Annotated in this window: 49 protein-coding genes and 1 tRNA gene (1 of these 50 running past the window's edge); 25 read left to right on the top strand and 25 right to left on the bottom strand. The window is 69.8% G+C overall.

Going from position 1 to position 57233, the window contains the following annotated elements; genetic code table 11:
- Both BLU09_RS13700 and BLU09_RS13695 read right to left on the bottom strand, forming a co-directional pair.
- Window positions 1-328 carry the start of an alpha/beta fold hydrolase gene (locus BLU09_RS13700; protein WP_090490007.1) on the bottom strand. The gene continues 503 nt to the left of window position 1, outside the view, so only the first 328 of its 831 coding nucleotides appear in the window; it begins with the start codon at window positions 326-328; its stop codon lies beyond the left edge, outside the window.
- Window positions 329-624: 296 nt separating this feature from the next.
- A complete protein-coding gene (locus BLU09_RS13695; RefSeq protein ID WP_090490006.1) occupies window positions 625-1179 on the bottom strand; it encodes an adenine phosphoribosyltransferase in 555 nt (184 codons plus the stop codon).
- 391 nt (window positions 1180-1570) lie between these two features.
- On the opposite strand from BLU09_RS13695, the gene BLU09_RS13690 reads away from it, so the two are divergent.
- The 4 genes from BLU09_RS13690 (at window position 1571) to BLU09_RS13675 (ending at window position 8708) form a co-directional block, all read left to right on the top strand.
- Window positions 1571-4831 (top strand): DEAD/DEAH box helicase, encoded by a 3261-nt coding sequence (locus BLU09_RS13690; protein ID WP_373284035.1) that lies wholly within the window; start codon window positions 1571-1573, stop codon window positions 4829-4831.
- A 145-nt stretch (window positions 4832-4976) separates the two neighbouring features.
- Window positions 4977-6713, top strand: coding sequence for a DNA repair protein RecN (gene recN, locus BLU09_RS13685; protein WP_090490005.1), 1737 nt, complete (start codon window positions 4977-4979; stop codon window positions 6711-6713).
- Between the two features lie 60 nt (window positions 6714-6773).
- Window positions 6774-7571 carry a Stp1/IreP family PP2C-type Ser/Thr phosphatase gene (locus BLU09_RS13680; protein ID WP_011555314.1) on the top strand — a complete coding sequence of 266 codons (798 nt, stop codon included), beginning with the start codon at window positions 6774-6776 and terminating at the stop codon, window positions 7569-7571.
- A 219-nt stretch (window positions 7572-7790) separates the two neighbouring features.
- Complete coding sequence (locus BLU09_RS13675; protein WP_011555313.1) at window positions 7791-8708, top strand: M23 family metallopeptidase; 918 nt, start codon at window positions 7791-7793, stop codon at window positions 8706-8708.
- A 217-nt stretch (window positions 8709-8925) separates the two neighbouring features.
- On the opposite strand, the gene BLU09_RS13670 is transcribed toward BLU09_RS13675, so the two are convergent.
- Both BLU09_RS13670 and rlmM read right to left on the bottom strand, forming a co-directional pair.
- Window positions 8926-9630, bottom strand: a complete 705-nt coding sequence (locus BLU09_RS13670) for a nucleotidyl cyclase domain-containing protein (protein ID WP_090490004.1) — start codon at window positions 9628-9630, stop codon at window positions 8926-8928.
- Between the two features lie 42 nt (window positions 9631-9672).
- Window positions 9673-10695 (bottom strand): 23S rRNA (cytidine(2498)-2'-O)-methyltransferase RlmM, encoded by a 1023-nt coding sequence (gene rlmM, locus BLU09_RS13665; protein WP_090490003.1) that lies wholly within the window; start codon window positions 10693-10695, stop codon window positions 9673-9675.
- Between the two features lie 350 nt (window positions 10696-11045).
- Here rlmM and secA point away from each other — a divergent pair, with 350 nt between their 5' ends.
- The 6 genes from secA (at window position 11046) to BLU09_RS13635 (ending at window position 19249) form a co-directional block, all read left to right on the top strand.
- Complete coding sequence (secA, locus tag BLU09_RS13660) at window positions 11046-13868, top strand: preprotein translocase subunit SecA (protein WP_090490002.1); 2823 nt, start codon at window positions 11046-11048, stop codon at window positions 13866-13868.
- Between the two features lie 383 nt (window positions 13869-14251).
- Window positions 14252-15226: a 30S ribosomal protein S2 gene (rpsB, locus tag BLU09_RS13655; protein ID WP_141589136.1), complete on the top strand. Its 975-nt coding sequence runs from the start codon at window positions 14252-14254 to the stop codon at window positions 15224-15226.
- A 156-nt stretch (window positions 15227-15382) separates the two neighbouring features.
- Window positions 15383-16036 carry a translation elongation factor Ts gene (gene tsf / locus BLU09_RS13650; RefSeq protein ID WP_090490001.1) on the top strand — a complete coding sequence of 218 codons (654 nt, stop codon included), beginning with the start codon at window positions 15383-15385 and terminating at the stop codon, window positions 16034-16036.
- 218 nt (window positions 16037-16254) lie between these two features.
- Complete coding sequence (gene pyrH, locus BLU09_RS13645) at window positions 16255-17007, top strand: UMP kinase (protein WP_090490000.1); 753 nt, start codon at window positions 16255-16257, stop codon at window positions 17005-17007.
- A 38-nt stretch (window positions 17008-17045) separates the two neighbouring features.
- On the top strand, window positions 17046-17603 hold the full coding sequence (frr, locus tag BLU09_RS13640; protein ID WP_090489999.1) for a ribosome recycling factor: 558 nt from the start codon (window positions 17046-17048) through the stop codon (window positions 17601-17603).
- Window positions 17603-19249: a diguanylate cyclase gene (locus tag BLU09_RS13635; protein WP_090489998.1), complete on the top strand. Its 1647-nt coding sequence runs from the start codon at window positions 17603-17605 to the stop codon at window positions 19247-19249. The genes frr and BLU09_RS13635 overlap by 1 nt, the downstream gene beginning before the upstream one ends.
- Here BLU09_RS13635 and cyaY read toward each other — a convergent pair.
- Entirely contained in the window at window positions 19237-19569 is a 333-nt protein-coding gene (gene cyaY, locus BLU09_RS13630; protein WP_090489997.1) for an iron donor protein CyaY, read from the bottom strand. The genes BLU09_RS13635 and cyaY overlap by 13 nt on opposite strands.
- A gap of 13 nt (window positions 19570-19582) precedes the next feature.
- Window positions 19583-20080, bottom strand: coding sequence for a SixA phosphatase family protein (locus BLU09_RS13625; protein WP_090489996.1), 498 nt, complete (start codon window positions 20078-20080; stop codon window positions 19583-19585).
- A gap of 189 nt (window positions 20081-20269) precedes the next feature.
- Here BLU09_RS13625 and BLU09_RS13620 point away from each other — a divergent pair, with 189 nt between their 5' ends.
- Window positions 20270-20935: a hypothetical protein gene (locus tag BLU09_RS13620; protein WP_090489995.1), complete on the top strand. Its 666-nt coding sequence runs from the start codon at window positions 20270-20272 to the stop codon at window positions 20933-20935.
- 22 nt (window positions 20936-20957) lie between these two features.
- On the opposite strand, the gene BLU09_RS13615 is transcribed toward BLU09_RS13620, so the two are convergent.
- From BLU09_RS13615 to BLU09_RS13600, 4 genes are all read right to left on the bottom strand, one after another.
- Window positions 20958-24737, bottom strand: coding sequence for an FAD-dependent oxidoreductase (locus BLU09_RS13615; protein ID WP_090489994.1), 3780 nt, complete (start codon window positions 24735-24737; stop codon window positions 20958-20960).
- 160 nt (window positions 24738-24897) lie between these two features.
- On the bottom strand, window positions 24898-25719 hold the full coding sequence (locus BLU09_RS13610; protein ID WP_090489993.1) for a dolichyl-phosphate beta-glucosyltransferase: 822 nt from the start codon (window positions 25717-25719) through the stop codon (window positions 24898-24900).
- A gap of 151 nt (window positions 25720-25870) precedes the next feature.
- Complete coding sequence (locus BLU09_RS13605; protein ID WP_090489992.1) at window positions 25871-26647, bottom strand: hypothetical protein; 777 nt, start codon at window positions 26645-26647, stop codon at window positions 25871-25873.
- Entirely contained in the window at window positions 26644-28884 is a 2241-nt protein-coding gene (locus BLU09_RS13600; RefSeq protein WP_090489991.1) for a glycosyltransferase family 4 protein, read from the bottom strand. Before BLU09_RS13600 ends, BLU09_RS13605 begins: the two co-directional genes overlap by 4 nt.
- Window positions 28885-28931: 47 nt before the next feature.
- Here BLU09_RS13600 and BLU09_RS13595 point away from each other — a divergent pair, with 47 nt between their 5' ends.
- Both BLU09_RS13595 and BLU09_RS13590 read left to right on the top strand, forming a co-directional pair.
- Window positions 28932-30017 carry a glycosyltransferase family 4 protein gene (locus BLU09_RS13595; RefSeq protein WP_090489990.1) on the top strand — a complete coding sequence of 362 codons (1086 nt, stop codon included), beginning with the start codon at window positions 28932-28934 and terminating at the stop codon, window positions 30015-30017.
- A gap of 8 nt (window positions 30018-30025) precedes the next feature.
- Window positions 30026-30580, top strand: a complete 555-nt coding sequence (locus BLU09_RS13590; protein ID WP_090489989.1) for a hypothetical protein — start codon at window positions 30026-30028, stop codon at window positions 30578-30580.
- Between the two features lie 3 nt (window positions 30581-30583).
- Here BLU09_RS13590 and BLU09_RS13585 read toward each other — a convergent pair whose 3' ends face one another.
- On the bottom strand, window positions 30584-31105 hold the full coding sequence (locus BLU09_RS13585; protein WP_090489988.1) for an NADAR family protein: 522 nt from the start codon (window positions 31103-31105) through the stop codon (window positions 30584-30586).
- 83 nt (window positions 31106-31188) lie between these two features.
- On the opposite strand from BLU09_RS13585, the gene BLU09_RS13580 reads away from it, so the two are divergent.
- Window positions 31189-31914 (top strand): hypothetical protein, encoded by a 726-nt coding sequence (locus BLU09_RS13580; protein ID WP_090489987.1) that lies wholly within the window; start codon window positions 31189-31191, stop codon window positions 31912-31914.
- Window positions 31915-32070: 156 nt separating this feature from the next.
- On the opposite strand, the gene BLU09_RS13575 is transcribed toward BLU09_RS13580, so the two are convergent.
- Window positions 32071-32997 carry a GDP-mannose 4,6-dehydratase gene (locus BLU09_RS13575; RefSeq protein ID WP_090489986.1) on the bottom strand — a complete coding sequence of 309 codons (927 nt, stop codon included), beginning with the start codon at window positions 32995-32997 and terminating at the stop codon, window positions 32071-32073.
- Complete coding sequence (gene gmd / locus BLU09_RS13570) at window positions 32998-33972, bottom strand: GDP-mannose 4,6-dehydratase (RefSeq protein ID WP_011555292.1); 975 nt, start codon at window positions 33970-33972, stop codon at window positions 32998-33000.
- 142 nt (window positions 33973-34114) lie between these two features.
- Between gmd and BLU09_RS13565 the strand changes: the two genes are divergently transcribed.
- The 3 genes from BLU09_RS13565 to BLU09_RS13555 all read left to right on the top strand — a co-directional run bounded on the left by BLU09_RS13565 (window position 34115) and on the right by BLU09_RS13555 (window position 37818).
- Entirely contained in the window at window positions 34115-35365 is a 1251-nt protein-coding gene (locus BLU09_RS13565) for a myxosortase-dependent phytase-like phosphatase (RefSeq protein WP_090489985.1), read from the top strand.
- Between the two features lie 45 nt (window positions 35366-35410).
- Window positions 35411-37198, top strand: coding sequence for a bifunctional metallophosphatase/5'-nucleotidase (locus tag BLU09_RS13560; RefSeq protein ID WP_090489984.1), 1788 nt, complete (start codon window positions 35411-35413; stop codon window positions 37196-37198).
- A 221-nt stretch (window positions 37199-37419) separates the two neighbouring features.
- The gene (locus BLU09_RS13555; protein WP_090489983.1) at window positions 37420-37818 is read left to right on the top strand and encodes a hypothetical protein; all 399 of its coding nucleotides are present in this window, start codon (window positions 37420-37422) and stop codon (window positions 37816-37818) included.
- A 74-nt stretch (window positions 37819-37892) separates the two neighbouring features.
- On the opposite strand, the gene BLU09_RS13550 is transcribed toward BLU09_RS13555, so the two are convergent.
- From BLU09_RS13550 to BLU09_RS13535, 4 genes are all read right to left on the bottom strand, one after another.
- Window positions 37893-40670, bottom strand: coding sequence for an Hsp70 family protein (locus BLU09_RS13550; protein ID WP_090489982.1), 2778 nt, complete (start codon window positions 40668-40670; stop codon window positions 37893-37895).
- Window positions 40671-40695: 25 nt separating this feature from the next.
- Window positions 40696-42558, bottom strand: a complete 1863-nt coding sequence (locus BLU09_RS13545) for an Hsp70 family protein (RefSeq protein ID WP_090489981.1) — start codon at window positions 42556-42558, stop codon at window positions 40696-40698.
- A gap of 61 nt (window positions 42559-42619) precedes the next feature.
- Complete coding sequence (locus BLU09_RS13540) at window positions 42620-43246, bottom strand: DUF2760 domain-containing protein (RefSeq protein ID WP_090489980.1); 627 nt, start codon at window positions 43244-43246, stop codon at window positions 42620-42622.
- 106 nt (window positions 43247-43352) lie between these two features.
- Window positions 43353-43428 (bottom strand) — tRNA-Ala (locus BLU09_RS13535).
- Window positions 43429-43621: 193 nt separating this feature from the next.
- Between BLU09_RS13535 and BLU09_RS13530 the strand changes: the two genes are divergently transcribed.
- The 5 genes from BLU09_RS13530 (at window position 43622) to BLU09_RS13510 (ending at window position 49996) form a co-directional block, all read left to right on the top strand.
- The gene (locus BLU09_RS13530) at window positions 43622-45985 is read left to right on the top strand and encodes a tetratricopeptide repeat protein (RefSeq protein ID WP_167371082.1); all 2364 of its coding nucleotides are present in this window, start codon (window positions 43622-43624) and stop codon (window positions 45983-45985) included.
- Between the two features lie 319 nt (window positions 45986-46304).
- Entirely contained in the window at window positions 46305-47189 is an 885-nt protein-coding gene (gene cyoE / locus BLU09_RS13525; protein WP_090489979.1) for a heme o synthase, read from the top strand.
- Between the two features lie 29 nt (window positions 47190-47218).
- Window positions 47219-48211 (top strand): ABC transporter ATP-binding protein, encoded by a 993-nt coding sequence (locus BLU09_RS13520; protein ID WP_090489978.1) that lies wholly within the window; start codon window positions 47219-47221, stop codon window positions 48209-48211.
- Window positions 48208-49065 carry an ABC transporter permease gene (locus BLU09_RS13515; protein ID WP_090489977.1) on the top strand — a complete coding sequence of 286 codons (858 nt, stop codon included), beginning with the start codon at window positions 48208-48210 and terminating at the stop codon, window positions 49063-49065. The genes BLU09_RS13520 and BLU09_RS13515 overlap by 4 nt, the downstream gene beginning before the upstream one ends.
- Window positions 49066-49165: 100 nt before the next feature.
- Window positions 49166-49996 carry a carboxypeptidase regulatory-like domain-containing protein gene (locus BLU09_RS13510; protein ID WP_186817897.1) on the top strand — a complete coding sequence of 277 codons (831 nt, stop codon included), beginning with the start codon at window positions 49166-49168 and terminating at the stop codon, window positions 49994-49996.
- Window positions 49997-50004: 8 nt separating this feature from the next.
- Here the strand turns inward: BLU09_RS13510 and BLU09_RS13505 are convergent, their stop codons facing one another.
- From BLU09_RS13505 to BLU09_RS13490, 4 genes are read right to left on the bottom strand one after another with little or no spacing between them, the layout of a single operon-like run.
- Entirely contained in the window at window positions 50005-51405 is a 1401-nt protein-coding gene (locus tag BLU09_RS13505) for a HAMP domain-containing sensor histidine kinase (protein ID WP_090489975.1), read from the bottom strand.
- The gene (locus tag BLU09_RS13500; protein WP_090489974.1) at window positions 51402-52082 is read right to left on the bottom strand and encodes a response regulator transcription factor; all 681 of its coding nucleotides are present in this window, start codon (window positions 52080-52082) and stop codon (window positions 51402-51404) included. Before BLU09_RS13500 ends, BLU09_RS13505 begins: the two co-directional genes overlap by 4 nt.
- 15 nt (window positions 52083-52097) lie before the next feature.
- On the bottom strand, window positions 52098-52319 hold the full coding sequence (locus BLU09_RS13495; RefSeq protein ID WP_090489973.1) for a hypothetical protein: 222 nt from the start codon (window positions 52317-52319) through the stop codon (window positions 52098-52100).
- Window positions 52320-52366: 47 nt separating this feature from the next.
- Window positions 52367-52933, bottom strand: a complete 567-nt coding sequence (locus tag BLU09_RS13490; RefSeq protein ID WP_090489972.1) for a periplasmic heavy metal sensor — start codon at window positions 52931-52933, stop codon at window positions 52367-52369.
- Window positions 52934-53282: 349 nt separating this feature from the next.
- Here BLU09_RS13490 and BLU09_RS13485 point away from each other — a divergent pair, with 349 nt between their 5' ends.
- Together BLU09_RS13485 and BLU09_RS13480 are read left to right on the top strand one after the other, a co-directional pair.
- On the top strand, window positions 53283-53483 hold the full coding sequence (locus tag BLU09_RS13485; RefSeq protein WP_011555276.1) for a cold-shock protein: 201 nt from the start codon (window positions 53283-53285) through the stop codon (window positions 53481-53483).
- 191 nt (window positions 53484-53674) lie between these two features.
- Window positions 53675-54049: a cupin domain-containing protein gene (locus BLU09_RS13480; protein ID WP_090489971.1), complete on the top strand. Its 375-nt coding sequence runs from the start codon at window positions 53675-53677 to the stop codon at window positions 54047-54049.
- Window positions 54050-54089: 40 nt separating this feature from the next.
- Here BLU09_RS13480 and BLU09_RS38735 read toward each other — a convergent pair whose 3' ends face one another.
- The 3 genes from BLU09_RS38735 to BLU09_RS13470 form a co-directional block, all read right to left on the bottom strand.
- Window positions 54090-54599: a hypothetical protein gene (locus tag BLU09_RS38735; RefSeq protein ID WP_167371081.1), complete on the bottom strand. Its 510-nt coding sequence runs from the start codon at window positions 54597-54599 to the stop codon at window positions 54090-54092.
- A gap of 542 nt (window positions 54600-55141) precedes the next feature.
- Window positions 55142-55402 (bottom strand): YdeI/OmpD-associated family protein, encoded by a 261-nt coding sequence (locus BLU09_RS13475; RefSeq protein WP_090489970.1) that lies wholly within the window; start codon window positions 55400-55402, stop codon window positions 55142-55144.
- Window positions 55399-55947 (bottom strand): GNAT family N-acetyltransferase, encoded by a 549-nt coding sequence (locus BLU09_RS13470; protein ID WP_090489969.1) that lies wholly within the window; start codon window positions 55945-55947, stop codon window positions 55399-55401. The genes BLU09_RS13475 and BLU09_RS13470 overlap by 4 nt, the downstream gene beginning before the upstream one ends.
- Window positions 55948-56403: 456 nt before the next feature.
- On the opposite strand from BLU09_RS13470, the gene BLU09_RS13465 reads away from it, so the two are divergent.
- Entirely contained in the window at window positions 56404-56877 is a 474-nt protein-coding gene (locus BLU09_RS13465; RefSeq protein WP_244171697.1) for a hypothetical protein, read from the top strand.
- A 195-nt stretch (window positions 56878-57072) separates the two neighbouring features.
- Here BLU09_RS13465 and BLU09_RS13460 read toward each other — a convergent pair.
- A partial coding sequence (locus tag BLU09_RS13460; RefSeq protein ID WP_143043136.1) for a transposase occupies window positions 57073-57233 on the bottom strand: 161 nt, incomplete at its 5' end.

The following is a 57233-nucleotide window of genomic DNA, read 5'->3' as shown; positions in this document are numbered from 1 at the left end:
GGCCCAACGCCCGTCGCAGGTCGAGCGCCCACCAACCCGCGTGGGACATGGCCACGGGGACGATGTGCCGCGCGCCGCTGGCCTCCACGACCGCGAGCAGGTCCTCCAGCACCGTGGTGCTGTCGAAGTCGGCGCCTCCACCTTCGGACTCGCCGTGCCCCCGGATGTCCACGGACAGGACTCGGCGGAAAGCGGAGCAGCGGGGTATCAGCTTCTGGAAGCTCGCTCGGGTGGTGCACCACCCTGGGATGAAGAGAAGCGCGGGCTCGCCCTGACCCGCGTCGTCGTAGCGGATGCGGGCGCCGCCGCGAGTGTGTACTTCCGGCATGTCGTCCCCTCCGTGGAAGCGTTGGTTGGTTCTCGCTGGAGGGTGCGCAGGCCCGGCCCGCATGTCAGCAGGCAACACGGCAGGGGCCGTTCCGGCCGGGCGGAGGGGCGCTGTCTCAGCCAATTCACGTTTCGCGCAGTATCCTGCTCCTGATTTCCCGGGATGACCCCTGCGGGAGATGTTCACATGCAACTGAAGGTTGCTCGCCGCTCATCCCCATGGGCGTGCCGTCGTCCGAGCGCGGCGTCGCGCGCCGGTGGGAGAGGCCGGAGCGCTTCGCGGTCGGCGCACACCAATCAGAAGGTCAGCAGCGTCGTCACGCGCTCGCGCCCGAGGCGGTTGGGGCCTTCGAGGAAGTCCAGGCTGAGGAGGAAGCTGAAGCCCACCAGCTCGCCGCCGAGCCGGGACACGAGCCTCGCGGTGGCCTCCGCCGTGCCTCCCGTGGCCAGCACGTCATCCACGACGAGCACCCGCTCCCCCTGGAGGATGGCGTCCTCGTGCATCTCCACGCCGTCGGAGCCGTACTCCAGCGAGTAGCGCTCCACCACCGAGCGGTGAGGCAGCTTCCCTGGCTTGCGCGCCGGCACGAAGCCCGCGTTGAGCGCAAGCGCGATGGGGGCGCCCAGCAGGAAGCCTCGGGCCTCCACGCCGACCACCTTCGTGACGTGCTGTCCCCGGAAGGGCGCCGACATGGCGTTGATGACGCGGCCGAACAGGCGCGGGTCCGCCAGCACGGGGGTGATGTCCTTGAAGACGATGCCGGGCTTGGGGAAGTCCGGCACGTCCCGGAGCCGGGCATTCAGGTCGGCGACGAGGGTGGTGTCGGTCAGGCTCGGGACGGGCGGGTTCATGGCGTGCGCTCCAGCGGGGGGATGAAAAACGGTGGGGCGGGGAAGGGGAGGACCGGGGGACGGGAGGCTCGGATGGCCGCCTGCCCTGCCGCCATGGAGACGGCCCCCTGCCCGCGGGGGGCATTCGCCCAGCGGAATGGCCTCACGGGGGCGTCCCGCCTCTGGGGAGAGGGGCGGCGCGTCGGCTCGGCGCGCCGGACGCCTTCCAGAAGCGCAGGCGGGTATCGGAGGCGCGAAAGCGGACGGTCCGGGCCATGGCGGGGGTTGATGCTCTCACAGCTTGATGCCAGCGGTGGATTCTGCTGGCGGACGCATTGATTTTTCCCGCGACCGGGAGCCTCGTTGCTGTGGTAGTTCAACGGGTTCCCTGGCGATTTGGAGCCTGGGGCCTGTGCCAGCCGTGCAATCCACCGCCGATATCCGAGAGATCCTCCCGCCTCAGGACACCCAGTGGCTCCGTGCCCTGAAGGCCGAAGTTCAACCCACGACCTTCAAGCAGGGGCGAGAGGTGGCGGAGTCGCGCCGCGTCTTCGGCCTCAATCGTGAAGGGGACCGCATCAGCGCCCAGGTCGCCGGTTCGTCCGGTGAGCGGTATCAGACGGCCCTGCATCTGGGGAATGGCCGAGCCACGTCGACCTGTACCTGCCCGTCGTGGAACGTCGAAGGCCCCCACTGCAAGCACGTGGTGGCCGCGGCGCTCATCTACGCCGCGCGCTTCCGTCCGCCCGGCCCGCCCGCGCCTCGCCCGGCCGAACCCGTCGCCGCCGCTCCCGAGCCGAAGGAAGCCGTCGTCGATGACGAGCCCCATGTGGAGCCGGTGCCGTCGAGCGGCGACCCGGTCAGCCTCCCGGCCCTGGCCAAGGTGGAGAGCTGGCTCGGTCTGTCTTCTCAGCCCGACTACGAGTTCTTCTACCGCCTCACGGCCGCCAGTACGGGGAACGGCAGCACCCGGCAGTGGATCATCGACGTGCGCCGGCAGGACGCGCAGACGAAAGGGCCCATCCACGTCAAGCGGCTGCTGCAGACGGGGGGCCGCATCTCCCCCGCGGACGAGCGCGTCTTCATGCAGCTGTCTCGCCACGAGCACCGCTATGACTCGCGCCTGGTCCTGTCCGACGAGGAGCTGAGCGAGGCGCTGGAGCTCTTGCGCCACCGCCGCGTCATCTACCGTGGCACGGCGCTCATCAACACCGAGGTGCCGGTGCGGCCCCAGATTCATCTGGAGTCCCGCCCGGACGGCGCCACCGCGCGCATCGAGCTGCTCTTCCCGGACAACGCGAGCTACGCGCTCAAGGACGTCATCCTCCTGTCGGGCCGGCGCACCTGGGTCATCCAGGGGCAGAACCTGCACCCGGTGGAGCCGGACTTCCCGCCGCGGCTGCTGCGCAAGTGGCTGCTCGAGCCCAGCATGTCCTTCCCCACGGGGCAGCTGGACCGGGTGCTGACCTTCTTCGCCGCGCACCTGCCGCGCTTCCGCATGGCGCTGAAGGCGGACGACATCGACGTGGACGAGGCCGTGGAGCCTCGCTTCATGCTCACGCTGGAAGGCAACCCCGAGCGCGTGAAGGTGCAACTGGCCGCCAAGTACGGCCAGACGACGGTGCCGGTGTCCCCCACGGCCACGCACCTGGGCTACGCCAGCGGCGTGGGCGGGGACAGCCGCAAGCTGTACCGCCGTCGCGAGGAGCTGGAGCGCGGCGCGGGGAAGCTGCTGCTGGACCTGGGCCTGCGCTTCGAGCCGCAGTCGCAGGTCTTCGACGCCACGGCCGACATCGCGCTGGAGTTCTGGGCCCGGGGCCTGGCCTCGCTCCCCGAGGACTGGGAGCGCTTTGGCGTGCAGGCCCCCAAGGTGCGCCTGCGTCCCAAGCTCAAGCCGCGCATCCGCGTGGGCATGAGCGGCGTGCAGTGGTTCGACCTGGATGCGGAGTTCGTCACCGACGACCAGGCCGTGGACCTGGGCGCGGTGCGCATGTGGCTGGACTCCGGCCGCCGCTTCGTCCCCCTGAAGGACGGTACCTTCGCGGAGGCGGACCCCGTCGAAATCAAGCGCGTGGCGGACCTGCTGGAGGAGGCCGGCGCGCTGCCGGGCCGCTCGCGGACGCGGCTGCCGCTGCACCAGGCCGTTGCGTTGGACCTGCTGGCGGACCTGGGGGAGTTCACCGAGGTGGAGGCCAAGGCGCGGCAGGCCATGATGGAGCTGCGCGAGTCGGCGGGCGTGCCGAAGGTGGGCGTCCCCGAGGGACTCCAGGCCACGCTGCGCCACTACCAGGAGGCGGGCCTGTCCTGGCTCTGGTTCCTGCGCCGGCACGGCCTGTCCGGCATCCTCGCGGACGACATGGGTCTGGGGAAGACCATCCAGTCGCTCAGCCTGATGCAGAAGGTGGCCAACGACGAGGGGCGCAAGCCGTCGCTCGTGGTGGCGCCCACCAGCGTGCTGGCCAACTGGGAGCGCGAGGCCGAGCGCTTCACGCCGGGCCTCAAGACGATGGTGTGGCACGGTCAGGACCGCAAGGAGCGGGCAGAGGACCTGAAGGGCATGGACCTGGTCCTCACGTCCTACGCGCTGGTCCGCCGTGACTTGGACCAGCTGTCCCAGGTGGGCTTCCGCTACATCATTCTGGACGAGGCGCAGAACATCAAGAACGCGGGCAGCGCCACCGCACAGGCGTGCAAGGCGCTCCCCAGCGAGACGCGTCTGGCGCTCACCGGTACGCCGCTGGAGAACCGCCTGTCGGAGCTCTGGAGCATCTTCGACTTCCTGATGCCGGGCTTCCTCGGCAGCTCGGATGGCTTCGGGGACCGTTACGAGCAGCCCATCCAGGTAGCCAACGACAGCACCGCGAAGGACCGGCTGCGCCGCCGCATCCAGCCCTTCATCCTGCGTCGCCTGAAGACGGAGGTGGCCAAGGACCTGCCGCCGAAGACGGAGAGCGTCGCCTGGTGCGAGATGGAGCCCGGTCAGGCCGCGCTCTATCGCGAGGTGCTGGAGGAGAGCCGCCGCAAGGTGCACGAGAGCATCGAGAAGGTGGGCTTCAAGCGCAGCCGCGTGTCGATTCTGGCCGCGCTGATGCGCCTGCGTCAGGTGTGCTGCGATCCGCGCCTGCTCAAGATGCCGCCCGGCACCCTGATGCCGCCCAGCGCGAAGGTGGAGCGCTTCCTCCAACTGGTGGAGGACCTGGTGGCGGAAGGCCACCGCGCGCTCGTCTTCAGCCAGTTCACGGAGATGCTGGAGCTGCTGAAGCAGGAGGCGGACAAGAAGGGCCTGCGCTACCTCTACCTGGACGGTCGCACCAAGGACCGCATGGGCAAGGTGGACGAGTACAACAACCCGGACGGTCCGCCGCTCTTCTTCATCTCCCTCAAGGCGGGCGGCACCGGCTTGAACCTCACCGCGGCCGACTACGTCATCCACTTCGACCCGTGGTGGAACCCCGCCGTCGAGGACCAGGCCACGGACCGTACGCACCGCATCGGGCAGACGCGCGCCGTCATCAGCTACAAGCTGATTACCCGCGGCACCGTGGAGGAGAAGATCCTCGCCCTCCAGCGCCGCAAGCGGGAGCTGGCCGCTGGCGTGCTCGGCGGGGAGGGTGACGAGCTGGGCCGGACGCTCACGGAGCAGGACATCCAGGAGCTCTTCACGGAAATCTGAGGACTTGCGAGGTTGGGGCCCCAACGAGGCCCCTTCCCCTCCCGCCCGCCATCCGTGCGCTCAACCCGAACGCCTGTGCAGTGTCAGTCGGACCTGCTAGGGTGTTCAGGTACCAGAGCCGTCGTACGGACATTGGAGGGCGCGCGTGCTGCTGGGTCTGCGGATTTCGAACGTGGCGGTGATCGAGGAGGTGGAGGTGGCGTTCGGAGCCGGCCTCACCGTCCTCACGGGTGAGACAGGTGCGGGCAAGTCCATCCTCGTGGATGCACTGGGCCTTTTGCTCGGGGGGCGCGCCGACGCGGATGTCATTCGCGCCGGTTGTGAGGAGGCGTCCGTGGAGGGCGTCTTCGCGCGGACTCCCGCGTTGGAGGCCCGGCTGGAGGAGCTGGGCCTGCCGGACCTGGGAGAAGAGGTGCTGGTGCGCCGGGTGCTGGGACGCACCGGGCGCGGCAAGGCCTACGTCAACGGCTCGCTGGTGACAGTGGGCGTGCTGGGCAAGCTCACGCGTGGGGCGGTGGACATCGCCGGCCAGCACGAGCACGTCAGCCTCTTTGATTCGGGCCTGCACCGGGTGCTGTTGGACAGGTACGGCAACCTGGAGGAGGTGCTCGCGGCCTTCTTCCGGGAGTACACCGGCCTGCGCGAGGTGGACGCGCGCATGGAGGCGCTGGGCGGAGACGAGGCGAAGGTGCGCGAGCGCGCCGAGTTCCTGCGCTTCCAGCTCGATGAAATCACGCGCCTGGACCCGGAGGCCGGCGAGGACGCGCGGCTGGACGCGGAGCGCAAGCGGCTGGGCGGCGCGGAGAAGCTCAAGCGCCACGCCTCGGAAGCGGAGCTGCTGGTGTCCGGCGAGGAGCAGTCCGCCGTGGAGACGGTGGGCCGCGCGCTGGGGCTGGTGCACGAATCGGTGAAGTGTGACGCCACGCTGGCGCCGGTGGCGCAGGCGCTGAGCACCGCGCTGTCGGAGCTGGAGGAGGCGCAGCGGCGGCTCAACCGGTACGTGGAGGGGCTGGAGTCGGACCCTTCGCGGCTGGCGGACGTGGAGGAGCGGCTGGACGCGCTCAAGCGTCTGTGCCGCAAGCACGGCACGCACCTGGAGGGCCTGCTGAAGAAGCGGGGCGAAATCGAGGTGGAGCTGGGCACGCTGGAGAACCGGAAGGAAATCCTGGAAGAGCTGGCCGCCGACCGCCGCAAGGTGGAGGAGCGGGCCCGGAAGGCCGCCGCGGCACTGACACGGGCGCGTGCGGCCAGTGCGGTGACGTTCGCCGCGCAGGTGCGCGAGGGCCTGGGGCAGCTGGCCATGGGCAAGGCGGCCTTCGAGGTGCGGGTGACGCCATCGGAGTCGCTGCGCCCGGACGGCATGGATGACGTGGAGTTCTTCTTCAGCGCGAACCCTGGCGAGCCGCCGCGAGCGCTGGCGAAGGTGGCCTCTGGCGGTGAGGCGAGCCGGCTGCTGCTGGCACTCAAGAAGGCCCTGGCGGACAGTGACGGGGGCGGGTGCTACATCCTGGACGAAGCGGACGCGGGCGTCAGCGGCGCCATCGCGGACGTGGTGGGGCGGATGATCAAGGAGGTGAGCAGTCACCGTCAGGTGCTCTGCATCACCCACCTGCCGCAGGTGGCCGCCTATGCGGATGCCCACCTGCTCATCCGCAAGGGCCTCAAGGGCGAGCGCACTGTCTCGGAGGTGGTGGTGCTGGAGGCGGGGGCAGAACGGACCCGGGAGCTGGCGCGGATGATGTCGGGGGTCGAGGTGACGCGTGAGGCCCTGGGAGCGGCGGAGGCCCTGGTGCGTTCTGCCAACAGGGCGCTAGGGACCCGGGCCCGCAGGGAGTCTGGACCGGAGGGTGCCCCCCGGGGTCGGCTCCGACGCACCGCGTGAAATGCGCCAGTTGCATCCGTGTCCTTGCCCCATCCTTGGGCCTCACATAGCATCCCGGGTGTGTCCAGCACCGCAGGGCAGACCGCGGCCTCCCGCTTGAAGATAATTTCCGCCGGCCTGACGGATGTCGGGCGCAAACGTAATCACAACGAGGACAGCTTCCTCATTGATGATGAGCTCCAGCTCTACGTCGTGGCCGACGGAATGGGCGGCCATGCGGGTGGGGGCACTGCGTCCCGCATCGCGGTGGAGACCATCGACAAAGAGATGCGCCGGGCGCGGGAAGGCAAGGACAACCCCTTCCTTTCCGTCCCGAATCTCCAGGACTCTCCGATTCCGGAGGCGCTGCGCACCGCCGTGGAGCGGGCCTGTCTGGCCATCTTCACGGCCGCGCAGGAAGATGCGCGGCTGTCCGGCATGGGCACCACCGTCATCTCCCTGGTGGTGCGCGACGAGCACGCCTTCTTCGCTCATGTGGGTGACAGCCGCGCGTACCTCATCCGCGGCGACCTCATCCAGCAGATCTCCGAGGACCACTCGCTGGTCAACGAGCAGATCAAGGCGGGGATGATTACCCCGGAAGAGGCGAAGCACTCCCGCTACAAGAACATCATCACCCGCTCCGTCGGCTTCGAGGAGGAGGTGCAGGTGGACGTCATGGGGCTGGTGTCAGAGCCCGGCGACGTCTTTCTCCTCTGTTCGGACGGCCTCGCGAACATGATGGAGGACCGGGAGATCCACGAAACCGTGGTGAAGGCGCGGACCTTTGAAGAGGTCCCCAAGCGTCTCATCGACTTCGCCAACGAGCGTGGCGGTGACGATAACATCACCGTCATCGTCGTGCGAGTGGAAGCCTGACACACCCAGAGTCTGCACGTGGCCTGCAGACCTCCCTGCGGGTCTGTTGACCTTGACACTCTTCGAATGTGAGTGGTAGCTGCCCCAACGTTTCCAGCCGAGTCGAAATGCCGGTGGGCGACGAAGCGGGAGGGGTAGGCGGCGGGGGGAGGTGTTGCGCGAGAGCAAGCGACTTAGCTTGCTGCGCCAGTAGTCCCACGCAAGCAGGGGAGCTGTCCCGTGGCGAAAAAGTCCTTCACACTGATGGTGATTCCGGACCATGACGCTCCGGTCAAGCGGTACACCATCCAGCGGTCCTTTCTCACCCAGGTGGGGATGGGACTGATGCTCGTGGTGGGACTGGGCGTGGGTGCGAGCGTGCACTACTTCCAGGTGGCCGCGGACGCCTCCGAGAACCGCATCCTTCGCGAAGAGAACCTGACGCTGCGCTCGCAGCTCAAGTCGGTGCGTGAGCGCATCGAGCACATCGGCTCCACGTTGGACCGGGTGGAGCGCTTCGACCAGAAGCTGCGCGCGGTGACGCTGCTGTCCGATCCTCAGCGCAACCTGGCCATGGGCCCGACGGAGCCCGAGGCGGGCACGTCCGCGCCTGCCACGGACACGCAATTCACGCAGCTGACCTCCACGGAGACGCCCAAGGCGCTGATGGGCCGGTTGGACCGCCTGAGCGCGGAGGCCACCCGCCAGGAGCAGAGCCTCCAGGAGCTGCAGGCCTACTTCCAGGACCAGAAGTCACTGCTGGCCTCCACTCCGTCCATCTGGCCCGCGCGCGGCTGGGTGACGAGTGATTTCGGCTCGCGCCTGGACCCGTACACCGCGGACCGCGTCATGCACGGCGGCATGGACATCGCGGCGCCGCACGGCAAGGAAGTCTTCGCGCCGTCGGACGGCACGGTGGTGTTCGCGGGCCTGGAGGGCGGCTACGGCAACGTGCTCGTCATCGACCATGGCTACGGCATCAAGACGCGCTACGGCCACCTGTCGAAGATGCTGGTGAAGGCCGGCGACAAGGTGAAGCGCGGCATGCACATCGCCGCCGTCGGCAACACCGGCCGCTCCACGGGCCCGCACCTCCACTACGAGGTCCGCGTCAACGGCATCGGGCAGAATCCCCGCAAGTTCATCCTCGAGGAGTAGCCGGCGCGGAGGGATGACGTCTCGGTGGTTCGTCGAGGCGCCTCGCTGCGGACGGAAGGAGCGCGCTCCCGTGGAAGCCCGAAGGGCTCCGGGAGCGGTTGGTGGATGAGGCCCCCTTCTCCGGACGCAAGGAACGCTCCCCTGTGAGCACCCTTGAGGCTCCGGGAGCGCGTGCATTGGCCGCCCCCCAGCGAGGACGGCCAGAATGGCCTGGCTCTCAGAGCGTCGCGGGGCCGGGAATGGAACCGTCAAGCCGGATGCGCCTGCGCTGAAGCCCTTGTGCGCGGCCGGTGCGCTCCATGACGTGGGTGCGCTCCAGCTCCGCCCACAGCAGCGGTCCCAGCACCTGCCAGTGCGAGGGCGCGTCCACCGTCAACTCCAGCAGGCTCACCGTCCATGAGGGCACGTCCGCGTCGGGCGTTCCCGGGGGCAGCACCGCGCGCACGCCCTGCGCCAACCGTTCGCGCGTCGGCGCGGCGAGGTGCTCCTCCACCGTGAGCTGCGACGTCGGCACGAGCAGGGCGGCGAACGCGTCCGCGTGGATGCGCACCACCTTCGCGCCGGGGTACTGAGCGGAGAGAGACTCCACGGTGGCGCGCAGCACCGCGTCCCCGGTGGGGAAGCCGAAGCGGGCGTTGACGTTGATCATCCCCTGCACGTCCGCGATGACGGCGCCCACGCGCCACCCGTCATGATGGCCGTGGGTGGACAAGTCGTACTCCTCCTTGAGGAGGTTGCCCTGGGTGAGCGCCGGCACCTGGAGCGCGCCCGTTTTCGCGTCCGGCTGGCCACGCCGGGCCTGCTCCGCCTGGATGAGCACCTCCACGGCGGCCTGCACCGGGGCCTGGGGGCTGCGGGTGAGCACCCAGGGATGGAGGGCGATGAGGGCGGTGGCCGTGGCGTCGTCGAGTGGGTAGGGCATTGCGCTCCTTGTGTAGCGCGTCCATCGCGAAGGCGCAGGGGCTCACTTCATCTTGTGCGCGGTGACGGTGACCTCATCCCGGTCATGGTAGAGCTGGCGGACGGTGAGCCCCTCCCAGCCGCCCTCCTGGACGAGCGTGTGGCGCACCCGCAGCAGGAGGGGGTTCTTGTCCTTCATGGGCAGCTTGATGTTGGCCACCAGGTGCTGCGCCCAACCGCGGCGCCCCCATTTGGCCAGCAGCTGCGCCACTTCCAGGGGGCGCCACGCCATGTCACAGAAGAGCCAGTCCGCCGGCTCGTCGGGCGCATAGGCGAAGGCGCTCTCCTGGACGTGCTTCACGCGCGGATTCCCCGTCAGCTCCGGCATCAGCCGGGCCGGGTCCACCGCCACCACCTTCGCCCCGCGGCTCACCAGCCGCTGCGTCCAGCCGCCCGGCGCCGCGCCCAGGTCCACGCACACATCGCCGCGCCCAGGCTCGAAGGCCAGTCCGTCCAGGGCCTCCTCCAGCTTCATGGCCGCGCGCGACGGCGCGTCTCCCGCCCGCCGCATGCGCCTGCGTCCGCCCGCCGCCAGGGACACGGCCTCGCGCGCGTGCACCGCGCCCACCACCGTCACCTCATCCGGCGCCACACACAGGGACACCAGCAGCGCCCCCGCCTCGCGTGCCCGCTGGGCGTCCTCGATGCGGCGCTCTGCCGGCAGCCTGGCGGACACGGCGGATTCCAGGGCTTCCGCCACAGGGGCCAGGGCGTTGCCACGCGGGGTGTCGGGCGTGAAGGCCTGCACCGCCCAGGGCGCCCGCCCGGGAAGCGCCAGCACGGCCCGGGCCGCCGCGTCGGCGATGGCTTCGGGGTTCGTGGCTGTCAGGGTGACCGCCACCTGATAGCCTGCGCGGGCGAAGGCGGGCGGAGGGCCGGAGACGGCGTCACTCTCCACCAGGGCTTCGCCCAGCAGACGGGGCTCGGCGCCGGCCCATTCCAGCTCCTCGAAGAGGTGGGCCTCGAAACCCGCGCGGCAGGTCCACAGCCAGCGCCCGGGCCGGGCGGCCAGGGTCCGGGCGGGCATGGCGGGGACCTTGGCACGGGGAGGGACCCTGGGGGCGGGCGGCGCGGTGTGTGCAGGGGGCTTGCCCCCGGGGGCAGGGCCCTGGCGGTTAGGCGGCGCTCCGGGGCGGCCCGGATGGCGGGAGGGAGGTCGTCGTGAAGGCCGGGAGGGGCCTCGGCGTTGATTTCGTGTGGGGGACATTGCGTGGGCTGGGTTCCGCTTTACTCTGAGCCGCTGCGTGGTGGGCGGCCTGCCGAGTGGAAGTTTCGGCGGACGCACGTGGTTTCCATACGTTTCTCCCTTACACCTCCAGGGATTTCCCTTCACTCGCCGCCGTCCTTCGAGGATTCTCCGGCGAGAGAGCCGACCGAATGATCGAATGGACGCTGAAGAAACTGATTGGGACCAAGAACGAGCGCGAGCTCAAGAAGGCCCACGCGAAGGTCGCCCGGGTCAATGAGCTGGAAACCCGCATGCGGGCCCTCAAGGACGAGGACTTCGTCTCCGAGACGAACCGCATGCGGCAGGAGATCCAGAACGGCCGTTCGCTGGACGACCTGCTCTTCGAGGCCTTTGCCATCACCCGTGAGGCGGCGCGCCGCGTCATCGGCCAGCGGCACTATGACGTGCAGCTCATTGGCGGCATGTTCCTCCACGAGGGCTGCATCGCGGAGATGCGCACCGGTGAAGGCAAGACGCTGACGGCGACGCTGCCCACCTACCTCAACGCGCTGTCCGGCCGGGGCGTGCACGTCGTCACGGTGAACGACTACCTGGCCCGCCGCGACGCGGAGTGGATGGGGCGCGTCTACCGCTTCCTGGGCATGACGACGGGCTGCGTGCTGCACGAGCTGAACGACAAGCAGCGGCAGGAGGCGTACCGCTCGGACATCACCTACGGGCAGAACAACGAGTTCGGCTTCGACTACCTGCGCGACAACATGAAGTTCCGCCTGCAGGACTACGTCCAGCGCGAGCTGAACTTCGCCATCGTCGACGAGGTGGACTCCATCCTCATCGACGAGGCCCGCACGCCGCTCATCATCTCCGGTCCCACCGAGGACAGCACCGACAAGTACTACCGGGTGGACCAGGTCATCCCCGGGCTGGTGCCTGACCAGGACTACACCCTGGACGAGAAGCACCGCTCCGTGTCGCTCACGGATGACGGCATCGAGAAGCTCCAGAAGCGGCTGGGTGTGGGCAACCTGTACGACCCGGGCGAAATCGAGATGCTGCACCACGTGGACCAGGCCCTGCGCGCGCACACGCTCTACAAGCGCGACAAGGACTACGTGGTGAAGGACGGCGAGGTCGTCATCGTCGACGAGTTCACCGGCCGCCAGATGCCGGGACGCCGCTGGTCGGACGGCCTTCACCAGGCCATCGAGGCCAAGGAAGGCGTGAAGATCGAGAACGAGAACCAGACGCTCGCGACCGTCTCGTTCCAGAACTACTTCCGCATGTACTCCAAGCTGGCCGGCATGACGGGCACGGCGGACACGGAGGCGGAGGAGTTCGCCAAGATCTACAACCTCGACGTGCGCGTCATCCCCACCAACCGTCCGCCCATCCGCAAGGACCTGCAGGACGTGGTGTACAAGACGGAGCGCGAGAAGTTCGAGGCGGTGGCGGCGGAGATCGAGGAGCTGCACAAGAACGGGCAGCCGGTGCTCGTCGGCACGGTGTCCATCGCCAAGAGCGAGGTGGTGGCCAGCTTCCTCAAGAAGCGCGGCATCCCGCACAACGTCCTCAACGCCAAGCAGCACCAGCGCGAGGCGGACATCGTCGCGCAGGCCGGCCGCAAGGGCGCTGTCACCATCTCCACCAACATGGCCGGCCGCGGAACGGACATCCTCCTGGGTGGTAACGCGGAGGTCCTGGCCAAGGCGTCCATGGGGCCGCCGCCCGAGCCGCCCACGTCGGCCCCGGACGGGCAGCCGCTGGACCTGACGGCCTACGAGGCGGAGCTCGCGGCGTGGGAGCAGAAGTTCGCCGACACCAAGGCGAAGCTCGAGGAGCAGACGAAGAAGGAGCGCGAGGAGGTCCACAACGCCGGCGGCCTCTTCATCATCGGCACCGAGCGCCACGAGTCGCGCCGCGTGGACAACCAGCTGCGTGGCCGCGCCGGCCGCCAGGGTGACCCGGGTGGCAGCCGCTTCTTCCTGTCGCTCGAGGACGACCTGATGCGCATCTTCGGGTCCGAGCGCATCCAGGGCCTGATGGAGCGGCTGGGCATGGAGGAGGGCGAGGTCATCGAGCACGTGTGGCTGTCACGTGCCATCGAGGGCGCCCAGAAGCGGGTCGAAGGCCACAACTTCGACATCCGCAAGAACCTCCTCGAGTACGACGACGTGATGAACCAGCAGCGCCGCACCATCTACAAGCTGCGTCGCCAGGTGCTGGCCGCGGGCGCGGGCGTGCCGCTGGTGGAGTACGACGAGGATCCGAAGACGCGCATCAAGACGCGCTCCGAGCGGACCGTCAGCTGGGCGGACTTCCGCGAGCTGATCCTGGACTCGATGGAGGACGTCATCGTGTCCCTCACCGACACCTACGCGCCCACCCGGGGCGTGGAGGGCTGGGACATCGCCGCGCTCCAGCAGGGCGTGAAGGAGACCTTCAACCTCGAGATGAACTTCGAGGGCGTGGGCAACCGCGAGGAGCTCCAGGAGCACATCTACAAGGCGGCGGAGAAGGTCTTCCAGGCGCGCGAGGAGGAGTTCGGCGAGAACTTCATGCGCTTCCTCCAGTACAACTACCTGGCGACCATCGACCGGCTCTGGAAGGACCACCTGCTGGCCATGGACCACCTGCGCCAGGGCATCGGCCTGCGCGGCTACGGCCAGAAGGACCCAAAGCAGGAGTACAAGAAGGAGGGCTACCAGGGCTTCATCCAGATGCTCTCCGCCATCAAGGCGCAGTTCGTCACCCAGCTCATGCATGTGCAGCCCCGCTCCGCCTCCAGCGCGGCGGAAGAGGCCGCCCGCATCCAGCGCCAGCTCGCGCAGCAGCAGAAGAAGGCGGTGGAGGGACGCGCCACGGCGGACGGCAAGCTGGATGAGGGCTCGGTGGCCGCGGCGGCGCGTCCGGCGGCGGCCAGCAGGCCGGCGGTGGGCCGCAACGACCCCTGCCCGTGCGGCAGCGGCCGGAAGTACAAGAAGTGCCACGGTGCCTCGGAGGCCAGCGTCTAGGACGCGGGCTGACTGACAGGCTCATCGTGGAGGACGCCGGCGCGGCGCCAACCCTTCTGGGGAGGCACCGCGCCGGTGCTGTACTGGCGAGGGGAAAGGGCCTCGCTGGGACGATCGGAGGGCGGGGGAGCGGCATGAGCCGTCCCTGCCCGGACGGGCGGTGCGGCGAAGCTTGCGCGGCCCGGAGGGGTTCTGTTAAGGACGCCCCGCCCCACGGTATGGGGTCGGGGGGCAGTCGACCCCAGGCAGTACTCACTACACACACGTCCGTGCCGGTCGCCGGTGCTTCCGTGGGTGAGGGCCTCTCCTCGGAGAGGAGCTCCTCCTCGGTCGTTTCGGCCGGAAGGTTTGCTCGGGCGTGGCGGAACAACCGGAGAGACGACATGGAAACGCAGGACACGCAGACGCAGCAGCAGGCGATGGCCGCCGCCGGTGGCATCACGATGAGGCAGCTCCTGGAGGCCGGTGTTCACTTCGGCCACCAGACGAAGCGCTGGAACCCGAAGATGAAGCCGTTCATCTTCGGCGCTCGCAACGGCATCTACATCATCGACCTGCAGAAGACGGTCGTGATGGCCCGCTCGGCGTTCCGCTTCGTGGCGGACATCACCGCGCGCGGTGGCTCGGTGCTCTTCGTCGGCACCAAGAAGCAGGCGCAGGACGTGGTCCGCGAGGAGGCCTCGCGCGCCGGTCAGTTCTTCGTCACCAGCCGCTGGCTGGGTGGCACGCTGACCAACTTCAAGACCATCAAGCAGGGCATCGACCGCCTGAAGACGCTGGAGAAGATGGCCGAGGACGGCACCTTCGAGCGCCTGCCCAAGAAGGAAGTCGCCCAGCTCGAGCGTGAGCGCGAGAAGCTGGAGAAGAACCTGGGCGGCGTGAAGGAGATGTCGAAGCTGCCCCGCTGCGTCTTCGTCATCGACCCGAAGAAGGAGCACATCGCCATCCACGAGGCGGGCCGCCTGGGCATCCCGGTCATCGGCCTGGTGGACACCAACTGCGATCCGGACGGCATCGACTTCGTCATCCCCGGCAACGACGACGCCATCCGCTCCATCAAGCTGTTCACCTCCAAGATCGCCGAGGCCTGCCTCGAGGGCGCCGCGCGTTACCGCGCCTCGGGCGCCGCCGAGCGCGACGAGCAGGAGGAGCGCGAGGGCCGTGACGACCGTGGCGACCGCCGCGATGACCGCCGTGGCCCGCGCCGCGGTGACCGCCGCGACGACCGTCGCGACCGGGGTGGTGACCGTGGCGGCGACCGCCGTGGCCCCCTCGTTGAGATGAAGGGCGCGGCCCCTGTCGCGTCCACCGAGCCGGCCGCCGAGGCCGCTCCCGAGGGTGAGGCGGCGGCCGAGTAGCCGTCCCTTCCTCACGTCAGTGCCGAAGCGGCCGGGTGGCAACAGTTCGCCAGCTCCCCGGCCGCCTCTGTTTCCCTGGTGTCGCAGTATCCCCTTGAACTTACAATGCTCCGCCCGGCGCAGTGCGCCTTGGAGTGGCGGAGGCAGGAGACGACGATGGCCGAAGTTAGCGCCCAGATGGTGAAGGAGCTCCGCGAGCGGACCAACGCGGGCATGATGGACTGCAAGAAGGCGCTCGCCGAGTCGGGTGGCGACTTCGCCAAGGCCGAGGAGTGGCTGCGCAAGAAGGGCATCGCCAAGGCCGCTGGCAAGGAAGGCCGCGTTGCCTCCGAAGGCGTCATCGGCACCTACGTCCACAGTGGCCGCATCGGCGTCATCGTCGAGGTGAACTGCGAGACGGACTTCGTCGCTCGCAACCCCGACTTCCAGGACCTGGTGAAGGACGTGGCCATGCAGATTGCCGCGGCCGGCCCCAAGTTCGTCCGTCGTGAGGAGGTCCCCACGGACAACCTGGACAAGGAGAAGGACATCCAGCGCGAGATCCTCAAGCAGCAGGGCAAGCCTGAGGCGATGCTGGAGAAGATCCTCGTCGGGAAGATGGAGAAGTACTACGAGGGCGTGTGCCTCGTGGACCAGCTCTGGGTGAAGGACGACAAGAAGAAGGTCGGCGAGATGATTTCCGAGCGCGCCGCGAAGATTGGCGAGAAGGTCTCCGTGCGCCGCTTCGTCCGCTACGAGCTGGGTGAGGGCATCGAGAAGAAGAAGGACGACCTCGCCGCCGAAGTCGCCAAGACGCTGGGCCAGGCGTAAGGCCTCCGCGGTCCCCTCGGGGCCGCGAGCCTGGACGCAGGGCTGACAAGGGCCGCGCGCACCGGAAACACCCCCCCACGGGGCGTCCGGGCGACGCGGCCCTCGCTTTTGCGGGTCTGATCGGCCCCTCCCCGTGCGACCGCCAGCGGACGATGTGGGGCCGGCCCACCGACTCCAGCGTTGATCCCTCGCGGAGCGGGGGATAGAAGCGGTGGCGCATGTCCTCCGACACGAAGAAGCCGCTCCCGTATCAGCGCATTCTCCTCAAGCTCTCGGGCGAGGCCCTGATGGGGGAGGGGAAGTACGGCATCCATCCGCCCACGCTGATGGGCATCGCCGAGGAAGTCATCGAGCTGGCGCAGGCGGGCGTGGAGGTCGCGCTGGTGATTGGCGGCGGCAACATCTTCCGGGGCGTCGCGGGCGCCACGGAGGGCATGGACCGCGCCAGCGCCGACTACATGGGCATGCTGGCCACCTGCATCAACTCCATGGCCATGCAGGACGCGCTGGAGAAGAAGGGTCTGCACACGCGCGTGCTGTCCGCCATCAAGATGGAGCAGATTGCCGAGCCGTACATCCGCCGGCGCGCCGTGCGCCACCTGGAGAAAGGCCGCGTGGTGATTTTCGCGGCGGGCACCGGCAACCCGTACTTCACCACCGACACCGCCGCCTCCCTGCGCGCCATGGAAATCAACGCGCAGGTCATCCTGAAGGCAACCAAGGTGGACGGGGTGTACAGCGCGGACCCGAAGAAGGACCCCACCGCACGGCGCTATCGGTCGCTGACTTACATGGACGTGTTGAAGCAGAATCTCAACGTCATGGACTCCACGGCCATCTCGCTGTGCATGGACAACAAGCTGCCCATCATCGTGTTCGACCTGACGCAGCGGGGCAACATCCGCCGCGCGGTGCTGGGTGACGGGGACATTGGTACGTTGGTGGGTGGCAGCGAGACGGTCTGGGCCTGAGTCCCGACCCACCGGCAAGCACTCAAGGAGAGAACGCAATGAGTGGAGACGTCGTCGCCGAACTGAAGGGCCGTATCGACAAGTCGCTCGAGGGCCTGCGCACGGACCTGACGAGGGTCCGCACGGGCCGCGCCAGCATCGCCATCCTGGATGGCGTCCGGGTGGACTACTACGGCACGCCGACGCCGCTGTCGGGCGTGGCCAGCGTGAACGCGCCCGAGCCCCGGCTCATCACCATCAAGCCGTGGGAGAAGAGCGTCCTCAAGGACATCGAGAAGGCGCTGCGCGAGGCGAACCTGGGCATCAACCCGATGAACGACGGCGAGATGATTCGCCTGCCCTTCCCGCCGCTCACCGAGGAGCGCCGCAAGGACATCGCCAAGCAGGTGAAGACCAAGGGCGAGGAGTTCAAGGTCACCATCCGCAACCTCCGCCGCGACGCGAACGAGGCGCTGAAGACGCAGCTGAAGGACAAGAAGATCACCGAGGACGACCACAAGCGCATCACCGAGGTCGTGCAGAAGCAGACCGACGCGGGCATCACGCAGGTGGATGAAATCGTGAAGAAGAAGGAGAAGGAGGTCATGGAGGTTTGATGTCCTCCATCGTCCTCGCCGAGCCCTCCGCACCGGTGGCGGGCGTTCTGCGCCGCTATCTCGAATCCGCCGGTCATGAAGTGTCCTGGGTGAGCAGCGTCGACGAGGCGCTGCGCACGGTGAGGGGACGAATGCCCACCGTCCTGCTGGCGTCCGGAACGGGCGCCCTGGACGGTGAGGCGCTGTGCCGGAGCATGCGGGCCGAAGGCCTCGCCGCGCCGGTGTTGCTGTTGTATTCGCCGGACGAGGAGCAGGCGGACACGCGGGCCGCCCAGGCGGGCGCGGACGGGTGCCTGGTGGGGCCGCTGAAGCGCCCCACGGTGTTGACGTGCGTGTCCCTGCTCGTCCAGCGCGAGGAGGCGCTGCGGCGGGCGGGTTCCGTGGGCGCACGGCCGCCGCCACCCCCGTTTGATGGGGCGTCACACGCGAGTGAGCCCCCTCCGCTGCCGGGCGCGTTGGGCGGGCGGATGGTTCCGCCTCCGCCGCCGCTCGACGGCGTGGATGCACCTGTCGAGAGCGTGGATGCGCGGGGCATGCCCCCTCCGCCGCCGCTCGACGAAGACGCACTGGAAGCGGAGAGCGCACAGGCGCGGGTGGTACCACCGCCGCGCGAGGCGGAAGCGCCGTTCTCCGAGGGCCACGGCGCGAAGTCCGCGTCACTGCCCCCGGAGCTGGACGAAGAGCCCATCACGTCGCCGTCCTCCGAAGCGGGCAGCACGGCCCTGGATGCGGGCGCGGCGCCTGCTTCAGCCACAGCGGAGACACAGGCTTCCGAGGAAGACGACCTTCCACTGCTCCACGCGGAGCCAGAGGCCGACGAGCCGGATGCCGCTGGGCCAGCGTCCGAGGACGGGCCCGAGGCCACGGAGGCCGTCGCTGCGTCAGGAGCCAGTCCCGAGCCGCCGTCCGCGCAGACGTCTCCGCCCGAGGATCCGGCTATTTGGGCGGCGAAACCCGCTGACTCGGGTGCTGCATCGTCGAGCGCGTCTGACGCCGCCCCCGCGAGCCCCACGACACCGGCGGCCAGCGCTCAGCCTCCCTCGGTGGGTGCCCGGCACTCCGGCGCCTTCCCCGCGCTGGCCCCCACGCCTGTCCCAGGTGGCAGCCGCATCAGCCGGTCCGACCTGGCGGTGGTCGGCTCCTCTCCGGACTTCGAGTTCCTCAAGCGGCTGATGTTGATGGAGGTGAAGCGCAGCCGGCGCTACCGCTACCCCATCGCCGTGCTGCTGGTGGACATCGACAAGTTCGCGGAGAAAGCCGCGCCCCTGGCCCCCGCCGCGCGGAAGCTCGCGCTCGCCGAGGCCCTGGGACTGCTCGTGTCCGGAGTGCGCGACATCGACGTCGCCGTGCCCTTCGCGGACAGCCGCTTCGTCGTCTTCCTGCCGCACACGCCGCGCTCCGGCGCGCTGGTGGTGGGGCAGCGCCTGCGCGAGCTCATCAAGTCCCTGACGGCCTACGAGGGCGCCAGCGCCTCCGTGGGCGTCGCCGTCTCCGAGCCCCCGCCGGGCCGTGGACCCGTGGCGGGCGCCCTGTCACAGGTCAGCTTCGGCAGCCTCCTCAAAGAGGCTGGAGAGGCCCTGCGTCGCGCGCAGGCCGCGGGTGGGGACTGGGTGGAGGCCGCGAGCGGCAGGACTCAGCCGGGATAGACGAAGTCCGTCCCGGTGATGCCGCGGACGACGTCCGCGACGAACGCCATCAACTCCAGGCCCCGGCCCTTGTCGTCCTTCCAGGTGCCGGTGGCCGCGTCGTAGTCGAAGTGGATGCCCTGACCCTGGCCCGCCACCCAGATCTGCCGCACGGCGCGCTGGGTGTTGACGATGCACTTCTCACGCGAAGCCGCGGTGAGCGTCACCATGTCGCCGGTGCTGTCGGCTTCCAGGATGTCAGGGTCGATGGTGTCCGCCGCGCCGAGGATGCGCTTGAACGCGGCGGAGACCAGCTGGTTGTAGCGAGCTTCGTCCATCATGGCCGCAATGGCCTCACTGGATGATGTCGAGCACCTGCTGACCAGGGGCGGCGTAGAACAGGAACTTGAACGCCGGTGAAGACTCCCCCTCCGCGCGCTCCAGGCCGATGACGGTGCCCGGGTTGACGGGCTTGGGGAAGGACTGCATGCCGAGCAGATGGGCCGCCAGGGCGCCCATGGACGGCTGGTGACCCACGAGGACGAGGTTCTCGTCCGCGTACTCGTTGAGCACCGGCTCCACCGCGCCCACGGGCATGTCGGGCAGCAAGCAGCGATGCACCTTCAGCGGGCCCTCGAACCTGGTGGAGATGGAGAGGATCTGCGCCGTCTGCACCGTGCGAACCAGCGGGCTGGTCAGGATGCGCCCCACGGGACCAATGCGCTCGGTCAGCGAAGCGAAATGCTGAGCGGTGCTGGTGCGGGACTTCGCGGTGAGGGCGCGTGCCTCGTCACCGAGACCCTCGGGGATCTCCGCGTCCGCATCCGCGTGCCTAACCAGGAAAAGCCTCAAATTCCCTCCACCGCTTTCGACAGAACCGCGGTTCGTACACGAGCGCGGCAGGGTTGGTCAAAGGTAATGCGGCGATTGTTCAGTGGCCGGAACAACCCCACCGTGACAGACAGAGGCGGGACGCCTCTCACCGCCCAGGTTGCCGGAGCATACATGAGGGGCTGACATGTCCCGTCTGGAGGAAAGCGCGTGCGCAAGGTGCTGTGGGGACTGTGGGTGCTCGTGGCCTTCTCGGCCTGCAAGAAACCCGAGGACGCTTCCGGGCCGCCCGCCGGAGTGGTGGGCGAGCAGGCCCCCGGCGCTTCCGACGGTGTGGTGGAGGCAGGCCCCTACACGGTGACGAAGGAGAAGCTGGACGCGTACGTGGGCTATCAGCGGCGGATGTTGGAGGTGTACGCATCGCTCATGAAGGGCCTGCAGAACCTGGGGGCGCTGGTGGACGCCGGCACCCCAGAGGCCATGGCCGCCGCGCGCGAGGGCCTGAAGGTGGTGGAGGCCAAGGCCAAGGCGGAGGCCGAGGCGCGCCGCGAGGCACAGCTCTCCGAGGCGGACGTCAACGGCATCGCGGAGGTCGTCACCGCCGTCGTCAGCCAGCGGCAGCTGGGGCGCACGCTCCAATACGAAGAGGAGCTGAAGAAACTGGAGGCGCTCCAGGCGAAGCTTCCGCCCGAGCAGCAACAGGGCATGGCGCCCCAGGTGGCGTCGATGCGCGCCCAGGTGGAGGCCTTCCAGACGCTGGCCGATGCCCGCCGCGACTACGGCGATGCGAACATCGACGTCGTCCTGACGCGTGAGGAAGACCTCATCCAGAACTACCAGGAGATGATTCGCGTCTTCACCGGCACACGCCGGTGAAGACGGGCCCCGCCTTCTCGCCTCAGACGCGCTTGAGGTGCGGGGCCTGCTTGAAGAGCTGCGCCAGGTAGACGTCGGCGACCTTCTCCATGACGGTGTTGCCGCGCAGGCGCTGCCGGAGGTTGACGAAGTCCACCTGGTCCAGCCGCTGGTCCTGGTTGTAGCAGGAGAACACCCACGTCTCCTTGCCCGTCACCGGGTCCACGTGCCGCTGGAGGCACTGGGCGCAGATCTCCTTCATCATGCACTGCATCGGCGAGTTGATGGAGCCGATGGCCTCGTGTCCCGGCTTGAGGTGCGGCTGGAGCACGCCGTGCCGCGCCTCGGCCACCGCGCGCATCATTCCGTCCGAGCCGATGGCGATGATGCGGTCCACGTCCGCCAGGGAGATGACGGGGGCGGGGCCCAGCTTGCCCTCCGCGTAGGCCACCATCGCCTGCACCACGTTGCCCCGGAACGCCGCGTCCTGCGGCCGGCGCGCCTCAATCGTGTCCCCGGTGTCCACGGACCACACAATCTGGTCCGTGCCGGCCTCGATTTCGTCGTGCTTGAAGGAGTCCGACTTCTGCCGGTAGCCGGCGAAGTACACGACGCGGCAGCCGGCCGCCTTGAGCGAGCGGGCGATGGAGAAGAGCACGGCGTTGCCCAGACCGCCGCCCACGAGCACCACCGTCTCGTTGTGGCCAATCTCCGTGGGCGCGCCGGTGGGGCCCATGAGCACCACGGGCTCACCGGGCTTGAGCGCGGCGCACAGGCGCGAGGACGAGCCCATCTCCAGCACGATGGTGCCCATCAGCCCCTTCTCCTTGTCCACCCAGGCACCGGTGAGGGCCAGGCCCTCCATGGTGAGGCGCACGCCGTCCACCACAGGCGCGTTCCGCTCGAAGTTCTGCAGCCGGTAGAACTGGCCGGGCGAAAAGTGGCTGGCCGCGAAGGGCGCGCGCACCACCACCTCGACGATGGTCGGCGTCAGCCGGTTGACGGCCACCACGGTGGCGGTGAACGCCTCGTCCAGCCTGGCGAAGTGCGCGGCGCGCCGCGCGTCACGCGCGGCCTGGGCCACCTCGTCGGTGAAGTCGAGCGCGGCCACTTCCTTGGCGTACAGCCGCGCCACCTGCGGGTGGCCGTCCTTCGCGCTGGCCATGGCCTTCACCACGTTGCCCGCATAGGTCGGGTGGTTGTCACCGTAGAAGGAGATGAAGCGGCCGTCCTTCTGGTACGAGGTGAAGAACCCCGTCTTCGCGGCCGGGTCCTCCTTCGCCTTCACGGGCGCCAGCGAGAAGCCGTCTTCGGCGTCCACCAGCTCGTGGCTCTGGAAGTACTCGCCGCGCGCGTCGAGCTGGAAGGTACCTGGGTATTCCTTCTCGTACGTGACGTTGGGGGACGTGCCGGCGGCGACGCACACCGTGCGCGCGGGCAGCTCGAAGAACTGGCCGCTGCCCTTGAGCTTGCCGTCCACCGTCACCATGCGCTCGAAGCGCAGCGCGCGCACCGCGCCGGAGGCGTCCGACAGGGCCTCCACCGGGCTCATGCGCTCGATGAAGCGGATGCCTTCCTCCAGCGCCTTCGTCACTTCCTCGTGGTTGAGGCGGTAGGCGGGGGACTCGGTGAGGCTGCGGCGGTAGACGAGGCTGACGCCGCCCCACGCGCGCACCAGCTTGATGAAGTCCGGGTCGCGGCCCAGGGCCTTCGCCTTTTGGCGCTCCTCGCGCACGGCGCGGCCATGCTCCAGGAACGTCTGGTAGGTGGCGCGCTCCTCCGCGTCGAGGCGGGCCAGCACGGCCTCCTCGCCCACCTGGGACACCAGCTTCTCGTGGCGGGCGAGCGCCTTCTCCACCTGCACCGGGTAGTACGCCATCAGCTCCGTGGCGGTGTCGATGCCGGTGAGGCCACCGCCGATGACGATGGCGGGCAGCTGCACCTGGAGGTTCGCCAGCGAGTCCTTCTTGAACGCGCCGGTGAGCTGGAGCGCCATCAGGAAGTCACTGGCCTTGCGGATGCCCCGGATGAGGTTGTTCTTCATCCCGATGATGGTCGGGCGGCCCGCGCCAGCGGCGATGGCGATGTGGTCGAAGCCCAGCGCCCACGCGTCCTCCACCGTGAGGGTGCCGCCGAAGCGCACGCCGCCGTGGATGCGGAAGCTCTCCCGGCGCGCCAGCGTGAGGTGGATGAGCGTGAGGAAGTTCTTGTCCCAGCGCACGGTGATTCCGTACTCGGACACGCCGCCAAAGCCCTCCAGGATGCGCTCGTCCAGCTCGCTGGTGAGCGCGGACCAGTCGCGGATGGGCTGGAGCGAGTGGCCATTGCGGCCCACGAGCGCGTCGGGGAAGGGCTCAATCTTGAGGCCGTCCACGCCGGTGACGCCGAAGCCCTCGTTGAGGAGGTAGTGCGACAGCGTGTAGCCGGCGGGGCCCAGCCCCACCACCAGCACGTTGCGGCCCACGTAGGGCAGCGCGTACGGGCGGCGGACGTTGAGCGGGTTCCACCGCGTGAGCAGGCCGTAGATTTCGAAGCCCCACGGCAGGTTCAGCACGTCCGTGAGCGTGGCTGTCTCCGCCAGGGGGATGTTCACCGGCTCTTGCTTCTGGAAGATGCAGGCCTTCATGCAGTCATTGCAGATGCGGTGGCCGGTGCCCGGGCACATCGGGTTGTCGAGCGTCACCATGGCCAGCGCGGCCACGGAGTTGCCTTCACGCTTGAGCAGGTGCGCCTCGGAGATGCGCTCGTCGAGCGGGCACCCGTTGAGGGGGATGCCCAGCGGGTTCTTCTTGTAGTGGTGCCCCTCGGCCACCGGGTCCTTGGCGGGGAAGCCCTTGGTGCACGAGTCCTTCTGCCGCTCGTGGCAGAGCACGCAGTAGTCCACCTCGTTCATCACGTCGCGCGAGGTGCCCCGGCGGTCGGTGAGCTTGAAGCCGTCGCGGTGGCGGAGGTGGTGTTCCAGGCCCTCGGTGGCCTCGGGCAGCTCGTTGTCCGGGCGCTGGAGCTGGACGAGCTGGTCGAACACCAGCGGCTTGGGAATCCGGTGGGTGGGCCAGGCGTGGAAGAGGTCCTTCGTCTCCGGATGCAGCGCCCGCGCGTAGGTCCAACGGTCCGCCAGCGACAGCAGCGCGCGCACGGACTGGAGCTCCGCGGCGTCATCGCCCTGCGTGACGAGGCTGGAGCCGAAGGCATCCTTGCCCTCGGGCGTGGACAGCAGTACCTCGCGCAGCGCAGCCCAGCGGGCGCGCAGGGCCTCCGCCTCGCCCTGACGCTCGGCGGGCAGCGCGTTGGAGAACAGGCGCTCCAGGTCCATCAGCGAGAGGACGGATTCCGCCAGACCCCGCTCCAGGTCCCCGGTGGCCAGCGCCTCCGGGAAGCCCAGCTGGAGCATCAGCCGCATGCGCGCGTCCAGCGAGGGGAACTCCGCCAGCGCCGGGCGGTCCGCGGCGCCCTTCTTGAAGACGCGGCGGGTGATGAACTCGCGCTTGAAGTCGAAGAGCGGCAGCTCGCCCTTGAGGCGGCCGGACAGGCGCTCCAGCTCCTGCTCCACTCGGAAGAGGCGCGTGACGAAGCGCGACACGTGGCGCGACACGCGGACGAGCAGGTCCGACTCCGCGGCGCCGCTGACGCTCGTGCCGCCAGATTTGCGGTACGCGTCGAAGGCCTGGAAGAGCTCGGGCTCATCCTCGGTGAGCTGTGCGTCGAAGCGCTCCGCCAACCGGCGCAGACCAGCGGGACGATACAGGTCCTCGAAGACGAAGCCCGGCAGGCCCAGGGTCAGAGGAGGGGTGGGGTCGGAGGGCAGGTCAGTCAAGGCGCGCATGTCACGAACAGTGTGGGAGGAACCTGGAGAAACGGCTTCCAGGCGGGACCTATTTCGCGGTGTGCCGTCCGGAAATCAAGCGGGCTTGTCACTGGAGGTGAGGGCCGGCGTCGCCGTACAGGCAGGGCGGGGCTGCACGCCTACACAGTGACGCTCCTGCCTACCGCTGGGTGTGTGGCTCGCCTTCGGGCAACGCGTCACGGTGGGTAGGCAGGGACACATGCTCCAGTCGCCGACGCAGTTGCAGCAGCCCCCAGAACATGCGCGCCGCGTCGAGCCCTGGGATGACCTTGGAACCTCCGAAGTCCTCCCAGTCGATGGGGACCTCCAGGAAGCGCGCGCCCTGGCGCTTCAGCATCACCAGCAACTCCACGTCCAGCAGCCAGCGCTGCTCCTGGAGGACGTCCAGGAGCGGCCGCAGGATGTCCGCGCGGACGAACTTCACCCCGCACTGCGTGTCGTAGAAGTGGAGTTTGAAGTTCGCATCCGTGAGCGTGGCGAAGATGCGGCCCTGCAGGTGGCGGTGGAGGCTGCGCACGACGCGGCGCCCGGCCATGAGGATGCGTGAGCCGGCCAGGACGTCCAGGTTCTGCGCCATCTCCGAGGCGCTCAGCGCCACCAGCCGGTGAAACTCCTCGGCGCTGATGGCGCCATCCGCGTCCAGGAAGGCCAGCCACGTGACGCCCGCGGACGCGTGACGCCAGCCGAGCCGGATGGCCGAGCCCTTTCCCTGGTTGCGAGGCGCCGCCACGTAGGTGAACTGGTGCCGCGCCCCCGCGGTGGCGAGGCGAGCCTGGGCCGCCTCGACGCTGGCGCGCTGGAGTTCGGCCTGCTTGGGCGCGCTGCCATCGTCGACGACGACGAACTCCACCGGCGGGGCGCTCCGCTCGAGGAACACGCGCGTGAGCTCCGCGACGAAGCGAGGAAGCCGCTCACCCTCGTTGTAGGCGGGGATGACGACGCTGACGAAGGGCGCATGCACGCTTTCGATTGAGCACAGGTGCAGATGGGCCGTCAATGCAAGGTGTCGGCCTGTTCCCGCCTCGCACGCACCATGCCGCACGGTCCGAAGTCCTGGCGCGCGGCCTGTTCGGGAGGTCCGGGGCAGGCGCCGTGCCCCTCGTCAGGGGGCTTCAACGGGACTTCTTGTTGCGGCGCTTCTTCTGTCCGGAGGCGCTCCGGCGCGGCGAAGCCTCCGCTGAGGGCTGTGCAGGCGCAGAAGGCGCGGCCTTCTTCGCACGGGCCGTCTTGCTGGTGACCGGTTCGCCCGCGGCCGGCGCACGAGGCGCCGAGGTCGAATCCACTTCCGTGGAAGCCGCGCTCACCGGCTGCTTCGGCCGAGCTGGCTGCCGTGACGGGGCCTTGGGGGCACGCGGCTTGGGCAGCACGGTGTCTACGCCTGGAGCCGTCAGGGAGACCGGCGCGGTTGGCGGCTGCGCCTCGGCGGACGGGGCCGCTTCGTGCTCGCGTCGCTTTGCGAACTCTTGCCGTGGCACCGCTGCATCGGAAGCCGTGGGGACTGACCTCGCCCGGAGTGCCTCCACCTCGCGACGCAGACGGAGCACCTCGGCGGAGAGCTGCGCGTAGGAGTCGCGCACGTGTCCGTTGAACACGCGCTGCCTGCCGAGCGCCTCGTTGATGAACACCTGGCACGACTTGCGGAAGGCCCACTTGGCCAGAAGGACGACTTGTCCCACGCCGCCCCGGTGGGTGTGCAGGGGGAGGGCGCGCGTGGCGTCCGCGTACTCCTCCAGCGCATGCAGGTTGAAGGTCAGCGGTTCCACCCGAGGCTCCACGCCTTCGGGCGGCAGCTCCACTTCCTCGGAGGTGGGGAGGCCGCGCGTGCGCAGGCGCTCCTCGATGCGGGCTATCAGCTCCCGCGCGGGGATGTCCCGTCCCAGTAGCTTCATCGGCGCTTCTCCTCGAGGATGCGTTGCATTTCTTCCCGGTAGGCCGCCACCACCTGCGGCCAGCCCTGCTTCTTCACGTACGCCAGGCCTCGCTTGCCCATGGGCCCACGCTCCGAGCCCACCTCGCGCAGGCCCTGGATGAACGACTCCAGGTCCGTGTACGCGCGGCCCGCGCCGCTGCGCTCCACCTGTCCCACCAGCACGTCCGAGCGCCCGTTCACGAGCACGGGCGTGCCCTGGGCGAAGGACTCCAGCGTCAGCAGCGACAGGCTCTCGTAGCGGGACGGCACCACCACCGCCAACGCCCCCGCAAGCGCGTCGTGTTTGTCCTGCTCGTCGATGCGGCCCAGATAGCGCACGCCCTCGCCGGACAGCTCCATGTTGGTGTCGCCCGCGAGCACCAGGTCCGGCGCGTCCTCGAACCGGTTCTTCAGGGCCTGGTGGTACTCGAGCAGCTCCGGCACGCCTTTGCCCGGCTCCTGGCGGCCGATGTAGAGCAGGTAGTGCCGGTGGATGCCGTGCTTCTCCTTGAAGCGCGCGCCATCCGCCCGAGGCCGGTCCACGCCCACGCCCACCACCCGCGTGGGGGCGTGATTCGGGAAGTACTTCTCGATGAGCGTGTGCTCCTCCGGCGTGAGGCAGAGCAGGGCGCGCGGGCGTTCGAAGACGTCCCGATACACACCGAAGCGGACGGGGGCCTCATCATGTGTGGTGGGCACCAGCAGGGCCCGGTCCGCCACCAGCGGCAATCCCCACACCGTGGGCGCGTAGAGGTAGGTGAAGAAGAGATAGCCGTCGTAGGCGTCGCGCTCGGTGGCCAGGTGGTGCAGCAGGCCGGGGCACATGGGGCCCTGCTCGGCCACCCACTGCTCCTCGCGCAGCCGCTCGTTGCTCTTGTCGAACACCTGCCGCGACAGGCCGTTGAAGCCTCGGATGTTGCGCACCCGCGTGGACGGGAAGCGCAACACCTTGATGCCGTCCACGACGTCGGGGCCGGGCGGAAACGCGTTGTCCCACACGAGGTGGTTCTTCGCGCAGGTCGTCAGCACGGTGAGGTCCCAGTGCGGAGCCAGGTGCTCGGCCATCTGCGCGGCGAGCTTCTCCGCGCCGCCCGTCACCTCCCCATAGCGCTGCACCACCATCGCCACCCGGGGACGCTCGGGGGGCTTCCGGGGCTTCGTGGGCGCGGGGCGGGGGAGCACCGTCTCCAGTGCCTTCGTGAAGGCGGTCTGCACGGAAGGCGCGGAGAAGTGCTCCAACCGCCGCGTCTGGCCAGCGATGACGGGCCCGCGCAGGGAGAGGTCCTCGCTCAGGTCCACCGCCAGCTCCGCGAGGAAGGCGAAGCGCTTCTGGTCGAAGGCCACGCCCGCGCCGCCCAGGGTCTCCGGCACCGCGGCGGCCGCGTAGGCCAGCACGGGCACCTCGGCGGCCATGGCCTCGATGAGGGGGACGCCGAAGCCCTCATGCTCGCTCATGGAGACGAAGACGGAGGCGGAGCGGTACGCTGCCACGAGCTGCGCGTGGCTCAGTCGTCCCAGGAAGCTCACGCCGCGCAGGCCGCGCGCCTCGCGCTGGAGCATGCGGAAGTACCGGCTGCCGGGCTCGTAGCCGCCCACCATCAACAAGCGGGCCTGGGGGCGCAGCCGCAGGACTTCGCGGTGGAGCGCGAGCAGGTCCTCGAAGCGCTTGTGCGGCATGACCCGGCTCACGCCGAGCAGCACGGGGCCTGGACCTTCGAGCCGCTGGAGCATCTTCGCGTCGGCGCTGGCGCGGGAGAATCGCTCCGGCTCGATGAAGAGGGGCACCGTGTGGACGTTGCGGTACCCCGCGACGCGCAGCTCGGCGGCGTTGAAGTCCGACACGCCGATGGCCACATCCGCGAAGGGGGCCATCGCGGCGAGCTGGGCCCGTCCCGCCACCAGCGCGTCCGCCAGCGGCAGCCCTTCGTAGAAACGCGCGGGGCTGATGTTGTGGAAGACGATGCCGCGCCGACAGGGCAGGTGCATCAGCCGGCTGCTGAGCGGGGAGGCGATGCCATGGTGGTAGAGGACCAGGTCACCGGACTCGGGACGCAGCGCGGACGCGGGGCTGGCCAGCCCTTCGAGCCCCGGGCCCACTTCGTCCGCATACAGCGCGCCCGCGTGCCCCATGCGGCGCAGCAGGAGCTGCAGATGCAGCGCGGCCTGCCCGGTGGCGTCGCCGGGGACAAAGCTGGGTATCAACTGGTGGATCGCCATGCGGGCCCTGCCTATCACACGCACGTGCTATGAGGCGCACCGTGTCCATGGGACCTATCGCCTTCGACGCGACACTCTGGGACGAGCCGACCACCGGCATCGGCCTGTACACCCGTTGCCTGGCCTCCGCCCTGGAGGCGCTCGGCGTCCAGCTCACCCGCGTAGGGGCTCAGTCATCCGGCGAGGCCCCTCGCGCGAAGGCAGGGCGGACCGCCTGGACGCTGGGCGGCTTGCCGCGTGTGCTCCAGGGCTCGGATGCGCCGCTGTACCACGCACACGGTAACTTCAACCTGCCCCTCATCCGCGCTCCCGGCATGAAGTACGTGCTGACGGTGCACGATTTGATTCCGCTGCTGATGCCGGAGACGGTGTCGGCCGCGTTCCGCTGGCAGTTCCGGCTGTGGTTGTCGCGCAGCCTGATGGTGGCGGACCAGGTGGTGTGCGTGAGCGAACGCACGCGGCAGGACCTGCTGGCTCGCTACCCGGAAGCGGAGTCGCGCACGGTGGTGGTGCCCAATGGCGTGGACCACGTCCATGCGCCCGTCCTGGACGACACCAGCAAGGACTTCCTGCGCGCGCTCTCACTGCCGAAGGAGTACGTGCTCTACGCGGGCTCGCTCGACGTGCGGAAGAACGTGGACCTGGTGCTGGACGCGTTGGAGCGGCTGCGACTGCGGGGGCGGCCTGCCTCGTTGGTGCTGGCGGGACAGAGCTGGTTCGGCGCGGGGCGCGTGGAGGCGCGCATCTCCCGGCTGCGCTCGGAGGGGTTCGAGGTTCGCTCGCTCGGCTATCAATCCGACGCCGTGTTCTACGAGCTGATGCGCCGCGCGGCCGTGTTCGTGTTCCCGTCTCGTTATGAGGGGTTCGGGCTGCCACCGCTGGAGGCGATGCGGCTGGGGACGCCCACCATCGTCTCCACCGCGGGCTCGCTGCCGGAGGTCTGTGGCGACGCCGCGCTGAGCGTGGGGCCCGACGACGCGAACGGGCTCGCGAGGGCGTTGGACCGGCTGCTCCACTCGCCGGAGGAACGGCGGGCGCTCGCGGAGCGTGGAAAGGCGCAGGCCGCGAAGTTCACCTGGAAGCGGACCGCCGAGGGTACCTTGGCGGCGTACGAGGCCGCGCTGCGGCGATAAGGAGACGTATGCGAAAGCTCGTCTGGAGTGGGGTGATGCTGTGCGGACTGCTCGCGGGCTGTGCGAGCCGGCAGGAGACAGGCGCTGCTCCGGCGGAGCCGCCACCCGCCGAGGCCGAAGCCAGCGCAGAGGCGCCGGCGCCGGCCCCTGAAGCCACGCAGGCCACCGAGATTCCGTCTGCCGAGGATGGTGAGGCGAGGGCGGCCGTCCAGCCCCTGGTGGTGACGCCCAATCCCGAGCCGAAGGACCCCATCAATGTCCGAAGCGCCACGGTGGACGGTGGCATCCTGACGCTGGCCGTGATGCATGGCGGAGGTTGCGCCGAGCACACGTACTCGCTGGCCTGGGATGGGAACCTCCAGCAGGGCGCGGATGGCACGCCCGTGGCGAACCTGGTGCTGGTGCACGATGGGAACAACGACCGGTGCAAGGCGCTCCTGCGGGCCAGCCCTCGCTTCGACGTGTCCTCGGTTTCGCAGCGCTTCGGGGCGCAGTTCGGGAAGACCTCGGGCACGGTGAACCTGGTCGTGTCGGACCAGGCTCCCGTGCGCTACGACTTCTGAGCCCTACGGCTCGGCGGGGGACGCCTCGGTGACGCCCTCCGCTAGCAGGTCCTCGCGCAGCTTCGTGAGGACCTTGCCCAGCAGGTTCAGTCCTCGCCACTTCGCGGGGTGATGGATGCGCGGGTCCTCCTCATCCAACCCCACACCCCAGATGCGATCCACGGGGCTGGCTTCCACCAACTCCGTGCCCGCGGTGGCCAGGAGCGCCTTCAACAGCTCCGGGCTCTGGGTGAACTTCGCGCGGTTGCCCTCGTAGACGATGCGCTCACGCGCCTTCTCCCAGCGCGCGTTGTCGAAATCGCGGACCTTGCGGCCCAGGGCCTTGTGCGTCTTGGGCGACTTCGATGACAGGATGCTCGCCAGCGCCGCGTTGTCACCGAAGAGCCGCGCCTTGCCTGCCATCATGTACTGCTCCGCGCACACGTAGCGCACGCCGTCCACGGCGAAGTCGGAAGGGTGCCACTGGGAGAAGGGGGAGTGCGCCTGCCAGAAGAAGGTGAACCGCTGCTGTCCTGCTTCGCTCATGGGCGACCTCAGAAATGGTGTTGATTGTACACTAACGCTGCTGGCCCAGCGGCCTGACAAACGTCGCTACACTGCCCACCTTCATGACGCTCTCCGACGCCCTGGTCCTGCTGGAACGCTGCTTCACCGGGCTTGCGGAAGGCGCCCCCCGGCTCCGCGAGCAGGAAGACGCCCGCTTCGCCCTCCGTCCCAGCGCCGTGTGGCTGGAGTACCGCTGGTACGTCCAGGAGCGGGGGATGGCGGAGGTCTTCCTCAAGTGGCCCCGTGCCTCCACCGAGCAGAGCGCCGCGGCCGAGGCCACGGTGCTGCGCGTCCATCTGCTCGGCGTGTCACCCACGCTTTCCCAACGTGCGGGGCAACTGCTCGTGGGCGGCACGCCGTCGAGAGAGCGCATCATGGACCTCTTCGGCGATGACGGCGTGCGCCGGGAGTGCGTCTGCCTGGGCCGGACGAACGTCACCGTGGAGCATTGGGAGCCGCAGCCCGGCCCGCGCCCGTTGTTGGATGATGCGCGCTTCACCTCGCTGGCCGAGGTGCTGGAGGCGCCGGACTCCACGCCCGAGGCGCGTCACGAGGCGGTGCAGCGGCTGGCTGACGAGCGAAGCCCTCGCGTCGTGGCGGTGCTGCTCGCGCTGGTGGCACGCAAGCACTCGTTGATGGCGCTGCGGGTATTGTCGGAGTGGGGCGTCGTGGGGGCGCGCGAGGCGCTTCAGCGGGACCTGGCCCAGGTGCGGCCAGACAATCCGGCGGACCTGTGGACCCTCACGGCGTTGGAGCGGCGGCTTCAGGCCTGGGCGGCGATTCAGTGAACAGGGACGCCTGACGCGTCACCTCGTCACGGGCCCGTCCACTTCGGACTCGCGGGCCCGCGACGTCAGTCCCCTCGAAGCTGGCGCGGCATCGGTCGTCCAGCCGAGCCTCCGACGCGCGCGCCTCCTTGGGGACACGCGCGCGCCTTCGCTTGCTCACGCCGCGCCGGGCACGCGGGGGCCGAGCACATCGCGCAGCGCGTCCGCCACGGTCAGCTTCGGGGCCCAACCCAGCGCCTTCAGCTTGTCGGGAGCGCCGACGAGGCTGGGGATGTCGGAGGGCCGGAGGCGCGCGGGGTCCAGCTCGATGCGCGCGTTGACCCCCGCCAGCGACAGCATCTCCTCCAGCAGGCTGCGGATGGTGCGGCCCTCACCGCTGCCGATGTTGTACGCCTGCCCCGGCTCACCCTTGTCGAGCAGCAGCCGGTAGGCCTCCACCACGTCGCGGACGTGGGAGAAGTCGCGCACCGCATCCAGGTTTCCCGTGCGCAGCACCGGGTCCACCGTGCCCAGCCCGATGGCGCGAATCTGCGCCGCGAACGAGGGCACCACGAAGGTGGGGTCCTGCCCCGCGCCCAGGTGGTTGAAGGGCCGCGCCATGACGACCTCCAGCCCGTAGCTGCGGTGGAACTGCACCGCGGCCAGCTCCGCTGCGGACTTGGAGGCCGCGTAGGGGCTCAGGGGCACCGCGGGGGTGTCCTCGGTGGCACGCGTGCCTTCGGGCACCGGGCCGTACACCTCGCCGGAGCCCACCAGCACCACACTCGCCTTCGGGACGCTCTCGCGCACCGCGGTGAGCAGGTGCACCACGCCCATGGTGTTCACCGCGAACACCCGGGACGGGTTGTGGTGGCTCTTCGCGACCGAGCTGAAGCCCGCCAGGTGAATGATGCCCTCGGGCTTCACCTCGGCCACCGCCGCCTTCACCGAGGCTTCGTTGGCCACGTCGAAGTGCAGGGCGTTGCTGTTGATGCCCTCACCGCGCGGCCCGTGGGCCTCCACCACCTCGTCGCCAGCGGCGCGCAGCAGGGCGCACAAGTGCCGGCCGACGAAGCCATCCGCGCCTGTTACCAGAATGCGCATCTACCGCTGCCCCGCCTTCACGCGCTCCAGGTCCGCGTCCACCATCATCTCCACCAGCTCCTTGAAGCGGACCTTGGGCTCCCAGCCCAGCTTCGTCTTCGCCTTGGCCGGGTCACCGATGAGCAGGTCCACCTCGGCGGGGCGCACGAAGGCCGGGTCGATGAAGACGTGCTTCTCCCAGTCCAGGCCCACGCGCGCGAAGGCAATCTCCACCAGCTCGCGCACGGTGTGCGTCTCGTTGGTGGCCACCACGTAGTCCTCGGCCTGCGGCTGCTGGAGCATCCGCCACATGGCGTCCACGTAGTCGCCCGCGAAGCCCCAGTCGCGCTTGGCGTCCAGGTTGCCCATGGGCAGCTTCTCCTGGAGGCCCAGCTTGATGCGCGCCACGTTGTAGGTGACCTTGCGCGTGACGAACTCCAGGCCCCGGCGCGGCGACTCGTGGTTGAAGAGGATGCCGCTCACCGCGAACAGGTTGAAGGACTCGCGGTAGTTCACCGTGATGTGGTGGCCGTAGGCCTTGGCCACGCCGTACGGGCTGCGCGGATAGAAGGGCGTGTCCTCCGTCTGCGGAACCTCCAGCACCTTGCCGAACATCTCGCTGGACGACGCCTGGTAGAAGCGCGCCTCCGGGCGGGTGTGGCGGATGGCCTCCAGCATCTTCGTCACGCCCAGCGCGGTGAACTCGCCCGTGAGCACCGGCTGGTTCCAGCTGGTGGGGACGAAGGACTGCGCCGCCAGGTTGTAGACCTCGTCGGGCTTCGTCAGGTTGAGCAACGCCGCGAGCGAGAACTGGTCCAGCAAGTCGCCCTGGTGGAGCTGAATCTTCCCGTGCAGGTGCTGGATGCGCTCGAACTTCTCCTCCGACGAGCGGCGCACCATGCCGTGCACCTCGTAGCCCTTCGAAAGGAGCAGCTCCGCGAGATAGCTGCCGTCCTGCCCCGTGATGCCCGTAATGAGTGCGCGCTTGGTCGCCATGTTCTTTTCTGTGTTGGCTGGAAGACGCACTTTCTAGCCGACGCTGTCATCCATCGCCAACCGTTCCCGGCCGCTTCCTACTTGAAAGCCTGACGCCTCGTGCCAAGTTAGGGCGCTCCCATCGCTCAATCTGGAGGCGGTCATGCGCAACCCAACCCCCCTGGCCCTGGCGGCGTTGCTCCTGGGCACTCCGGTGTCCGCGCAGGTCGTCGTGTCGCCGACAGCGCAGTCCGAGCCCGCCCCGTCCATCACCGGCGGAGTGCTCCAGGACGTGGCCCTCTGGGTGAGTCCCGGCGCCCCCAGCAGCAGCTTGTTCCTCACCGCCTACAACAGCCCCAACTCGGGCCTCGTCACCTTTGGCCTGGGGGGCGAGCAACTGGATGCGGAGCTCGCGGATGGCCCGATGTCAGCCGTGGCCGTGCGGGACGGCTTCCCGCTGTCCGGGGTGCAGCAGACCCTGGTGGTGGCGGCCAGCATCAACTTCAACGGGCTGGCGGCCTACACGGTGGACCCCGACCGCGCGGACCGGGTGGAGCGGATTGGCGCCGCGGGCTTCCTGACGGGGACGCAGTTCTCCGCCGTGGCGCTCTATCAAAACGAGGACTCGGGCCGGTTCTATGTGTTCGCCGGCACGTCCACGGGTGTGCTCCAGCAGTACGAACTGGCCGGAGACACGGGGCGCGTGACGGCCACCCTGGTTCGCACGCTGACGACGACGGGGCCCATCGCGGGTCTGGCCGTGGACGAGGCGTCCGACTCCCTGTTCGTCACCCAGCAGGGGCAGGGCCTGTGGCGCTATCCGGCGGCAGCGGACGCGGGCGTCACTGGAGAGCAGCTCTCCATCCAGGGCTCGGGCGGGCTCTCCGCCAATGTGGGCCGGGTCGCGCTGTACCGTGCGCGCAATGGCGAAGGGTACATCCTGGTCGCGGACACGGGCGCGGATGCGTTCGCCGTCTATGAGCGGCGCGCGAGGACCCTCGTGGGCTCGTTCCGGCTGGCGGACGCGGATGGGGGCGTCATCCGGGCGAATGACCCGGTGGCCCTCGCCGTCACCGCGTCGTCGCTGGGCACGACGTATCCCGACGGGCTCTTCGTGGGCAGTGACGCGCTCTCCAACCCGCAGCGCTTCCTGTACGCGCGCTGGCCGGCGGTCGCCGAGGCCTTCGACCCCGCGCTGCGAATCGACACGCGGTTCGATTCGGACGGGGGGACGGACGGGGGCACGGGCGGTGGCCCGGGGGACGGAGGTGGCTCCGGGGGGCCGGGGCCCGCGCCAAGCCCGGGCAATCCTCCCGACGAGTCGGGCTGCTCGTGTGCTTCGGCCTCCGTGCCGGCCACCGCCGCGTTCGCGTTGCTCGCCCTGGTGCGGGTGGGGCGTCGCCGTCGCGACTGAAGCGCGTTGCCAGCGGGCGCGCGCCGCGCTGAAGTGCGCGCCCTCATGCGTTTCTCTCGACTCATCGCCCTCGCGTTGGCGTGCGGGGCCACCACCGCGTGCTCCGGCGTCTGGACCCGCGGCGCGCCGCCGGAGCCCATCCGCATCACCCTGGTGGGCATCAACGACTTCCATGGACAGGTGGAGCCCCATCGCACGCCACTGAAGGACGGTCAGGTGGTGGAGGAGGGCGGCGCCGCCACGCTCGCGGCCTATGTGGCGCGTTTGCGCGCGGCCAACCCGGGCGGCGTGGTGCTGCTGGACGCGGGCGACATGTTCCAGGGCACGCTGCCTTCCAACCTCACGGAAGGGGCCGTCGTCATCGACGTGTACAACCACTTGGGGGTGGACGCGGCCGCCATTGGCAACCACGAGTTCGACTATGGCCCCGTGGGGCCGGGGTCCATGGCGCAGCGGCCCGGGGATGACGCGCTGGGGGCGCTCAAGGCGCGCATCGGCCAGGCGCGATTCCCCATGTTGTCGGCGAACCTCCGCGACGCCTCCACCGGCGCGCGCCCCGCCTGGACGGGCAATGACGGCACGTACCTGATGAAGGTCAAGGGCGTGAAGGTGGGCATCATCGGGCTCTCCACGGAGGACACCCCCAAGGTCACCAATCCCGCCAACGTGTCGTCCCTGCGTTTCCTGCCCCTGGCGCCCGCCGCGCTGGAAGCGTCCCGTTCCCTGCGCGCGCGCGGCGCGGAGGTGGTGGTGGTGGTGGCGCATGCGGGAGGCAAGTGCGCGGACTTGAGCAACCCCCGCGACACGTCGAGCTGCGACGAGGGCGACGCGGAGATTCTGTCGATGCTGAAGCTCCTGCCGCCGGGCACGGTCGACGCCATCGTGGCGGGACACACCCACCAGACGATGGGCCACTTCTTCGCCCAGGTGCCCATCATCGAGACGACGGGGCTGGCGCGCTCCCTGGGCGTGGTGGAGCTGTTCGTGGACCCGGGCAGTCGCCGCATCCTGCCCCAGCGCACCCGCATCCAGGCCGCCATTCCCCTCTGTGCGAAGGTGGACGCCACCCAGGGAACATGTGACGGCCGCCGCCTGCGGAACGAGCCTCAGGTGCGCCTGGAGCCCGCGTCGTTCATGGCGGAGCCGGTGGTGCCCGACGCGCAGGTGGCGCCGCTGCTGGCGCCAGCGCTGGAGCTGGCACGGGAGGCGCAGAATCGCCAGCTGGGGCTCGTGGCGGCCACGCCCCTGACCCGCGGCTACACGGAGGAGGGCGCGCTGGGCAATCTGGTGGCGGACGTGCTGCGTGCGTCGGCCAACGCGGACGTGGGGCTGATGAACCCGGGCGGCGTCCGCGCGGACCTGGCCGCGGGGCCGCTCACTTTCGGTCAGGTGTTCGAGGTGCTGCCCTTCGACAACACGGTGGCCGTGGCCACCCTGACGGGCCCCGAGCTGTCGCGGTTGCTGCACCTGGCCTATGGCAACGACATGGGCTCCGTCTTCGCCGTCTCCGGCCTCGAGGTGACGCTGGAGCGCTGCCCGGGGCCTGGGCGGTTCTCGGGAGTGGCCCTCTCCGGTGGTCAGCCGCTCGTGCTCGACCCCGGCAAGATGTACCGGGTGGCCCTCCCGGACTTTCTGGCGCGAGGCGGTGACGGGCTGGAGCCCCTCTTGAGCACCGTGCCACCGGAGCGCATCGAGATGACCCCCGTCGACGGGCTCGACTTGCGCGAGGCGCTCGTCGCCTACGGGAAAGCCCGGGGCGGCACGCTGGAGGCCCCCGACTTGGGACGTGTCCGCTACACGGGTGTAGCAGAGTGTCAGCAGGAGGCGCGCTGAGCGCGTCCCGGCTGAAAATTCGGACGACGGCTGATCCGCTGAGGGTGAACGAAAGGACTCACCCCAGGGGAAGGGCACAGAAATCGCGCCGGGGGCCGATTTTTCGGCCTGGGATCAGTTTCCAACGGGAAGCGGAGGTCCTACTCTAGTCCCTGCGAGTGTCCACTCCGAGGTGGCCCAGGGCCTGCGTGGGTGGACTCCCGTGAGCTGGAGGAACCGACATGCTCTACAAAGTGACCCCGATGATGGCGCCGCCTGCGCCTGAGAAGGCGAAGCAGCGTGAACCGGGGCAGGGCCAGCCGCGCAAGCGTCGCAAGTCCGCCGTCTACGACGCGGATGGTCAAGAGGTGCTCATCTCGCTGATGTGCATCAAGTGCAAGACGCTGAAGCCGCTGGCGCAGTTCGGCCTGCGGAAGATGGCGGATGGCGCCATCCGGAATCAGCCCTGGTGCCGCACGTGCCGCTCGGGCGCGGGCAGCAAGAAGCCCAAGGCGGGCAAGGACGCCGCCGCCGTCGCCCCGGTGGAAGAGGCGGCTCCGGTGCTCCAGGTCGTGCCGGCCGCCGCGAGCCCCGAAGCGGGTGAAGCCCCCGCCGAGCCTGTCGCCGCGGCGCAGGGCTGAATCACCGTCGCCGTCCCAGCTCCCGGGGGCTGGACCTTCCAGGTCCAACTCCCGCGGGAGCATTCCTTCCAGTCCTACGACAGCCGCAGACCGGCGGGGAGCGTATCCCCGAGCGCGCGGGCCTCGTCCGCGGCTTCCAGCGCCACGACTTCGCGCACCATTCGCACCCAGGTCTCGGAGGCCTTCGCCGCCAGCAGGGCCTGGGCCGTGCGCTCGCGCAGGTCCGGGTCCAGATCGCGCGTGCGATCGCCCGTGAGCCGCGCGAGCTGCGCCGCCGCGAAGGACGCGCCGTCAATCTTCCGCAGGTCCAGATCCAGCAGCAGCGTGAGCCAGGCCTCGGCCGTGTCCACGTCCACCACCTTGTGGCTGCTGCCGTACAGGGGCACGCGCGCGCCCAGCCGTCCCAGGGACCAGGCCCACGGGCCGCCGGACTTCGCCTCGGCCTTCAGCCGTGCGGCAATCCACCGGCCCAGCTCCGCCTTGTCACCCGGTTGCAGGTGCTCCAGCGAGGCCGCGGTGCGGACCATCTCCTCCAGGCCCTCGGGCTGGATGCCCTTGAGCTTCCCCGGCGGGGGCGCGTCCGGTGGCACCTTCCGCGCCAGGTGGGGCTGGAGGTACGCGTACAGCTTCTGCTGCCGCGCCTCGTCCAGGCCGCCCGCGATGCGGCGCCACATCACCCAGAACTCCGTCCACACCGCCTTGTCCGTGTGGTGCTGCACCAGCGCGTCGAACAGGCCGAAGGTCTGCTCCGCGCGCCAGCCATCCAGCGGGTAGCCGAAGCCCGGCCGGAGGCTGAAGCCGGTGAGGCTGTAGAAGACACGCTCGTGGTCCTCCGAGCGCCGGCGCTTGCTCGCGCCCGCGAAGAGGGTGCTCCACATCTCCCGCAGCACCGGCACGCGCCACGTCTCACGCGAGCCCAGGGCCTTCTCCAGCGTGCGCCCGAGCTGCTTGACGTCCTTGGGGCCAATGGGCAGCGGCTTGTTGCCGTAGACGCGCTCGATGTTGTCCTTCGCCTCGACGAAGCGCGCGGGCATGGACTCGGTGACGGTCAGCTCGTGCGAGCCGCCGGTGCCGCGCAGCTCGAACTCCAGGCGCCACCGCTCGTCCGCGACGTTGGACACGCAGTACAGCTCCAGCGTGCCAATCTCCGTCAGCGCCGCCTGGAGGTGCACGGGCACCTCGGCCACCTTGTTGGAGGCGCCCTTGAGCAGCGTGTGGATGGGCGGCAGCGGCTTGAGGTCCTCCGCCAGCGGCACCAAGTCCCCAGGCTTGTCGATGCGGTCGCTGGTGGTGGAGTAGAGCTGGAACTGCACCGGCCGGCCCAGGGTGAGCGAGAAGGGGCGCTCGCCCAGGTCCACCTTCTGGCCTTCCTCGAAGCCGCGGGGGATGAGGCACAGCGCGGGTTGCTCGGCGCTGTCCGCCGCGCGCTGCAGGCCCACGTAGTAGGCGCGCGCCGCGCCGCCACCGATGCGCAGGCCGTGGCCGCGCCGCACCAGGCCGTAGTACGCGGCGCCCCGGGCCACCGCGAGCTCCAGCGACTCGTGCCGCAGCAGGGGGATGCGCGGCGCGTTCGACCACCAGGCGGAGAGGGCCTCCACCAGCCGCTCGGAAATCTGGGGCGAGTTGAACACGCCGCCATTGAGCAGGATGGCGTCCGGCCGGGGCAGGGCGCCCTCCGTCGGCGCCGTCTCGCCCAGCGCCGCGAAGCCCGCCGCCGCGTGCTGCGCGAGGAAGGCCGCCATGTGCCGCGTCACCGCCGCGTCCTGCACGTAGGGCAGGCCCAGCTCCTGAAGCGCCATTCGCGCGGCGCGGCGTGGCCTGTCAGCGGGGGTGGTGAGGGGGAAGAAGCCGTCCAGCACCAGCGCCTGCGCCTCGTCGCGCGTCAGCTCCGTGGACAACGTGCCGCCCAGCAGCTTGCTGCCGCCACTCACCAGTGACACGCCGTGCTTCTCCGGCGGGGCGAGGCCGAGCAGCGCCTCCTTCGCGGTGCGCGCGGCCTGGATGGCCTGCGTCCACTGCGTGGCGGACAGGCGGCGGCCGTCCGTGAAGAGCTTCTCCTCCACCCGGCGCGCCAGCGCGGCGTCCATGTTGTCGCCGCCCAGCATCAGGTGGTCGCCCACGGCCAGTCGCCGCAGCATGGGGCCTTCGGGCGACAGGCCCGCGTGCACCAGCGTGAAGTCCGTGGTGCCGCCGCCCACGTCCACCACCAGCACCAGCCGGACGTTGGAGAGCGTCTGCTCCAGGTCCGCCCGGTGGCGCGCGGTGTAGTCGTAGAAGGCCGCCTGGGGCTCCTCCAGCAGGGTGAACTTCTCCAGGCCGGCCTTGCGCGCCGCGCTCACCGTGAGGGCGCGGGCCGCTTCGTCGAAGGAGGCGGGGACGGTAATCACCACCTCCTGCTTCGACAGGGGCGCGTCCGGGTGCGCGTAATCCCACGCGCGGGCCATGTGCGTCAGCAGCAGGGCGCTGGCGTCCACCGGGGACAGCTTCTGGACGTCCGCGGGCGCACCCCAGGGGAGGATGGGCGCGGAGCGGTCCACGCCCGGGTGGCACAGCCAGCTCTTGGCGCTGGCCACCAGCCGCCCCGGCACGCGCGCGCCCTGCCAGCGCGCCAGCTCGCCCACCACCCACGGGCCGCCGTCATCCCCCCAGGGCAGCGTGAGCGAACCCTCCGCCAGCTCGTGGCCGGCGGGCACGTACACGGTGGAGGGCAACAGGGCCCGCGGGGCCACCTCGCCCTGACGGACGAGCTGCGGAAGGGCGAAGTCCTCCACGGGGGCACCCGCGCCCCGCGAGGGGTCCACGGATGCCACGGCGCAATGGGTGGTGCCCAGGTCGATGCCAACGATTCGCATACGCCTCCGATTGACGGATGGCTTTCTACTCCTTCATGCGGACGTTGAGCTCCAGCTTCCAGCGCCCGGGGCCATCCTTCTCCAGGCACCGGAGCTCCAGCGTCCCCACCTCCGTCACCGCCGCCTGGAGGTTGACGGGCGTCAGGTCGCTGAAGACGGAGGGCTGACCGGGCATGGTCGTCTCGATGGGGGCCAGCTCTTCCAGCCCGCCGCTGGCCAGCTCGGTGTCGACGTCCTCCAGCATGACGCCCACCTTGTCGTCACGCCGCAGGGAGGAGGAGAAGAAGCGGAAGCGGGTGGGCTCACCGGTGACGAGCCCGAACTCCTGGGGCGGGACGTCCGCCTGCGTGCCTTCCTCCATGCCGAAGGGGGCCACGCAGAGCGCCTTCACGGGCGGCTCCATGCCGGGCACCGCGGGCATCGCCGTCTCCACGCCCACATAGTAGGCGCGGGCCGTGCCGCCGCGGATGCGCAGGCCGTGGCCCTGGCGCACCCAACCGTAATAGGCGGCGCCGCGCGCCACCGCGAGGTCCAGGTCCGCGCCCTCCAGCGCCTTGGCGGGCGCTCCGCCATCCGCCGTGAGCCAGCCGTTGAGCACCTCCATGACGCGCGCCTTCAGCGGGCCGGCCTTGAAGACGCCGCCGTTGAAGAGCACCGCCGTGGGGTGGAGGAAGGCCTTGCCGCGGACGTCCACTGGCGCGTCCGGGCTGGACGCGAGCGCCTGCGCCTGCCGGGTGAGGAAGGCGGCCAGGTGACGGGACACCCCGGCGTCCTGGGCGTAGGGCAGCGCCATCTGCGCCAGGCCGGTGCGGCGCGCGGTGCGCGGCAGCTCGGTGACGGGCGTCACGGGGAAGAAGCCGTCAGTGAGGACGCGGTCCAACTCCTCGCGCGTCAGCTCCGTGCGCAGCGTGCCGCCGATGAGCGACGAACCCCGGCCGGGGATGGCGATGGGCGCGCGCTCCAGGGACGGGTCGGAGTAGAGCGCCTCCTTCGCCTGGCGGCAGCCATGGGTGAGGGCGTTGAACTGCCAGGCATCCAGCTTCTTGCCTTCGGCCGTCATCCGCTGGTTCAGCGTGTGCGCCAGCGCCAGGTCCATGTTGTCGCCGCCCAGCAGGATGTGGTCGCCCACGGCCACGCGGAGCAGCTCCAGGTCACCGGCGTTGTCGCGCACGGTGATGACGGAGAAGTCGGAGGTGCCGCCGCCCACGTCCACCACGAGGATGACCTCGCCGGGCTGCACCTGCTTGCGGAAGTTCTCCCCCATGGCCTCCAGCCACGCGTAGAGCGCGGCCTGGGGCTCCTCCAGGAGGGTGATGTTGGGGATGCCCGCGGCCTTGGCGGCCTCCAGCGTCAGGTCGCGCGCCGCCGCGTCGAAGGAGGCGGGGACGGTGACGATGACGTCCTGTTCGGCCAGGGCGTTGGCGGATTCCTCGCGCTCGCGGGCGAAGGTGTGGTCCCACGCGTCCTTGAGGTGGCGGAGGTAGCGCGCGGAGGCGTCCAGCGGCGACACCCGCTCCACCTCCTCGGGGGCCTGCCATGGCAGCAGCGCCGCGCGCCGGTCCACGCCGGGGTGGGACAGCCAGCTCTTGGCGGAGGACACCAGCCGGGTGGGCACCTTGGCGCCGTGCGTGCGGGCGAACTCACCCATCAGGGTGCTGGCCTCCGGCTTCCACGGCAGGGCCAGGCTGCCGGCGGGGAACTCCTGCGCGGAGGGGAGATAGAGGAAGGAGGGGAGCAGCGGGCGGGCCTCGACGGTGCCGGGCGCGGTCAACTGGGGGACGGGAAGCATGGACTGCGCGCCGCCGCGGGGCTTGCCCTCCTCCAGATTGAAGTAGGACGCCGCGGAGTGCGTAGTGCCCAGGTCGATGCCAATGGAATAGCGGGCCATATCGGACGAGAACTCCTGGAAGACGCGGGTTTGTTCGCGCGGTGAGGCCGTGGTGGCCGGCTCAGGAAAGCTCGACCTCCGCGGGAGCAAGCACGCGCGGGTCGATGGCCGGGCTGACGGTGGGCAGCTTCACCGCCGTCGTCATCCAGCCGTGGTGACGCAGGATTCCGTTGTAGGGCGGCTGGCCCGCCACGTTGCCGGTGAGGCGGATGCGCTGGGCGTCGAACCCGACAGGCACCGGCACCGAGTCCCCTTCCGACTGGGGCAGCACCCGCTCCAGCGTCAGGTAGGTCTGGGCCACCTTGCGGCAGCCCTCATGGACGATGCGCGCCGCCGCGCCCACTTCCGCGTCGGAGAAGGCGGAGACGTTCTCCTGGAGGAAGTCCACGAAGCGGCCCTCTCGCTGGAGCATGCCCAGCAAGGACAGGGCGCTGGCGTGCTCGCGCTCGGGGGCCAGGGCAGGGGGCGGCTCGGGCGCCCGGGGCGGGGGCCGGACTTCTTCCTGCTTGGGAAGCGGAGTGGGGGCGGGGCCGCCCGAAGGAAGCTGGGCGAGCTGGCCGGCGTCATAGGCCCTGCTCGTGGGCAGCACGGCCTGCGCGAACTCGCGGGACACGAGGCAGCGCCAGAAGCACAGCCAGGCGAGCCAGAAGCGGGCGAAGAACGACAGAGAGGCGGGCTGGTCGGTCATCGGCACCGGATAACAAAGCCCGGATGCTTTGCAATTCGGCAGTTCACCGGGATGCCCCAAATGCAAAGGGCCTCACGGTTTCCCGTGAGGCCCTTCGTTTGTTGCATGGTGGAGGTGGACGGGATCGAACCGACGACCTTCGCATTGCGAACGCGACGCTCTCCCAACTGAGCTACACCCCCACAACTGGACTGCTTGCTGCGCCTCCGCGGTTTGGGGCCGCCGAAGTGGGATGGGCTAGTACCGGAGGCCCTTCACCGTGTCAAGCGCAAGCTGCCAACATGGATTCCGGCGATTGACGTGTTGCGTACCGGGTGCCATAAAAACCCCTCTTGTCAGGCGTATCCTTCCCGCCCGTTTAGCTGCCCCCCGTTAATGTCTATCTCCTCTTCGAAGACGTTGAGCCCGGCCGAGCTCGCGAAGCTTGAACACGCCTTTGCTTCCGACCCTTCGTCGGCGGCCTACAAGCCTCTCGCAGAAGCGTACCTGAGCATGGGCCGCTTCATGGAGGCGATGGTCGTCTGCAAGAAGGGGGTGAAGGCCCACCCGAATGCGGCGGACCCCCGCCTCCTGCTTGCCCGCGTCTATGCGGAGCAGGGCAAGGACAAGAAGGCACTGGAAGAGGCGCTCGGCGCCCTTCAGGTGCAGCCTGAGGACAAGGCCGCGCTGCGCATGGCCGGCGCGCTTCAGCTGAAGACCGGCGAAGCAGAGCCCGGCAAGGCGAACCTCCTCAAGGCCTACACCGCGGACCCGGGCGACCCGGACACCGTCATGCTGCTCCAGCAGCACAAGATTGAACCGCCGCGGCCCGCCGCGCCGGCTCCGGTCGCCGCGCCCGCTGCTCCGGTTGCGCCCGCGACGCCAGGTCCGTCCGCCACCCAGCAGTCCGCCGCCGCGCTCTCCAGCGTCGCGGCGACGGCGGGGACGGAAGCGCCCGCGGCGAAGCCCGCCGCCACCCAGGCCGCGAAGCCCGCGCCCACCGCGCGCGCGGAGGCCCCCGCGCCGCGTCCCGCCCCTCAGCCGCGCCGGCCCCAGGTCGTCGTGGAAGAGGTGGATGAGGACGAGGACGACGAGCCGGTGTCCCGCCGCCCGCCCTCCTCGGGCAGCAAGGGCAGCAAGATGGTGACGCTGGGCCTGCTGGTGGCCATCCCGCTGTTCGCCATCGGCTATGGCTGGTACTCGGCCAACGCCCGCACGAAGTCCCGCGAGCTGAAGAAGAGCCTGGATGCGGCCAGCGAGCTGCTCAAGCGCGACTCCTTCGACAGCTACAAGAAGGCCGTCGAGGCGGCGGACCAGGCGCTGGAGGTGGACTCCGACTCCGCCTTGGCGCACGGCTACCTCGCCTACGCCTGGGCCATCCGTTGGGGTGAGCACGGCGGTGGTGACGATGCGCGCCGCCAGGCCGAGGAGCATCTGGCCGTGGGCAAGAAGGGCGGCGACCTCAGCTCGCACCTCATCGCGTCCGAGGCGCTCATCCAGACCTACGGCGGCAAGGGCAAGGACGCGCTGGGGCAGTTGGAGGAGAAGGTGAAGGAGCTGGACGCGCAGGGTCGCTCCAGTTCGCTGCTGTACCTCACGCTGGGCCTCATCCAGATGAACGCGGGCGATTTGGAGCGCGGCCGCGACAGCCTGGACCGCGCGCAGGTGCTGTCTCCGGATGACCCTCGCACCTACGCGAGCCTGGGCGCGGTGTACCGCCGCCTGGGGCAGGACGCCGCCGCCTGGCGGAACTACGACTCCGCTCTCCGGTACGCGAAGGACCACCCGGAGTCGCTGCTGGGACGCTCCCTGCTGATGCTGGAGCAGGACTCGCCCAACTTTGAGCTGGCCCACACCATGCTCAAGAAGCTGCTGGAGTCCGACCCGCCGCCGTCTCCGCGGCAGCTGGCCGCGGCGCACCTGGCGCGCTCGCTGCTCATCAGCCGCGTGTCGACGGCCATGGTGGACCTGAAGCCGGACATGCAGCAGAAGCTGGCCGAGGCGACCGCCGTCCCCCAGGACAAGGACAAGGCCCGCTCGGAGATGCTCAAGAGTGAGGAGACCGGCTTCTCGCTCGACAAGCAGAACCCGGAGCTGCACCTCATCAAGGGCCGCCGCCTGCTGGCGGAGGGCAACTACGACGCGGCGGCGGAGGAGATTCGCAAGGCCATCCGCATGGACGCCTCGCGCGCCCAGTTCTATGTCGAGCTGGCCAAGTCGCTCATGGGCAAGCAGGGCGGCGAGAAGGACGCCGCCGAGGCGCTGCAGACGGCCCTGAAGACGATGGGCGACAGCCCGAAGCTGGTGGTGATGCTGGGCAACGCGTACCGCCGTCAGGGCAAGCTGGATGAGGCCCTGGCCCAGTACCAGCGCGCGGTGAAGGACCCGAAGGCCAAGAACCCGGAGGCCCGGCTGGCCATGGGCGCCATCTACCGCGAGCGGTCCAAGTGGGACCTGGCCCAGGAGCAGCTGGAGAAGGCGAGCCAGGAGTTCCTGGGGCAGTCGGACCGCGCGGCCATCGCGCTCACCGAGCTGGGACGCGTGTTCCAGAGCAAGGGCGACACGGCGAAGGCGGACGAGACCTACCAGCGCGCCCTCAACGCGGACGAGGCGTACTCGCCGGCCTACTACTTCTACGCCACGCTGCTCTCGAAGGACTCGAAGCAGGGGGCGAAGGCGAAGATGCTGGCCCAGGAGTACCTGAAGCGCGACCCGAGCGGCGAGCACGCGTCCGCGGCCCGTTCGCTGGCGGGCGGCTGAAACACCACGGCGGCCTTCCAGGCGCCGGACAAGCGGGGCTGATGCGCGCGGGCAGTTGAACGCGCGGTCAGCCCCGTTGTCGTGGTTGCTGCCCCCGCGCCCTGACGCTATGCCCGGGGCGTTTGTCTTCCCCCGACGTGCCTGGGTGGGTGGCGGGAGTCCGGTGTCGCCCTGGTGTCTCACGGGGGCCAGCCGGGCATCCGTCCGCCGGAGTCTCCCGGGGGGCGCCGTGTCCTTGCCCACCCCGGGGTGGTGCCTGTATGGGGAAGGCCGTTACCGCGCCGGCAGCGTGTCTGTCGTGCCTACCTCTGGAGTCTGTGTGAACGCGCGTGCCGAGTCCTTGCCGACAATCGCGTCCGACCTGATCTCCCTCACCAAGCCGCGCCTCTCCTCCCTGGTGCTCGTCACCGCGGCGGGGGGCATGTGGCTGGCGCCCGGCCACATGGGCGCCGTCAACGCGCTGGTGACGCTGCTGGCCACGGCGGGAACCGTGGGCGCGGCCAATGCCCTCAACTGCTACTGGGAGCGGCACAGCGACCAGTTCATGGACCGCACCCGCAACCGGCCGCTGCCCTCCGGGCGCATGGAGCCGGCGGTGGCGCTGTGGTTCGGCATCTCCCTGGCGGCCGTGTCGATTCCGGCGCTGGCCCTGGGCGCCAACGTGCTCACCGCCGCGCTGGGGCTGGTGGCGCTGCTGAGCTATGTGCTGGCCTACACGCCGCTGAAGGCGCGCACGTCCGCGGCCATGCTGGTGGGCGGGGTGCCCGGCGCGCTGCCTCCGCTCATGGGCTGGACGGCGGTGACCAACCAGATGGACGTGGGGGGCTTCTCGCTCTTCGCCATCATGTTCCTCTGGCAGATGCCGCACTTCATCGCCATCGCGCTCTTCCGCAAGGAGGAGTACCGGGCGGCGGGCCTCACGTCGGTGCCCCTGGAGCGGGGTGACGAGTCCAGCCGCGCGCAGGTGGTGCTCTACCTGGTGGCGCTGATTCCGATGACGCTCCTGCCCTTCCAGCTCCACATCGCCGGCGCGTGGTACCTGGCCGCGGCGGTGCTCCTGGGGCTGAGCTTCCTCGGGCTGGGGGCGTGGGGCTTCTTCCGGCGGCTGGGAAACACCTGGGCCCGCCAGACGTTCTTCTTCTCACTCATCTACCTCACCGGCCTGTTCGCCGCGCTGGCGCTGGACCGAGTTCCTCGCGAATAGCGTCCGGGGCGAACGGGGGACGCCCGCTCATGCCCGAAGTCCTGCTTTCCACTGCCACCTCTCAACCGCTGCTCCAGTTGGAGGGGCTCACGCGCCGCTTCAAGGGGCGCACGGCCGTGGATGGCCTGTCCCTGTCGGTGCGGCCGGGGGAGATTCTGGGCCTGCTGGGCCCCAACGGCGCGGGCAAGTCCACCACGTTCCAGGTGCTGGCCGGGCTGCTGTCCCCCGATGCGGGCCTCGTTCGCTTCGAGGGCCGGGAGCTGTCGCTGAGCGACCCGTCGCTGCGCCGGCAGATGGGCATCATCTTCCAGCGCAGCAGCCTGGATGACCTGCTGACCGCGCGGGAGAACCTGATGCTCGGCGCCCGGCTGTATGGCCTGGGCGGAGAGCGGGCCCGCGAACGGGTGGAGGCGATGCTGTCGCTCATCGGCCTGGCCGACCGCGGCGACGAACGGGTGTCCACGTGGTCCGGTGGCATGCGCCGGCGCCTGGAGCTGGCGCGGGCCCTGGTGCACCAGCCGCGTGTCCTGCTCATGGACGAGCCCACACAGGGCCTGGACGAGGCGGCCTTCCGTACCTTCTGGGCGCACCTGAAGCGCCTGCGCGACAGCGAGGGCCTCACGGTGCTGCTCACCACGCACCGCGCGGACGAGGCCGACGTCTGCGACCGGCTGGCGGTGTTGGACGCGGGCAAGCTGGTGGCGTGTGACACGCCGCAGGCGCTGGCCTCTCGCATGGGCGGGGACATCCTCTCCGTGGAGGCGCCCGAGCCGGAGGCGCTGGCGGCCGAGCTGCGCGAGCGGCTGGGGCTGGACGCGAAGGTGGTGGAGGGGCGGGTGCAGGTGGAGGCGCCGCAGGGGCACGCGCTGGTGCCCCGGCTGGTGGAGGCCTTCCCCGCCGGGCGGCTGACCTCCGTAGCGCTGCGCCGGCCCACGCTGGCGGACGTGTTCCTCCAATTGACGGGGCGCGCGCTGGGCGCGGACGTGCCCACCGCTGAACCCGCGCCGAGGAGACGTCGATGAGCGCCGAGCTGTCCGCCGCCCCCGAACCGATGAACGCCGGGGCTCCGGCCGTGTCGTCGCCGCCCGGAACGCTCGCGCTCCAGTGGGCGACGGTGCGGGTGCTGATGATGCGCGACATCGTCCGCTTCTTCCGCCAGCCCTCCCGGGTGGTGGGGGCGCTCGCGCAGCCCGTCCTCTTCTGGTTCGTCATCGGCTCCGGCTTCGCGGGCTCCTTCCGCGTGGAGGGCGCGCAGGGCCTGGGCTACCAGCAGTTCTTCTTCCCGGGCGTCGTCACCATGGTGCTGTTGTTCAGCGCCATCTTCGCGACGATTACCGTCATCGAGGACCGCAAGGAGGGCTTCCTCCAGGCCGTCCTCGCCGGGCCGGGCTCGCGGCTGGCGGTGGTGCTGGGCAAGGCGCTGGGCTCGTCCGCCATCGCGCTGCTGCAGGCGTCGCTGTTCCTGTTGCTGGCGCCGCTGGCGGGTGTGAGCGCGGCCACGCTGAACGTGCCGCTGCTGCTGTCCGTCATGGTGCTGTCGGCGCTGGCGCTGACGGGCATGGGCATGTCGCTGGCGTGGTGGGTGCGCTCCAGTGCGGGCTACCACGCGGTGATGAGCATCGTCATGCTGCCCATGTGGGTGCTGTCCGGCGCCGTGTTCCCGCTCAAGGGCGCGGACACCTGGCTGGCCTGGGTGATGCGGCTCAACCCGATGCGCTACTCCGTGGAGGGCGTGCGGCGGGCGCTGCACGGCGCGGAGGCGTCGGTGGCGCTGGGCGCGTCGTCGTCCTCGGCGGGGTTGGAAGTGCCGGTGCTGGTGGCGTTCGCCGCGGTGTTCATCGGGCTGGCGGCCTTCAGCGTCAGCCGCCGGGAGTAGACAGCAGCCGTTCGCGGTGTCCCGGTGGGTTGGACATGCGCTGCCCCTTTCGCTACGAGGTGGGCAGACGCATCACCTGACTTCCCGAGGAGATTGCACGATGACGTTGCGCACGCTCGGCCTGACGCTGCTGGGGACCGCGGGGCTGCTGACCCTCTCTGCCTGTAAGAAGGAGGAGCCGGCCTCCGCGCCGCCCGCCGCCGCGCCCGCCGCGAAGAAGGAGCCCCACGCGGCCTCGCCCATCCAGGCGCCGGAAGGTGCCGCCGCCGCGCCCGTGGCTCCTGCGGGCAAGGGCGTGGTGAAGGGTACGGTGAAGTTCACTGGCACGCCGCCCGAGGCCGCGGACATCCCCGCGAGCAATGACCCGGCGTGCGAGGGCATGGCGACGAAGGATGCGTCCGTCTTGGTGAAGGACGGGAACCTCCAGAACGTGCTGGTGCGCGTGAAGGGCAAGGTGCCCGGCGCGCCTCCCGCGCCTGCCACGCCGGTGGTGGTGGACCAGTCGAAGTGCACCTACGTCCCGCGCGTGCAGGGCGCGATGGCGGGGCAACAGGTGGCGTTCAAGAACAGCGACGGCACGCTGCACAACGTGCGCGGCATCGCGGGCACGAAGCCCGTGTTCAACGTCGCGCAGCCTCCGTCCGGCGCCCCGGTGGAGCGGCCGCTGCCCGCGGACGCGGACGTGCTGAAGCTCAAGTGCGACGTGCACCCGTGGATGTCCGCCTTCGTCGTCAGCAACGAGAACCCATACTTCGCGACGACGGGCGCGGACGGTGCCTTCGCGCTCGAAGGCCTGCCCGCGGGCACGTACACGGTGGAGGCCTGGCACGAGACGCTCGGCACGAAGTCGGCCGAAGTCACGGTGAAGGACGACGCGCCGGCCGAGGCCGCGTTCTCCTTCTCCGCGGAGGACGCGTCCGCGCAGAACTGACGAATGCGCTACGCGGCGGGGCGGCTCTCTGAAGCCGGAGGGCCGTTCTTCCGCACGGTGAAGCCCACCCGTGCGCCGCCGCCGGGGCGGTTCTCCGCGAAGACATCTCCGCCGTGGACGTGCGCGATGCGCTGGACCAGCGCCAGCCCCAGGCCCAGGGAGCCCGCCTCGCGCGCCTCGGTGCCTTGGTCCCTCCGGTAGAAGGGCCGGAAGATGCGCTCGTCCTCGCCGGGCTGCAGCCCGGGGCCCCGGTCTTCCACGCAGAAGGCCAGGTGTTCGCCTCGCTCCTGGATGCGCAGTGCCTCGGCGCCGGCGCCGTGCTTGCGCGCATTCTCCAGGAGGTTGGCCAGGGCGCGGCCCAGCAGCGTCGCGTCTCCCACGAGCCCGGCGTGCTCCACCTCCATGCCCAACAGGGAGCTCGCCAGTCCCGCGCGCTCCAGGGCCTGCGTGGCCAGCGTCTGGCCATCCAGGACACGCGGGGTGAGCTGGCCGAAGTCCAGCCGGGAGCTGGCCAGCAGCTCCCCCACCAGGGCATCCAGCTCCACCACCTCGCGGTCCACCTGGTCCAACGTCTTCGGGTTGCCGCCTCCGTCGCGGAGCAGCTCCGTCAGCACGCGCAGCCGGGCCAGCGGGGTGCGCAGCTCGTGGGACACGGCGGCGAGCAGCTCGCGCTGGTCCGCCACCTGCTTCTCGATGCGCCCCGCCATGTCGTTGAAGGCATCCGCCAGCACGGCGAACTCCCCGGTGACATGGGGCGCGACGTCCGCGCGCGAGTCCAGCCGGCCCGAGCCCAGCGCTCGCGTGGCCCGCACCAGCTCATCCATGGGACGGGCGAGCCGCCGCGCGAGCTTCCCCGCGGCCATCCACAGCACCATGCACGACAGCGCCAGCGGCAGCACCATCCGCAGCGGGCTCTTCGGACGGAAGCTGGCGTAGCAGGCGCGCACCGAGCCCAGGGTGACGCCATCGCGAATCACGGGCAGGTTGAACTCGGGCCGCCGGCACGGCACCTGGGTCTGCGCCAGCATCGCGCCGGACGCGTCCCGCAGCTCCACGCCCACCTGCAAGTCCTTCTCGATGGACGCCACCAGCGCGTCCCGCCGGGCAGGCTCGTCCCAGACCTCCTCGAAGCGGTGGCCCACGAAGGCGCGCACGCGGTCGCTTTCCTGTCTCCAGGTGCCTCCGCCCACCAGGCTCATCACCGTGGCCACCACGGCGCCGGTGGCGAGGATGGACAGGCCGAACCACATGAACAGGCGCCGGTGCAGCCGGGCGCGCACGAAGCCGCCCAGGCGGCCCATATGCCAGTAGCCGTGCGGCGGATGCCGGTGTCCCCAGGGGCCGCATTCGTGCGGCTCGCCCTTCGCGTCCCAGCCGCGCTTGTGCGCCCGGGGCCTGCCGCGTTTCACGGGCCCTCCTTGGCGAACACGTAGCCCACGCCGCGCACCGTCTTGATGAGGCGGGTGCCCACGTCACCGAGCTTCTGTCGCAGGTGGGAGATGTGCACGTCGACGGTGCGCTCGCCCACCACCGTGTCACTGCGGCCCGCCTCGCCCAGCAGGGCGTCGCGCGGAACGACGCGTCCGGCCCTGCGCACCAGCGCGACGAGCAAATCGAACTCCAGGCCCGTCAACTCCACGGCGCGCTCCTCCACGCGTACCTCGCGCCCGGCCACGTCGATGGACACGCCGCCCGACTCCAGCCGGTCCGCCACCGCCGAGGGCTGCGAGCGGCGGAGCACGGCCCGCAGCCGCGCCAGCAGCTCGCGGGGACTGAAGGGCTTGGGGAGGTAGTCGTCCGCGCCCAGCTCCAGGCCCACCACGCGGTCCGTCTCGTCGCCTTTCGCGGTGAGCATGATGACGGGGATGCGGCTCTTGGCGCGGATGCGTTTGCAGACCTCCAGGCCGTCCATGCCGGGCATCATCACGTCGAGCAGCACCGCGTCGAAGGCGCTGGCCTCCAGCGCCGCGAGCCCCCGTCCGCCATCCGCCGCGTGGGTGACGCTGAGGCCGTTCTGCCCGAGGTACTGCGCGAGCAATTCGTACATCCGGGTGTCGTCGTCGATGAGCAGGACGCGCGTGGACATGAACCGCCTTCTACTTCAGGGGGAGGCCGTGTGGATGGACACGCGGGTCGCCGGCGGGGGAGCCACCCCTCGCTGGCCGGAAGGCTCCCACCTGCCGTGGGGGCTCCATCCGTGTTCCCAGGCGCCGTGGTGACAGTGGCGGAAGTGATGGCGGTGGCGGGCCACGCTGGCGAAGCCGGAGGCGTAGCCTCCAACGGTGCCCAGGGCGAGCAGGACGATGAGCAGACGGCGGCGCATGGAATCTCTCCTTCAAGGACGACGAAAGGGGGGCATTGGTTCGGGGCTCACACCCCACGCGCGTCATCGCGTCCCCAAGGGCCGTGGCCGTCCCCGTGGCGATGGCCGCCGTGGCCGAATGCACCGCCTCGCCAGCCGCCGGGGCCGCCACAGCGGCGGTGCCAGCCGCCATGGCCTCCGTGCCAGCCGTAGGCGGAGCCGAAGCCGTACTCGAGGAGGTCCGCGAGCTCGCGGCGCTGGCGCGGGTCCAGCGCCTCATGGACCTGGGCGAGCGACCCCTGCACCGTGCGGCGCACATTGTCGATGGCGACATCGTGGCGGGCGAAGAGCTCGCGCAGCGCGGCGCCGTCGAAGTGCTCACCGCGCAGCGCGGCGCCCAGGGCGGTGCGGCTGGGGCCTGCCTCATCACGGACCTTGGCGAAGGCCTCCATGACATCGTCGGCGGCCTTGAGGAGGACCTTCTCCTGGCCAGGTGATGTATCCAGCCGCTCGAAGAGCCAGCGGAGGCGTCCGCGCGAACTCCAGCGGCCTCCGCGGCGATACCCGTGGCGTCCGCCACGGACTGTGTAGATGAGCCCGGCGAGACAGGCGGTTCCGAAGACAAACCCGAACATGGCTCCACGCTCCCAATGAGGCCGTCCCCTGGGGGCGGCGCTGGTGGTGACGAGCGGGAACGTAGAGGGCGGGTATGAAGGCCACGCCCGCGCGCGGTGAAGAAGTGTGAAGACGGCCCCGGGACAGAGGTGGGAGGAGTGAGGGGAAGAAGACGGCTTGTCGCCCTGGCGGGAGGGGCGGTGGAAGTGGAGTGTCCGGTGGCGGACGGCTGCTTGCCCGGAAGGCGGTTGCCCGGTGGACAGGCGGCGCCAGGAAGTTTGTCGTTAGAGGGCCGGGGCGGTGTCCGCTCCGCACACGTCGATCGGGCAGCCCTTGGCGGCGGCCTCGAAGCAGAAGGAAGAAGGTCACATGGCAATCGGTACCGTGAAGTGGTTCAACGACGCCAAGGGGTTCGGCTTCATCGCGCAGGACAACGGTGAGGACGTGTTCTGCCACCACACCGCCATCAACATGGATGGCTTCCGCACCCTCCAGGAGGGGCAGCAGGTGGAGTTCGAGGTCACGCGTGGCCCCAAGGGCCTGCAGGCGCAGAACGTCCGCGCCGTCTGAAGCACCCGCAGGCCACCCTTGAGTGTGCCCGAGGCCCGGTCTCCCAGCAGGGAGGCGGGGCCTTCGCATGTCCGGCTCCTGGCGCGCCGGGCTGGCGGCCCGCGCCGAGTGCCCGTCGGCACCTGGATGCCTTCCTTACCTTTTCCGGCAGACGCGCGGCACATCCGCCGCCATCCAACGGAGACGAAGGCATGGGCGACACCAGCGTGAAGAAGGTGGAGAGTCGGCACTCTCCCAAGGGCGAAATGGGGCAGAAGTACCTGGCGTCTGGCGTCCGCCTGTCGATGCGGCTGTGGGAGGACGAACCGCCCGGAGAGGCGGCGCCCGCCACCGCGAGGGACTACGAAACGGTGGGCTTCGTCCTGAAGGGCCGCGCGGAGTTGCACCTCGAGGGGCAGGTCATCCTGCTCAACCCTGGTGACTCCTGGCTGGTGCCTCGGGGCTCCAGTCACACGTACAAGGTGCTGGAGACCTTCTCCGCCGTCGAAGCCACCAGTCCGCCCGCGGCCGTGCACGGCCGGGATGAGGGCAAGGACGCGGGGACGAAGCCGCCCGCGAAGGCGTGAGTCCCGAGGCTCGGCGCTTTCGTCCGGAGGGCGCCGGTGCTCACTCCGCCTGCGATGGGTTCGGGTCCTTCTGGACGGTGCAGGTGTACCTGGACGCGTGCCCTGCTTCGGGCCGGCAGACCAGCAGGGGTGAGGTCTGCGCGTTCTCTGGGAGGGGAACGCGGGGGCCGGTGAAGGTGCAACGGGCCCGGTCGGGGGTTCGCCAGTGGCACTGGACCGCGGCGAGTGCTTCCGGTGGCTCCCACTTCGATGTGCACTTCTTGTTTTCTTCGCACGGCTCGCTGGGCACGGACTCGCGCTGGACTGCGGCCGGAATGGAAGGGAGCTTCCCCGTGGTGAGCCAGACCCACTCCGCATCATCCAGTGAGGGCATCGGCCGGGTGCGGGAGCAGTGCCAGATCAACCTGGGGTTATTGGGTTCGGCGTAGATGAGATACACCGCGTCGCCCTGGTACCGGACACGGCAATCGCCGCCGCCACCCTGGGGGAGAATGAACTTCTCGCCCGTGACGACAGGGCCCTTGATGACCTCCAGGACCTCGACATTCACGGTTCCCAAGTAGGGGCCAACGGGAGCCGGGACGACGCGAGCTCGGTAGATGGCGCTCGCACGCTCCCGCGCCACCTTGAGGTCGTGGTGAAGGTTGCCCCCGCCCGCGACGCAAACACACGCCTGCGCCGTTGTCGGCCACAGGCCGAGCACGATTGCCGCGACGAGTATCGTGAAAAGGGCTCTCATTCCCGTCAGTCTACAGCGAGTGTGCGGCGTGTTGGGGTGGGGGCAGGGTTGGCGCTGCGCCATGCTCAGGTCAGTCTGCTCAATCCACCGCACCCAAGTGTCCCAGGGCGGCCCGTTTTCACCATCGAAGTACCCGTGAGAGGACAGTTCCGCTGCCCCGTCACAGCGTGCCATCTGGAAAGAAGACGAGCAGTCGCTGTCAATTCGACGCGACACACTGAAAGCACACCATCGCACCGTCTCTGCAAGCGCCTGCTGGAACCCAGCAAGATCCGAAGTGCAGTCGGGAATGCCATGAACAAGCCGACCTGCCATCCGCACTTCGCGTGTGCTCGCGCACTGCTGCCCCAGCGCTACTTCCGCCCGCCAGACCACGCCATGTTCATGTACTTCGTCCCGCCGGCCAGTTCGTCCAGCATCTGGTCGAGCCGCTTCTGCCTCGTCGGCTCGAGCTTGGCCCGCGCAATCCATCCGAGATAGTCGTTCTGCTGGTACGGAGGCCGCGCTTTGTAGGCGTCCATGAGCCCGCGCTTGACCAACGCCGCCCGGACATTCGCGGGCATCGGGTTGACGGCGCGCTTGAGCGTGGGTCGCTTCGCCGTGGCCATGGTCATGTCCCCACCTTCACCGGTGCCAGTCGCTCGAACATGAGCGAGGGCTCTCCCTTATAGCGCCCCTGTCCCGTCTGCCGGAAGCCGCACTTGTCGGCGACTCGGATGGACGCTGCATTCTCGGGCGCGATGATGCACACCACGCGCTCAGGGCTGAGCTGGGCATCCGCCCAGGCCAGCGCCGCGCGTACCGCCTCTGTGGCGTAACCCTTGCCGTGGAAGCCGGGGGCGAGCACCCAGCCGGCCTCGGGCCCGGCGCTCAGGGGCGGCTGCATGTCGCGGTGGAAGTCGCCCAGGCCCACCTCGCCAACGAGGCGGCCTGTTGCCTTCTCACGCACCACCCAGAATCCAAAGCCCAGCAGGTCCCAATGGCCCACGTAGCGCAGGAGCCTGGACCACATCTCTTCGCGTGTGGACGGCTTGCCGCTGATGTAGCGGACCACCGCGGGGTCGCTCCACAGCGCGAGGCACTCCTCATAGTCCTCGAGGCTGTGACCCTTCATGACGAGGCGGTCGGTCTCGACGGTGGGGATGGTCGCTGCGGGCACGGACGCTCCTCCTGGGGCCTGGAGCCCCGCCGCGCCTGCCACACGATGCGGTGGCGCGGATGTTCCGATTCAACCGCCCCCAGGCCTCTCATGCCAGAGGACAACTGTCCACGTCCGGGAGCGGTGGCTCGGGAGGTCCCGTTGCGCGGCGCGGCGGGGAAGGGACGTTCATTCCACGGACGAGCCCAGCCTTCACTGGTTCCGCTGCAAGCGCTCCTGCGCCTTGACGATGGCAGCGGTGCGCGTGGTCACGTCCAGCTTGGCGAACACCGCGGGGCAGGAGGCGACCTTCACCGCGGTCCTCCGGTACGCGCATTGCGCTCGACCGGAGCCCGGATGGCAGGCTCGACGGCCAGGAGCCGGCGAGCCCGCCGTTCCCGGTTCCGTGTCGCCCCAGGCATCGGTCATTCGTCCTATGGACGGATGGCCGATGCCTGCCGAAGAACGTGTCCAATAATGTCCTCCGTCATGGACACACGCGCCCTGACCGAACGCCTCACCATCGCGACACCCTGCGAGATGCGCTGGGAGGACATGAAAGGGGATGCACGTGTCCGGCACTGTGGTGCCTGCAGGCTCTCCGTCCACAACCTGAGCGAGATGACCACGCTGGAGGTGGAAGCGCTGCTCCAGCCCGGTGGGAGCGTTTGTGCCCGGCTCTACCGCCGGCCGGATGGGACCGTCGTCACGGGGGATTGCCGTCGCATCTGGAGCCAGCAGCGAGAGGAGGCGGTCACGCTCCTGGGCACGGCGGCGACCGTGGTGGCCGCGTTCTCATTCCTCGTCTTGATTGGCGTGCTGACGATCACCCTCTACGGCGACCACATCCGGCGCCTCTTCGGCCATGCCACCGTGGGAGCCTTGCCGGCGACGTCGCCGCCCACCGTGAGCGCGCCCTCCCCCTTGCCGGGGGGACACAGGGCTCCGTGACCCGCGAGCAGCCGAGGCGGCCGGCTGTCAGGGCCGTTGCGGCGGCACTCTGCACGCGGCATGTCCCATGATGATGTCGCCGTCGACGGTGCTAGCAGGCTGTTGAAGAAGTCCGGTTTGTGGGCATGAGACCGGGCTTCTCGTGTCCTCCGCTCTCAACCTTGTCATCGGGGGGAGGCGGAGGGCGAAGAGCGCCTATGCGGCAGCCAGCCGCGCCATCCGCACCAGGTTGTACGCGGCGCCCACCAGGTAGGCCGCCATCTCCGTCCGCTCCCTGCCTTTGAAACGCGTCTTGCGGAAGCCGCCCACCGTCTTCATCCAGCCCCAGACTTCTTCTATTCGTTTCCGTATCCGCT

It is taken from the genome of Myxococcus virescens, assembly GCF_900101905.1.
Lineage (GTDB): Bacteria > Myxococcota > Myxococcia > Myxococcales > Myxococcaceae > Myxococcus > Myxococcus virescens.
Note: the sequence above shows the minus strand (reverse complement) of the source record. Positions and strands in the feature narration are given on the sequence as shown.

Bases quoted from the DNA above. Each gene is read 5' to 3' on its own strand.
- BLU09_RS13695 (WP_090490006.1), bottom strand. From the start codon at position 1,179: ATGAACCCGCCCGTCCCGAGCCTGACCGACACCACCCTCGTCGCCGAC.
- BLU09_RS13670 (WP_090490004.1), bottom strand. From the start codon at position 9,630: ATGCCCTACCCACTCGACGACGCCACGGCCACCGCCCTCATCGCCCTC.
- rlmM (WP_090490003.1), bottom strand. From the start codon at position 10,695: ATGCCCGCCCGGACCCTGGCCGCCCGGCCCGGGCGCTGGCTGTGGACC.
- secA (WP_090490002.1), top strand. From the start codon at position 11,046: ATGATCGAATGGACGCTGAAGAAACTGATTGGGACCAAGAACGAGCGC.
- rpsB (WP_141589136.1), top strand. From the start codon at position 14,252: ATGGAAACGCAGGACACGCAGACGCAGCAGCAGGCGATGGCCGCCGCC.
- tsf (WP_090490001.1), top strand. From the start codon at position 15,383: ATGGCCGAAGTTAGCGCCCAGATGGTGAAGGAGCTCCGCGAGCGGACC.
- pyrH (WP_090490000.1), top strand. From the start codon at position 16,255: ATGTCCTCCGACACGAAGAAGCCGCTCCCGTATCAGCGCATTCTCCTC.
- frr (WP_090489999.1), top strand. From the start codon at position 17,046: ATGAGTGGAGACGTCGTCGCCGAACTGAAGGGCCGTATCGACAAGTCG.
- BLU09_RS13635 (WP_090489998.1), top strand. From the start codon at position 17,603: ATGTCCTCCATCGTCCTCGCCGAGCCCTCCGCACCGGTGGCGGGCGTT.
- cyaY (WP_090489997.1), bottom strand. From the start codon at position 19,569: ATGATGGACGAAGCTCGCTACAACCAGCTGGTCTCCGCCGCGTTCAAG.
- BLU09_RS13615 (WP_090489994.1), bottom strand. From the start codon at position 24,737: ATGCGCGCCTTGACTGACCTGCCCTCCGACCCCACCCCTCCTCTGACC.
- BLU09_RS13605 (WP_090489992.1), bottom strand. From the start codon at position 26,647: ATGAAGCTACTGGGACGGGACATCCCCGCGCGGGAGCTGATAGCCCGC.
- BLU09_RS13600 (WP_090489991.1), bottom strand. From the start codon at position 28,884: ATGGCGATCCACCAGTTGATACCCAGCTTTGTCCCCGGCGACGCCACC.
- BLU09_RS13595 (WP_090489990.1), top strand. From the start codon at position 28,932: ATGGGACCTATCGCCTTCGACGCGACACTCTGGGACGAGCCGACCACC.
- BLU09_RS13590 (WP_090489989.1), top strand. From the start codon at position 30,026: ATGCGAAAGCTCGTCTGGAGTGGGGTGATGCTGTGCGGACTGCTCGCG.
- BLU09_RS13585 (WP_090489988.1), bottom strand. From the start codon at position 31,105: ATGAGCGAAGCAGGACAGCAGCGGTTCACCTTCTTCTGGCAGGCGCAC.
- BLU09_RS13580 (WP_090489987.1), top strand. From the start codon at position 31,189: ATGACGCTCTCCGACGCCCTGGTCCTGCTGGAACGCTGCTTCACCGGG.
- BLU09_RS13575 (WP_090489986.1), bottom strand. From the start codon at position 32,997: ATGCGCATTCTGGTAACAGGCGCGGATGGCTTCGTCGGCCGGCACTTG.
- gmd (WP_011555292.1), bottom strand. From the start codon at position 33,972: ATGGCGACCAAGCGCGCACTCATTACGGGCATCACGGGGCAGGACGGC.
- BLU09_RS13565 (WP_090489985.1), top strand. From the start codon at position 34,115: ATGCGCAACCCAACCCCCCTGGCCCTGGCGGCGTTGCTCCTGGGCACT.
- BLU09_RS13560 (WP_090489984.1), top strand. From the start codon at position 35,411: ATGCGTTTCTCTCGACTCATCGCCCTCGCGTTGGCGTGCGGGGCCACC.
- BLU09_RS13555 (WP_090489983.1), top strand. From the start codon at position 37,420: ATGCTCTACAAAGTGACCCCGATGATGGCGCCGCCTGCGCCTGAGAAG.
- BLU09_RS13550 (WP_090489982.1), bottom strand. From the start codon at position 40,670: ATGCGAATCGTTGGCATCGACCTGGGCACCACCCATTGCGCCGTGGCA.
- BLU09_RS13545 (WP_090489981.1), bottom strand. From the start codon at position 42,558: ATGGCCCGCTATTCCATTGGCATCGACCTGGGCACTACGCACTCCGCG.
- BLU09_RS13540 (WP_090489980.1), bottom strand. From the start codon at position 43,246: ATGACCGACCAGCCCGCCTCTCTGTCGTTCTTCGCCCGCTTCTGGCTC.
- BLU09_RS13530 (WP_167371082.1), top strand. From the start codon at position 43,622: ATGTCTATCTCCTCTTCGAAGACGTTGAGCCCGGCCGAGCTCGCGAAG.
- BLU09_RS13520 (WP_090489978.1), top strand. From the start codon at position 47,219: ATGCCCGAAGTCCTGCTTTCCACTGCCACCTCTCAACCGCTGCTCCAG.
- BLU09_RS13515 (WP_090489977.1), top strand. From the start codon at position 48,208: ATGAGCGCCGAGCTGTCCGCCGCCCCCGAACCGATGAACGCCGGGGCT.
- BLU09_RS13510 (WP_186817897.1), top strand. From the start codon at position 49,166: ATGACGTTGCGCACGCTCGGCCTGACGCTGCTGGGGACCGCGGGGCTG.
- BLU09_RS13500 (WP_090489974.1), bottom strand. From the start codon at position 52,082: ATGTCCACGCGCGTCCTGCTCATCGACGACGACACCCGGATGTACGAA.
- BLU09_RS13495 (WP_090489973.1), bottom strand. From the start codon at position 52,319: ATGCGCCGCCGTCTGCTCATCGTCCTGCTCGCCCTGGGCACCGTTGGA.
- BLU09_RS13490 (WP_090489972.1), bottom strand. From the start codon at position 52,933: ATGTTCGGGTTTGTCTTCGGAACCGCCTGTCTCGCCGGGCTCATCTAC.
- BLU09_RS13485 (WP_011555276.1), top strand. From the start codon at position 53,283: ATGGCAATCGGTACCGTGAAGTGGTTCAACGACGCCAAGGGGTTCGGC.
- BLU09_RS13480 (WP_090489971.1), top strand. From the start codon at position 53,675: ATGGGCGACACCAGCGTGAAGAAGGTGGAGAGTCGGCACTCTCCCAAG.
- BLU09_RS13475 (WP_090489970.1), bottom strand. From the start codon at position 55,402: ATGACCATGGCCACGGCGAAGCGACCCACGCTCAAGCGCGCCGTCAAC.
- BLU09_RS13465 (WP_244171697.1), top strand. From the start codon at position 56,404: ATGTCCTCCGTCATGGACACACGCGCCCTGACCGAACGCCTCACCATC.